Source organism: Lacticaseibacillus songhuajiangensis, assembly GCF_003946025.1.
In the GTDB taxonomy this organism is placed as follows: Bacteria; Bacillota; Bacilli; order Lactobacillales; family Lactobacillaceae; genus Lacticaseibacillus; species Lacticaseibacillus songhuajiangensis.
On sequence record NZ_RHNR01000019.1, the window covers coordinates 1 to 42,351 of the forward strand.

General features: G+C 52.6%; 40 protein-coding genes. 17 read left to right on the forward strand and 23 right to left on the reverse strand.

The features are described 5' to 3' along the window. Window positions 1-187 precede the first annotated feature (187 nt). Complete coding sequence (locus EKM97_RS06015; RefSeq protein ID WP_125571489.1) at window positions 188-736, reverse strand: PadR family transcriptional regulator; 549 nt, start codon at window positions 734-736, stop codon at window positions 188-190. 110 nt (window positions 737-846) lie between these two features. Between EKM97_RS06015 and EKM97_RS06020 the strand changes: the two genes are divergently transcribed. Beyond that, window positions 847-1,386: a phenolic acid decarboxylase gene (locus EKM97_RS06020; RefSeq protein WP_125571490.1), complete on the forward strand. Its 540-nt coding sequence runs from the start codon at window positions 847-849 to the stop codon at window positions 1,384-1,386. Window positions 1,387-1,530: 144 nt separating this feature from the next. Here EKM97_RS06020 and yidA read toward each other — a convergent pair whose 3' ends face one another. The 4 genes from yidA to EKM97_RS06040 form a co-directional block, all read right to left on the reverse strand. Next, complete coding sequence (gene yidA, locus EKM97_RS06025; RefSeq protein WP_125571491.1) at window positions 1,531-2,340, reverse strand: sugar-phosphatase; 810 nt, start codon at window positions 2,338-2,340, stop codon at window positions 1,531-1,533. Between the two features lie 13 nt (window positions 2,341-2,353). Continuing rightward, on the reverse strand, window positions 2,354-3,760 hold the full coding sequence (locus EKM97_RS06030) for a sensor histidine kinase (RefSeq protein ID WP_125571492.1): 1,407 nt from the start codon (window positions 3,758-3,760) through the stop codon (window positions 2,354-2,356). Beyond that, window positions 3,753-4,442, reverse strand: coding sequence for a response regulator transcription factor (locus tag EKM97_RS06035; protein WP_125571493.1), 690 nt, complete (start codon window positions 4,440-4,442; stop codon window positions 3,753-3,755). The genes EKM97_RS06030 and EKM97_RS06035 overlap by 8 nt, the downstream gene beginning before the upstream one ends. A gap of 140 nt (window positions 4,443-4,582) precedes the next feature. Continuing rightward, on the reverse strand, window positions 4,583-5,479 hold the full coding sequence (locus EKM97_RS06040) for a deoxyribonuclease IV (RefSeq protein ID WP_125571494.1): 897 nt from the start codon (window positions 5,477-5,479) through the stop codon (window positions 4,583-4,585). 285 nt (window positions 5,480-5,764) lie between these two features. Here EKM97_RS06040 and EKM97_RS06045 point away from each other — a divergent pair, with 285 nt between their 5' ends. From EKM97_RS06045 to EKM97_RS06070, 6 genes are read left to right on the forward strand one after another with little or no spacing between them, the layout of a single operon-like run. Next, window positions 5,765-5,911, forward strand: coding sequence for a teichoic acid D-Ala incorporation-associated protein DltX (locus EKM97_RS06045; RefSeq protein WP_125571495.1), 147 nt, complete (start codon window positions 5,765-5,767; stop codon window positions 5,909-5,911). 21 nt (window positions 5,912-5,932) lie between these two features. Then, the gene (gene dltA / locus EKM97_RS06050) at window positions 5,933-7,459 is read left to right on the forward strand and encodes a D-alanine--poly(phosphoribitol) ligase subunit DltA (RefSeq protein ID WP_125571496.1); all 1,527 of its coding nucleotides are present in this window, start codon (window positions 5,933-5,935) and stop codon (window positions 7,457-7,459) included. Next, window positions 7,452-8,669: a D-alanyl-lipoteichoic acid biosynthesis protein DltB gene (gene dltB / locus EKM97_RS06055; protein WP_125571497.1), complete on the forward strand. Its 1,218-nt coding sequence runs from the start codon at window positions 7,452-7,454 to the stop codon at window positions 8,667-8,669. Before dltA ends, dltB begins: the two co-directional genes overlap by 8 nt. Window positions 8,670-8,700: 31 nt before the next feature. Continuing rightward, window positions 8,701-8,934, forward strand: coding sequence for a D-alanine--poly(phosphoribitol) ligase subunit DltC (gene dltC / locus EKM97_RS06060; RefSeq protein WP_125571498.1), 234 nt, complete (start codon window positions 8,701-8,703; stop codon window positions 8,932-8,934). Next, window positions 8,934-10,175 (forward strand): D-alanyl-lipoteichoic acid biosynthesis protein DltD, encoded by a 1,242-nt coding sequence (gene dltD / locus EKM97_RS06065; protein ID WP_125571499.1) that lies wholly within the window; start codon window positions 8,934-8,936, stop codon window positions 10,173-10,175. Before dltC ends, dltD begins: the two co-directional genes overlap by 1 nt. Before the next feature lies 1 nt (window position 10,176). Then, the gene (locus EKM97_RS06070; RefSeq protein WP_125571500.1) at window positions 10,177-11,289 is read left to right on the forward strand and encodes a serine hydrolase domain-containing protein; all 1,113 of its coding nucleotides are present in this window, start codon (window positions 10,177-10,179) and stop codon (window positions 11,287-11,289) included. Window positions 11,290-11,473: 184 nt separating this feature from the next. Here the strand turns inward: EKM97_RS06070 and EKM97_RS06075 are convergent, their stop codons facing one another. Genes EKM97_RS06075 through EKM97_RS06085 form a run of 3 tightly spaced genes read right to left on the reverse strand, consistent with a single transcriptional unit; the run spans window position 11,474 to window position 13,578 of the window. Further along, window positions 11,474-11,905, reverse strand: a complete 432-nt coding sequence (locus EKM97_RS06075; RefSeq protein ID WP_125571501.1) for a DUF3284 domain-containing protein — start codon at window positions 11,903-11,905, stop codon at window positions 11,474-11,476. Then, window positions 11,895-12,116: a hypothetical protein gene (locus EKM97_RS06080; protein ID WP_125571502.1), complete on the reverse strand. Its 222-nt coding sequence runs from the start codon at window positions 12,114-12,116 to the stop codon at window positions 11,895-11,897. The genes EKM97_RS06075 and EKM97_RS06080 overlap by 11 nt, the downstream gene beginning before the upstream one ends. Before the next feature lie 34 nt (window positions 12,117-12,150). Then, window positions 12,151-13,578, reverse strand: coding sequence for a PTS sugar transporter subunit IIC (locus tag EKM97_RS06085; protein ID WP_125571503.1), 1,428 nt, complete (start codon window positions 13,576-13,578; stop codon window positions 12,151-12,153). 371 nt (window positions 13,579-13,949) lie between these two features. On the opposite strand from EKM97_RS06085, the gene EKM97_RS06090 reads away from it, so the two are divergent. The 3 genes from EKM97_RS06090 (at window position 13,950) to EKM97_RS06100 (ending at window position 16,166) form a co-directional block, all read left to right on the forward strand. Further along, window positions 13,950-14,486: a helix-turn-helix domain-containing protein gene (locus EKM97_RS06090; RefSeq protein ID WP_125571504.1), complete on the forward strand. Its 537-nt coding sequence runs from the start codon at window positions 13,950-13,952 to the stop codon at window positions 14,484-14,486. A 268-nt stretch (window positions 14,487-14,754) separates the two neighbouring features. Next, window positions 14,755-15,876 carry an NAD(P)-dependent alcohol dehydrogenase gene (locus EKM97_RS06095; protein WP_125571505.1) on the forward strand — a complete coding sequence of 374 codons (1,122 nt, stop codon included), beginning with the start codon at window positions 14,755-14,757 and terminating at the stop codon, window positions 15,874-15,876. An 89-nt stretch (window positions 15,877-15,965) separates the two neighbouring features. Continuing rightward, a complete protein-coding gene (locus tag EKM97_RS06100; protein ID WP_125571506.1) occupies window positions 15,966-16,166 on the forward strand; it encodes a hypothetical protein in 201 nt (66 codons plus the stop codon). A 470-nt stretch (window positions 16,167-16,636) separates the two neighbouring features. Here EKM97_RS06100 and rbsK read toward each other — a convergent pair whose 3' ends face one another. The 4 genes from rbsK to deoC all read right to left on the reverse strand — a co-directional run bounded on the left by rbsK (window position 16,637) and on the right by deoC (window position 20,853). Next, window positions 16,637-17,560, reverse strand: a complete 924-nt coding sequence (rbsK, locus tag EKM97_RS06105) for a ribokinase (protein ID WP_125571507.1) — start codon at window positions 17,558-17,560, stop codon at window positions 16,637-16,639. A gap of 29 nt (window positions 17,561-17,589) precedes the next feature. Beyond that, a complete protein-coding gene (locus EKM97_RS06110; RefSeq protein WP_125571508.1) occupies window positions 17,590-18,609 on the reverse strand; it encodes an aldose 1-epimerase family protein in 1,020 nt (339 codons plus the stop codon). Between the two features lie 23 nt (window positions 18,610-18,632). Continuing rightward, complete coding sequence (gene fucP, locus EKM97_RS06115) at window positions 18,633-19,997, reverse strand: L-fucose:H+ symporter permease (protein ID WP_125571509.1); 1,365 nt, start codon at window positions 19,995-19,997, stop codon at window positions 18,633-18,635. Between the two features lie 205 nt (window positions 19,998-20,202). After that, window positions 20,203-20,853 (reverse strand): deoxyribose-phosphate aldolase, encoded by a 651-nt coding sequence (deoC, locus tag EKM97_RS06120; protein WP_125571510.1) that lies wholly within the window; start codon window positions 20,851-20,853, stop codon window positions 20,203-20,205. A gap of 164 nt (window positions 20,854-21,017) precedes the next feature. Here deoC and EKM97_RS06125 point away from each other — a divergent pair, with 164 nt between their 5' ends. Both EKM97_RS06125 and EKM97_RS06130 read left to right on the forward strand, forming a co-directional pair. Continuing rightward, window positions 21,018-21,971, forward strand: coding sequence for a sugar-binding transcriptional regulator (locus EKM97_RS06125; protein ID WP_225419229.1), 954 nt, complete (start codon window positions 21,018-21,020; stop codon window positions 21,969-21,971). Between the two features lie 173 nt (window positions 21,972-22,144). Further along, the gene (locus EKM97_RS06130; protein WP_125571511.1) at window positions 22,145-22,534 is read left to right on the forward strand and encodes a tautomerase family protein; all 390 of its coding nucleotides are present in this window, start codon (window positions 22,145-22,147) and stop codon (window positions 22,532-22,534) included. Window positions 22,535-23,031: 497 nt separating this feature from the next. Here the strand turns inward: EKM97_RS06130 and EKM97_RS06135 are convergent, their stop codons facing one another. From EKM97_RS06135 to EKM97_RS06145, 3 genes are all read right to left on the reverse strand, one after another. After that, a complete protein-coding gene (locus EKM97_RS06135) occupies window positions 23,032-24,468 on the reverse strand; it encodes a 6-phospho-beta-glucosidase (RefSeq protein WP_125571512.1) in 1,437 nt (478 codons plus the stop codon). Window positions 24,469-24,542: 74 nt separating this feature from the next. Beyond that, a complete protein-coding gene (locus EKM97_RS06140) occupies window positions 24,543-24,830 on the reverse strand; it encodes a PTS lactose/cellobiose transporter subunit IIA (RefSeq protein WP_125571528.1) in 288 nt (95 codons plus the stop codon). A gap of 45 nt (window positions 24,831-24,875) precedes the next feature. Beyond that, window positions 24,876-25,193 (reverse strand): PTS sugar transporter subunit IIB, encoded by a 318-nt coding sequence (locus EKM97_RS06145; protein ID WP_125571513.1) that lies wholly within the window; start codon window positions 25,191-25,193, stop codon window positions 24,876-24,878. A 234-nt stretch (window positions 25,194-25,427) separates the two neighbouring features. Between EKM97_RS06145 and EKM97_RS06150 the strand changes: the two genes are divergently transcribed. After that, the gene (locus EKM97_RS06150; RefSeq protein ID WP_125571514.1) at window positions 25,428-26,135 is read left to right on the forward strand and encodes a GntR family transcriptional regulator; all 708 of its coding nucleotides are present in this window, start codon (window positions 25,428-25,430) and stop codon (window positions 26,133-26,135) included. Window positions 26,136-26,457: 322 nt separating this feature from the next. On the opposite strand, the gene EKM97_RS06155 is transcribed toward EKM97_RS06150, so the two are convergent. Beyond that, window positions 26,458-27,174 carry a GntR family transcriptional regulator gene (locus EKM97_RS06155; protein ID WP_125571515.1) on the reverse strand — a complete coding sequence of 239 codons (717 nt, stop codon included), beginning with the start codon at window positions 27,172-27,174 and terminating at the stop codon, window positions 26,458-26,460. 478 nt (window positions 27,175-27,652) lie between these two features. On the opposite strand from EKM97_RS06155, the gene EKM97_RS06160 reads away from it, so the two are divergent. The 3 genes from EKM97_RS06160 (at window position 27,653) to EKM97_RS06170 (ending at window position 31,674) form a co-directional block, all read left to right on the forward strand. Beyond that, window positions 27,653-29,026 carry a glycoside hydrolase family 1 protein gene (locus EKM97_RS06160; RefSeq protein WP_125571516.1) on the forward strand — a complete coding sequence of 458 codons (1,374 nt, stop codon included), beginning with the start codon at window positions 27,653-27,655 and terminating at the stop codon, window positions 29,024-29,026. A 379-nt stretch (window positions 29,027-29,405) separates the two neighbouring features. Beyond that, a complete protein-coding gene (locus EKM97_RS06165; protein ID WP_191985988.1) occupies window positions 29,406-30,719 on the forward strand; it encodes a PTS sugar transporter subunit IIC in 1,314 nt (437 codons plus the stop codon). A 229-nt stretch (window positions 30,720-30,948) separates the two neighbouring features. Continuing rightward, a complete protein-coding gene (locus tag EKM97_RS06170; RefSeq protein ID WP_164507457.1) occupies window positions 30,949-31,674 on the forward strand; it encodes a glycosyltransferase in 726 nt (241 codons plus the stop codon). A gap of 230 nt (window positions 31,675-31,904) precedes the next feature. On the opposite strand, the gene EKM97_RS06175 is transcribed toward EKM97_RS06170, so the two are convergent. Genes EKM97_RS06175 through dhaK form a run of 4 tightly spaced genes read right to left on the reverse strand, consistent with a single transcriptional unit; the run spans window position 31,905 to window position 34,588 of the window. Then, complete coding sequence (locus EKM97_RS06175) at window positions 31,905-32,612, reverse strand: MIP/aquaporin family protein (protein ID WP_125571519.1); 708 nt, start codon at window positions 32,610-32,612, stop codon at window positions 31,905-31,907. A gap of 18 nt (window positions 32,613-32,630) precedes the next feature. Beyond that, on the reverse strand, window positions 32,631-32,999 hold the full coding sequence (gene dhaM, locus EKM97_RS06180) for a dihydroxyacetone kinase phosphoryl donor subunit DhaM (RefSeq protein ID WP_125571520.1): 369 nt from the start codon (window positions 32,997-32,999) through the stop codon (window positions 32,631-32,633). Next, window positions 32,996-33,580, reverse strand: a complete 585-nt coding sequence (dhaL, locus tag EKM97_RS06185) for a dihydroxyacetone kinase subunit DhaL (RefSeq protein WP_125571521.1) — start codon at window positions 33,578-33,580, stop codon at window positions 32,996-32,998. The genes dhaM and dhaL overlap by 4 nt, the downstream gene beginning before the upstream one ends. Before the next feature lie 12 nt (window positions 33,581-33,592). Then, window positions 33,593-34,588, reverse strand: a complete 996-nt coding sequence (gene dhaK / locus EKM97_RS06190; RefSeq protein WP_125571522.1) for a dihydroxyacetone kinase subunit DhaK — start codon at window positions 34,586-34,588, stop codon at window positions 33,593-33,595. Between the two features lie 144 nt (window positions 34,589-34,732). On the opposite strand from dhaK, the gene dhaQ reads away from it, so the two are divergent. Continuing rightward, complete coding sequence (dhaQ, locus tag EKM97_RS06195) at window positions 34,733-35,722, forward strand: DhaKLM operon coactivator DhaQ (protein WP_125571523.1); 990 nt, start codon at window positions 34,733-34,735, stop codon at window positions 35,720-35,722. An 83-nt stretch (window positions 35,723-35,805) separates the two neighbouring features. Here dhaQ and dhaS read toward each other — a convergent pair whose 3' ends face one another. From dhaS to dptG, 3 genes are all read right to left on the reverse strand, one after another. After that, on the reverse strand, window positions 35,806-36,342 hold the full coding sequence (gene dhaS, locus EKM97_RS06200; protein ID WP_225419230.1) for a dihydroxyacetone kinase transcriptional activator DhaS: 537 nt from the start codon (window positions 36,340-36,342) through the stop codon (window positions 35,806-35,808). 93 nt (window positions 36,343-36,435) lie between these two features. After that, window positions 36,436-41,883: a helicase HerA domain-containing protein gene (locus EKM97_RS06205; RefSeq protein ID WP_164507458.1), complete on the reverse strand. Its 5,448-nt coding sequence runs from the start codon at window positions 41,881-41,883 to the stop codon at window positions 36,436-36,438. Further along, window positions 41,864-42,172, reverse strand: a complete 309-nt coding sequence (gene dptG, locus EKM97_RS06210) for a DNA phosphorothioation-dependent restriction protein DptG (RefSeq protein ID WP_164507459.1) — start codon at window positions 42,170-42,172, stop codon at window positions 41,864-41,866. The genes EKM97_RS06205 and dptG overlap by 20 nt, the downstream gene beginning before the upstream one ends. Between the last annotated feature and the right edge of the window lie 179 nt (window positions 42,173-42,351).

The following is a 42,351-nucleotide window of genomic DNA, read 5'->3' on the forward strand; positions in this document are numbered from 1 at the left end:
ACGGTCTGTGTTTTGATCCGGCGTTTGAATGAGCGGTCGCTCGGTATCTGTGGTATTCTCCACTCATTAACGTGTCGACCACCGGAGTTGCCGACCCCACCGCCTTGCGGCGTTGTGAAAGCTGCTTAAAGTGCAGGTCGCACCCTTGCGGGCGCGGACTTACGCTGACGGACAGCGACAACGCCAACTATGCCTTCTCAATCATGCGCAGTGCACCTTCCAGCCACTGCTTGTAGTCGCGCTCACGCTGCAGTGCGTGGTCGAGGATAAGGAAGTGCCCAAAATGTGCCTGCCGCTCGGCTTCACTACCAAACAATAACTGCCGGCGCATCTCGAGGTGGGCAATCTTTTCAATGTGCACGTTCAGCTGTTCGCGCAGCATCCCCGGAAGCCGGCTATCACTGGCAGAATCGATGAAGTAAAGCTTCAGCACGAACTCATCCTTACTGGCCGCCAGCTCTGGCGTTGGGGTCGCAATCCAGGTCGACAGCGCCGAACGTCCTGCTGGGGTGATGTGGTAGAGTTTCTTCTCCAATTTTGTGCCTGCAACTGTCCGCTCGTAGTCAATAAGGCCCTGTTCCTGCATCCGCGCGAGCAGTGGGTAAATCTGGCTGTGTCCCGCCTGCCAGAATTCGCCGATTTCGTCCGTGAATGCCTGCGTCAGATCATAACCCGTGCGGTTTTCCTGTGCGAGCAAGCCCAGAATGATGAATTGTAATTTACTGCGTGTTGCCATTATTTTGCACGCTCCCTTGACTCATTATGATTCTGAGTATACACTAATCCCTGTCGTTAAATATATGTCTATATTTACACGTTGATAATTACATGATTGGAGAAAACAATATGACTGACAAAAAGTTTGCAACACTCGATGATTTTCTTGGCACCCACTTTATCTACACCTACGATAACGGTTGGGAATACGAATGGTACGCAAAGAACGACCACACCGTTGACTACCGCATTCACGGCGGCATGGTCGCCGGCCGCTGGGTGAAGGATCAAGAAGCGAACATTGTGATGCTCGTTCCTGGTATCTACAAGATTGCCTGGACGGAACCAACCGGTACCGACGTCGCGCTGGACTTCATTCCAAATGAAAAGCGTCTCAACGGGACCATCTTCTTCCCGAAGTGGGTTCAGGATCACCCAGAAATCACCGTCACCTTTCAAAACGAGCACATTGACGTCATGGAAGAAGCACGCGAAAAGTACGAGACCTACCCTAAGTACGTTGTGCCTGAATTCGCGCACATCACCTACATGGGCGATGCGGGTCAGAACAACGATGAAGTCATCGCCGAAGCCCCTTACGAAGGCATGACCGATGACATTCGTGCTGGCAAGTACTACACCAGTGACTACAAGCGCATCAAGAAGTAATTAAACGTACATCACACAGGTTACTTGATTCACAACCGTAAAAAAATGGCCGCAATTTCCGATGATTGGAAATTGCGGCCATTTTGCGTTCACTCATTCTATTTGAGGTTGACAAGTCTGTCGTTGTGACGCGTACGCGTTGCTTTACAACGCGTGTTCCCGAATCGCTTTGGCGACCCCGTCGTCAACGTTCGTCGCGGTGACGACTTGTGCGGCTGCCTGCACTGCCGGAATCGCATTACCCATTGCGATACCCGTACCCGCGGCCTGAATCATCGACAGGTCATTTTCACGGTCACCGATGGCCATCACCTCTGTCATGGAGAGTCCGAGGTACTTGGCCAGGGTAGTGACAGCCTTGCCCTTGCTGACGGACTTGTTCATGAATTCCAGGAAGAACGGTTCCGAGTTAACGATGTAGTAGTCATCGTAAAAGGTAGCTGGAATCCGCTTCGTGGCCTTTGCCAGCAGCTTGGGATCATCAATTAGCATCACCTTGACGAAAGATTTATCCGCCGGAAAGCTGTCTGGCAGCCGGTAGAACAGTGGCATGTCCACGAGGTAGGCCTCGCGCACAGTGTACTTGGAAATGTCCGCATTGGCGGTGTAAAGCTGCGTCTCATCGAGCACGTGGGCGTGCACGCCGAGTGCATCCGCTAGGTCCTGAATACGCCGGTAATCTGCGTAGGTGATGGTTTCAGCCACGACCGCTTTGCCAGTATCCGTGTGCTGCACCATCGCCCCGTTACAGGAAATCGCAAAATCACCCGGGTCAGTCAAGTGCAACTGCTGCAAAAATTTGCGCACACCGGTCAGTGGCCGCCCTGAACACAGCACAACCTTGATGCCCGCGGCCTTGGCCTCCGCAACAGCCGCAATTGTGGCCGGATTCAATTCCTTCTGGTCATTCAGCAAGGTGCCATCCAGGTCGATGGCGATGAGTTTAATTGCCATGAATCTTTTCTCCTTATGGTTGATCCGTCCGCCACAGTTCAAGCTTGAAGCGACTGCCCCGTGGGTGATTGTCACTCACGGTGATCTCGGCATCATTGAGTGCGGCCAAGCGCGCAACGATGGCTAGACCGAGGCCGGTGCCCGCAATTTTCTTGGAGCGCGAGCTATCCACGCGGTAGAAGCGGTTGAAAATTTTGGCCTTGTCCACGTCACTGATTCCCATCCCCTCGTCGCTCACAGTCATGAAGACCTTGTCGCCTTCGGTTTGCACATTGACCGTGATGGTACTGTCTGCCGGTGAGTACTTGCTGGCGTTGTTCAGCAGTGCTATGAGGATTTGCTCGACGCTTTCCTCGTTGCCCAGGGCCCAAACGTTGGTGACACCAATTAGCAGCAGCTCCTGCGGCAATTGCTCCTGGTAACGCGCAGCAACCGCGTGGCACAGCGCCGAAACGTCAAAGGGCGCGGCCTCCAATTTGGCGTGATCCATGCGCGACAGCTGCAGCAAGCTCTCAATCAGATGCTGCATCTTGAGCGATTCTTCGGAGATTGTCGCCAGCGACTGCGGCACAATTTCCGGATGCTGCTCACTGTGGCGCTGAATCAGTTCGATATGGCCACGGATGGCGGCCAGTGGTGTTCGCAACTCGTGCGAGGCGTCCGAGACGAACTGGTGCTCCCGCGTCAGCTGACTGTTCAGCGAATCCAGCAGGCGGTTGAACTCAATGGTCAGGTCGTGCACTTCCAGAGGTTCGGTCGGCACCGGCAGTGCTTGACGCACGGTGTCGCTATCTTTTTGCGCAATACGGTGACTGGCCACCGTTAGGTCCACCAGTGGCTGGTTCAGCCGCCGCGCCAAAATGGTGATGAGCCAAATGCCAATCAGAATGCCGAGCAAGGAAATGCTAACGATGACTTCCAGAATCAGCTTAAAGAGCTCCACCATGTTGTTCAGACTTAACCACACTTCGTAACGGACGTGGGTGTTCTTCTCGTACACTTCGCTCTTGGTGGCGTGGTAGTAAATTCCCTGATCTGGCTGGTACTGAATATTGCGCATCAGAGACCAAGTACTGAGTTGGTCGTTCAAAAAACGCTTGGTACGGTGCGAATAGTAATAGCGCGTTTTGCCTTTACTGCGCACAACGACGCGCACAAAAGTATTGTGCGTGTTGATCGACGCCGTGTCCCGCCAGTAATCCCAGTCGGGCTTGTAATCTGAAAAGGATTTTTGCAAAACGCCCAGCAGCTGGGTCGCGTCTTCGCGCTTGTTGCGCTCCAGATGGTAGCCAACAACGCTGACGGTTGCCATCGACACAATCAGCATCAATGGGACCAAGATTCCGATGTAGGTGCGCGCCATTCGGGACGCGCTGGAGCGGGGCTTCGCTGCCTTGGCGCTTTTTTCTGTCCTAGCCATGTTGCACGTCCTCAAGCACGTAGCCTACGCCACGCACGGTGTGGATTAGTTGCGGTTGGCCACTCAGTTCGATTTTACCGCGCAGGTAGCGAATGTAGACGTCGATAATATTCGTTTGGCCGGCGTACTGCTCGCCCCACACCATGTCGAGCAGTTCATCACGCGTCAGCGTCTCGCCGGCGTGCTGCATGAGCACTTGCAGTAGCTTGAACTCACGCTGCGTGAGCTGGGTCTGCTGACCGGCGCGCGTGACCTGCCGCGTTTTGGTGTTCAGCTGCAAGTCCCCAACCGTGTACGCCGCAGCGATTTCGCGGTGCTTGCGGCGCAGAATCACGCGCAGACGCGCCAGCATTTCTTCGATTTCAAAAGGCTTGGTGATGTAGTCGTCGGCACCATTGTCGAGGCCGGCAACCTTATCCCCGACATAATCACGGGCGGTCATCATGATGATGGGAATATCATCGTGGCGACGGATGCGGCGCATGACTTCAAGACCGTCTAGTTCGGGAATCATCCAGTCGAGAATAATTAGCGACAGGCTGTCCTTATTCTCAGCGTAAGTTGCCAGCGCCTCCGTGCCGGTCGCAGCGGTCAGGACGGTATACCCCTCAAACTGCAACTCCGACTGCATGTAGGTCCGCAGCCCGTCCTCATCTTCAACCAACATTACCGTTGCACCCATGTTGTGTTCCTCCAAAAGTCATTTCTTCACTAGCACTCAGCTTAGCACGTCTTTTTTTATCCAGTGACTTTGCGCGACCGTTTTTTCTCAAAATTAAGCAACTGCGCAGTTCCGTAAGAACTGCCGCCAACCCAGCGGCTTCAGTCCGTGCTCGTTGCCAGCGCGCTCAATTCTTCTGGTCGGTAGTCCCCACTCGTCAGCCAGCCAATCTCAACCCCATAGGGCGCGTGCATGTGTTTCTTGTCAGGCCCTACAAACGGAGTCTCCAGAATCTTCGGAATTGCGGTCAACTGCGGATGGTTCGCAATGGCATAGAGCGCGTCAAAACCAATCGTCCCCGCGCCAATGTTAGCATGGCGGTCCTTACCCGCACCGCGTTCGTTCTTGGAGTCGTTGATGTGGATGATGCTGAGTTTGTCCAAGCCCACCGTGTGGTCAAACTCGTTCAGCACACCGTCGAAGTCATCGCGCACATTGTAGCCGGCGTCGTTCATGTGGCAGGTGTCCATCGTCACCCGAATTTTGTCTTGCAACTCGACTTGGTCGATGATGGCGGCCAGTTCTTCAAAACTGCGGCCCACCTCGGTGCCCTTGCCGGCCATGGTTTCCAGCGCAATGGTCACAGTCTGGTCCGCACTCAAAATTGCGTTCAAGCCGCGCGCAATCTGCGCAATGGCTGCATCTGCGCCCGCTCCCACGTGCGCACCAGGATGAAATGGCATCGTGTAAGCATGAAGTGCGTCCGCCCGCGCCACCTCCTCGCGCATGAACTGGACAGCGAAATCGTAGTTCCCAGGCTTGGTCGTGTTCCCGAGGTTGACGATGTACGGCGCGTGGATGACGAGGTGGCTCAGACCGCCAGCCGCCATGGCGTCTAGGCCCTCGGGAATGCGCATCTCGCTGACATCCTTACGGCGCGTGTTCTGCGGCGCCCCCGTGTAGAACTGCAGGCTCGTGGCTTTGTAACTCACGGCCTGTGCGACGGCCCCGGGGAACATCCCCTTACCGGACATACTGACGTTGGCACCAATTAACATGACGACTCCTCCTATATATTATGGCGTGTAATTATCTTCAGTTTAGCATTTCGGCGAAAGCCTTTGTTATCTGAATTGTGGATTGCTAGAAGTCAACCACCTTTTGATGTTGCTTCTTAGAATAAACATTTCTTATGATTTATGTCACACCCGCGAATTACGCCACAACCACGCGGGTTTGCGCCGTTATCTGAGAAATTCACAGTTTTTGCTCAGTTTTTATAAATAGCAGCAACTAGGCGGCTTCCGTAAACTAAGAAACATCGTTAAGGGAGGTTTAACCCAATGACCAAGCAGAAATTCCGGGACATTCATCCCGTTTGGGACTTTATCATCCGCACCGCGATTGCCACCGCCATTATTGTGGTACTTGTTTACCTCTACAGCTACCGCGGTGTTTCGGGCGCGCACTTCATTTACAACGAATTCTAGCCCATCACGGAGGAAGAAATTATGACCACCAGCATCATCAAACAAATTGATCAAATTGGGACGGCCCATCCGGACTGGCCCGCCTACGACTATAACGGCAGCATCAGCACGTACGGCGACCTCAAAACGGCTTCCGATGCTATCGCGGCCGACATCACCGCCCGCCAGCTCGACCGCAACCGGCCCGTCATGGTCTACTCTGACCAGACTTTTGCCACCGTCGCGGCGTTCATCGGTATTGTTAAGTCCGGCCACGCGTACATCCCCGTGGACACGCACTCACCGAGCGAGCGCCTAACCATGATTAATGAGATTGCCCAACCGGTGCTGACCGTGGCGACCAAGGAACTGCCCGTTAAGCTTGGCATTCCGGTCATCACGCCGAGCGCCCTAGACAGCCTCGTCCACTCACTGGACACCACCACACCGCAAAACTTGAAGCCAGTTACCGGCGCCGAAAACTTCTACATTATCTTCACCTCCGGCACCACCGGCCAGCCCAAAGGTGTGCAGATTAGCCACGACAACCTGCGTAGCTTCAGCGACTGGATGTTTGACTTCCGCTTGCCGGACCGCCCGCGTTTTCTCGTGCAGGCCCCCTACTCTTTTGACCTGTCCGTCATGAGTTTGTACCCAACGCTTCTGGCCGGCGGCACGCTCGTCGTACTGCCTAAGGAAGCCACAGCTAATCTCGGCGACATGTTCAAACTGCTGCCGCAATTGCGCCTGGACGTTTGGGTGTCCACCCCGTCCTTCATGGCAATGTGCCTGCTCGATCCCACCTTCGATGCGGCGCACCACCCGCAGTTGCAGCAGATTTACTTCTGCGGCGAGGAACTCACCCACCAGCTAGCCGCCAAAATTCTGACGCGCTTCCCGAACGTGGCGCTTTACAACACCTACGGCCCGACCGAGGCCACCGTCGCGGTGACGGCAGTGCAGATTACGGACGAACTACTTGACCGTTATGCTCGCCTGCCAATCGGTTACAGCAAGGCCGACACCAAGATGTCCCTGCGTCCCGGCACGATTCGCGAAGAAGACGGCCAGCAGGTCGGCGAACTACTTATTAGTGGGCCAAGCGTTTCGGCGGGTTACATTAACCGGCCCGAGAAGACGGCCAGCGTGTTCAGCACCGAAGATGGCCGCCGCACTTACGCGTCCGGTGACCTGGGCTTTCTCGACGAGCATGGCCTCATCTTCTACCGCGGCCGGACCGATTTCCAAATCAAAATGAACGGCTACCGCATCGAACTAGAGGAAGTGAACCACTACCTCAACGGTTCTCAATACATTAAGCAGGCTGTGGCCGTGCCGAAGTACAACCAGGACCACAAGGTCAGCCAACTGCTTGCCTTCGTTGTTCCCACCGAAGATGCCAAATTATCCGGTCTTGAGCTCACCCGCGCCATCAAGGCGGAACTGGCCGGGCAGATGATGGACTACATGATTCCGCAACGTTTCGTCTACCGCGAGCAGCTGCCGCTCACGCAGAACGACAAGGTCGCGGTTAAACTGCTGATTAGCGAGGTTAACAACCATGCCTAGCATGCAGCCATACGCGAACCCGCGCTACTTCGTCATTCTCATTGCCGCCCTGTTGCCGGTCATCATCGGCTTACTGCGTGGGCGGCGCCACCGCAACTACGAGAGCTTCGTCGCCTTGATCTTCATCATCGCGATGTTTGGTGGCGACAAATGGCAACAGGGAGTCGCCCTGATTGCCTACGTCATCTGGCAGCTGCTGCTCGTGGTCTGCTACGGCAAATACCGGCAAACTAAGAATGCTGGGCCAATTTATTACACCGTTTTACTCGCGAGCATTGCACCGCTGGCCATCGTCAAACTCACCCCGGTATTCAGCCCGCAGCCGAGCTTAATTGGTTTTCTGGGGATCAGTTACCTGACCTTTAAGTCGGTACAAACCGTCATGGAACTGCGCGACGGCACCATCAAGCAGATCGACCCGCTGTTCTTCCTGCGTTTCCTGTTGTTCCTGCCGACCATCTCCAGTGGTCCAATCGACCGCTACCGGCGCTTTGCAAAAGACTACAACGGCGTGCCAAAGCAGGATGAATACCTCGAGATGCTGCGTAAGGGTGTGCGCTACCTCTTCCAAGGCTTCGCCTACAAATTCATCATTGGTTACGTCTTTGGCACCTTGATGTTGCCGCGCGTGGCCCACATGGCCCTCATGCAACGTAGCGCAATGGGCGGCACCGGCATTTCCTGGGCGCTTGTTGCCTACATGTACGTCTACAGCATGTACCTCTTCTTTGATTTTGCCGGTTACAGCTTGTTCGCACTGAGCATCTCGCAATTCTGCGGCATCAACACACCGGTCAACTTCAACCAGCCGTTCAAAGCCAAGAACATCAAGGATTTCTGGAACCGTTGGCACATGAGTTTGTCCTTCTGGTTCCGCGACTTCGTCTTCATGCGGGTCACCTTCATGATTATGAAGAAGCGCTGGTTCAAAAACCGCGTGCGCGTCTCCCAGTTGGCCTACCTGATCAACTTCCTGGTCATGGGTTTCTGGCACGGCGTCACCTGGTACTACATCGTTTACGGCTTGTTCCACGCCGGCGCCATTATCATCAACGATTACTGGCTGCGTTACAAAAAGGGCAAAAGCCTGCCTAGCAACCGCTGGACCGGTGCCCTGGCCATCTTCGTTACCTTCAACGTCGTCTGCTTCAGCTTCCTGATTTTCTCAGGCTTCCTGAACACGCTGTGGTTCACCCACGCCATTCGTTAACACATTCGCATTTAATAAGGAGAAATAGATTATGGACACGAAAGAAACCGTATTGAACATTTTGCAAGAACTCACTGGTGAAGATTTGCACGACAAGATGGACGAAGACATCTTCGCCACCGCCCTCCTAGACTCCATGGACACGGTGCAGATGGTGCTGGAACTGGAAGAGCAGTTGGGGGTGCAGATTCCGGTGTCCGAGTTCGACCGCGACCAGTGGTCCACAGCCAGCAAAATCACCGCACAAGTTGAGGCCCTTCAGTAATGAAACGCAAACTGTGGCTCATTTTCGGGCCCGTCGTCTGCGCCTGCGTGCTGGTGTTCGGCACGCTCCTCATGCCGCTCCACTTCGGCAAACCCGCCCCCAAGAAATTGGCTGCCGCCGCGGTGTCCCTCAACCAGGACGTCCTGCTCGGCGGTACCATCAAGAACCACGCGGTGGGCGCCGATTACGTGCCGTTCATCGACTCGTCCGAGTTGTCCCGCATGGACCCCTTCCACCCCAGCGTGCTCGCGGCCAAGTACGGCGGCTACAAAACGCTCCTGCTCGGCGGTCCCGGCACACAGTCACTGACGCAGTTCGTCGATAACCAAAGCATGTTCAAACGCTTGCGGAATCGCAAGATTGTTTTCATCATCTCGCCGCAGTGGTTCACCCCTGGTGGCCAGCGCCGGGATGCCTTTGCCTATTACTACTCACCGATGCAGCTAACCAGCTGGCTGCTCGGCAAACGTGGCGGCGCCGCCGATCGTTACGCCGCCCGCCGCATTCTGCAAATGGGCAACACCTCCGGAACCGTCCGGCAAGGCTTGCTCAGTGTCGCCGCCGGCCAGAAACTGCCGCAGTGGCAGCGTCACCTGCTGAAGGCCCACTTGCAGATTCTGCACAACGAAGACGGCTTGTTCAGCCGGTTCGCCTCTGTTAGCAAGAACGCCACGCGCATTAGTAAGGCAGAAAAGAAGCTACCTGCAAGTGCCACGGACGCACAGCTCGACAAGCTCGCCGGCAAAATGGGCGCGCACGCTAGTCGTGGAAACGACTTCGGTATAAGTGACAAGTTCTTCGACTCGCGTCTGCGCGGTAAAAAAATTGTGCGGCTGCAAGGCAGTCAAGCCAGTTTCGACTACCGCCGCTCACCCGAATACAGTGACTTCCAGTTGCTTCTGCGTAATTTTGCCCAGAACAACATCACTGTCCAGTTTGTCATCCCGCCGGTCAACGCCAAGTGGGCAGCCTACACTGGCCTGCGTGACGATATGTTGACGCAGACGGTCAGCAAGATTAAGCACCAACTGAGTGCTCAAGGCTTCAATCACGTCCTCGACATGAGTCGGGACGGCAAGAAGGCCAGCTACATGGAAGACACCATCCATCTAGGCTGGCGCGGCTGGGTCGACGTCGACAAGACGGTCCGCCCATTTATCAAGCAAAAGCAAGCAACGCCGCACTACCACATCAGTAATTACTACCTCACACGCAGCTGGCAACAGCACGTAGGTGAGTAAGATGCGCCGCAGACGACATGCACAGCGCCGTGGGTACAGCTGGTACCTACTGCTGCTGTGCATTCTGCTTTTGATGGGCATCGCAGCTGGCGCGCTGGTGCACAAAACCTGGCGAGATGGCAATAACGGTAGCGGCATGCCGAGCCTGCTCCATATTCAGGACGCGGCAACACGGCAGACAGCGCAGCGGCTGCAAAATATTAATTTTGCCGGCACCGTACTGGTCATTAAAAACGGCCGTACAGAGCTGTCGCTGAGTCGCGGCTATGCGGACAAAGCCAGCAAGCGCGTCAACGCGCCGCACACCAGTTACGAGATTGATTCCGTGCAAAAGTCGCTCACCGCAGCTTTGATCATGCAGGAGATTAAAGCTGGCAAATTGAAACTCAGCACCAAGTTGAGCAAGTTCTACCCGCAAGTGCCTGGTAGCCGCCACATCACCATTCGCCGCATGCTCGACATGACGTCCGGTCTCTACTGCCCGTCGTTTGTCATGCCCACCTACAAGAGCGATGCGCAAGTCGTGCAGCAATACATTCAGCACGTGCGCTTCAATACGGCGAAAATGAATACCTGGCAGTACCAACCGGTGAACTACAATTTACTCGCCGGTATTTTGCACAAAGTGACGGGGCAAGCGTACGCCCGTCTACTCACACGGCGAATACTGCTGCCAATGCATTTGGACGAAACCCATTTTGCCTACCAAAATGGTCCGGAGAGCGCAACGGGCTACACTTGGCACAATAACGCGCCGAACTACGCGGCACCGTTTCGCACCACCCACACCGCTGAACACTACGAACTCGGCACCGGCCAACTGTTCATGACGGCCGGCGATTTGTACCGCGCGGAGGCTGCAGTTGTCTCCGGTAAGCTACTAGGCGCAGCCGCCAGCAACATCCTGCACCACGGTGGCAGCATTAGCACCTACGCCGGCGGACTGTACCACAACCAGCGCTATTACTTCGCGAACGGTTACGACTACGGTTTCTCTACCTTTGTGCGCATTAGCCCAAACGGAAAGAATGCGGTCATTGTCATGTGCAACGCGCAGGCCAGTGATCACCGCTTCAAGCAGTTGGCGGATGATTTGGCGGCGGAGTATGTATAAACCAGTTACTAGCTTCAACTTAAAAGCAGGCCCTTGGACTATGGAGGACCTGCTTTTTCGGCGTATTTTTACCATGCGTCATCATCGGAACAAAACACTATAGAGTTAACCCGTCCTGCTCTTATCAACCAGCAAACGGGCACCCCCCAAGAAGGCGCCCGTCACGCAACTACGAACCTTGCACTCAAATCTCTGCGGCACTCAAGTACTGGCTTTCAATCGCCCGCGACATCTTCTTGAAGCGGCGCTTGCGCAGCCACCCCAACAAGAACCCAGAAGCCCGATTGTTGGCCTCGACCCGCTGGTTCACGGCCTGGATGGTTTCCTCGTAGTGCAGGGCCGTGCGCCCATCCCCGCAGTCAGTGAGTTGGTAGAGCACCGTGTACTCGTTGCGCCCAGTGCGCATCCGGTACCCGTAATTTTTAGCGGGCAAGCAGATGTTGATGCGAAAATGGGCCATCTGCCCGTTTGGCATTGTTTTGCGGTAATGGAAGTTGTTCAGACGCAACGCCGAGATGTTGCGACCGGTACAGGTTTGGATGTCGTACAGCGCCGACTCAATCAACTGGTTAAAGAAGTAGTCCACAGGGACCGCGAGTTCCATATCAATCTGCATGCGGCGCACGTCCTTTCTTTTTTTCCTGCCGGCGGTTCATCTCTTCGTAGTGCAAAACTTTGCGGTTAGCCCGCAAAAGCAGGAACCCCCACGCGAGGAGGACGCCACCGATTGCCAGCAGCGGCAAGTACAAAATGCGGCCACCCAGCGGGCTGAACATGATGATGAGTAATCCGGCGGAGATGAGTATCAGTGCCGTTTTGTTTTTCATTTTGCGTCCTCCCTTCGCAGTGTCTGGCAAAATGTTAGTCCTTAGACGCCATCTTCACACCCGCGAGGTGCGGGCCGGTGCCACTTACCGGCATTTCTTCTTCCGCTTCGACCGTTTGGCCCATACGGTTGGCCGCCTTCACGAATGGCACATAGATCATGAAGCCGACAAACATGTTGAAGAGTTGCAGGATTGGTGCTCGCCAGTCCATGGTGGCAATCAGTGAGTTAATTACCGGTGGCATCGACCACACGATTTGCGTCTTCACTGGTGATACCAGCCCCAGCGTCATGGCGCCATACGCGATGGACACCATCACCACTGGTGCGAGCAGGAACGGAATGAAGTAGATTGGGTCCAGCACAATTGGCAGTCCAAACATCACTGGCTCGTTCACGTTGAAGAATCCTGGTGCTAGTGACAGTTTCGCCACCGCCCGCTGGTCGTCACGCTTGGAGAACATCATGATGGCCAGCAGCAATAGCAAGGTGCTCCCCGCCCCACCAATCCAGGCGTAAAGGTCAAAGGCGTTGCGCGTCCACATGTATGGCAAGTCTTTGCCCTGCGCAAACGCATTGATGTTGGCAATCTGGGCGGTGAGCCAGATGGAATCCAGCACCGGTCCCAGAACGTTGGTACCGTGCAGCCCGAAGAACCAGAAAACTTGTACCAGTACCGTCATGAGTAGAACCGCCCAGAAGCCTTGGGACATCCCCAGCAGTGGTTCCTGGATGGTCTTACTGATGAATTCAATGACCGTGCCCACGTTCAGTTTGCTAAATGCCCAGGTGATGACCCCGGCAAGGTAGAACGCACCCGTTGCGGGCACAATCCCGGTGAAGGCCTTCGCGATTGCCGGTGGCACCGACTCTGGCATTTTGATGGTGATGTTCTTCTTCATCAGGAAAATGTATGCGGCCACCGCGATGCCGCCCATGATCATCACGGTGAAGAAACCGTTCGCCCCGAAGAACTGGCCAAAGTTGAAGTAACCCCAACCTGATACTGACTTGCCGGCCACCGCCGCACCGGCTGTGGAAAGGATGTCGGCACTGCCCTTGCTGAGCGCTTTGCCGAGCGTAATGGTGAAGGTCTGCGGCAAACTCATCAGGAAGGTGCCGAGGGTCACAATGCCGGCGGTAATCGGTTCAACCTCATACTGCACGGCCATCTGGTACCCGAAGATGAAAGCAAAAATTAACCCCAAGATGGCCAGTGAGCCGGTCCAAACCTGCCCATTAATGGCGATAATAGGTTGCATCGAGTTCACGAACCCGGTCCAACCAAACTGGGTCGGCAAGTCGCGCAGCAGCGCATTCAGGATGGTCGCGACTGCCCCAGCCATGGTTGCCGGCATAATTGCAATGAAGGCGTCACGCAATGCAACCAGCCAGCGAATCGAGCCGATTTTGGATGCAATTGGCACCACATGCTTGTTGAGCCATTCAATAAATGTATTCATGATTTCGTCACTCCTTTTGATGAGCGACAGGGTGCAGCCGCGGCCCACATGCCGTCTCTACGCTGCCCCTTCGCCCGACGTTTACGGATACAAACGATTTTGTGGCATCATGCACATTCCTCCTCCATAAATAATTGCTTAAGCTTTCTATAATCTAAGCGTACTAAGTTGCCCCTATCCAGTTCAAGCCTTTTGGCCAAAAAATTAATAATGTGCATCAATGTTTATTTATGGTCCTGACAGTGCTTACTTCTGTGGTTAACAGCACGCGTGTGGCTTGCTATAATAGCGCTATCAGTTCACGCGGAATTTAGGCGCGAACACCGCACACGACGCCCAAAAGGCGTAAGCTAAACTGTAGAGGTGACAACATGGGATTAGAAATTGGACGATACATTCAGGACACGCGCAAGCGCCACAACGTCTCCGCAAGCGACCTCGCGGCAGCGCTGAAGGTTCCGGATTCATACCTGACCAAGTGGGAACTGGATAACAGCTTCCCCAACATGGATGCGCTCAATGCCATCGCCGCCGTCATCGGCTGCGATGTGCGCGAGTTGCTCGGCATGAAGGAAAAACGCGGCGCCGACTGGTTGCACCCCTTCGCGAAGAAAGACGCCATTTACTGGCATGTACAGGGTAATGTGCACCGCCAGGAAGCGCTCGGCATTCTCGTGCAGATGGTCGCGGACATGACGCCTGACGAGCATCCCGTCCGCAAGTCGATGGACAAGTACTACTCGCTGCTCATGACCAAGAAGGGCACAACGGTCGACTTCATCATCGACACGCAAAACAGCGAGCTCGCCACGGTCATGGCTCAAACGGGTATCCACCTGAGTCAGGCTAACCAGGACCGCTACCAGCAGCTCGTCAAGATCAGCCGCGAGCGCTTTGGGGTGAAATAGAACTTCTGTGTTCAGCAAAGTTGATTGCTGGACACTTTTTTTGCGCAAAATTAGGCGGCGACCGCATACTGCAGATTCGAGCGACTAACTGGTCTACATTCACCACAACTATTTTTAGCCGTCTCGGCTCACCAATGCCGCTTAACACCGCCCTTGCGCGTAAACTGCAGCCAATTATCCTGTTATCGTTTTCAGCAACCGCTTGCAAATTCGTGGAGATATGCAATACTAAACCCGTTAACCAATCTAAAAATAGGGGTGTTTTATTGTGAAAATTAAAGCTGCATACGTTGAAAAGCAAGGTGCACCGTACGAAATTCGCGATGACATTGATCTCTGCGAAATGGGACCTGATGACGTTCAGGTCCACATGGTTGCCACCGGGATCTGCCACTCTGACGAGGCGCTGCGCATTGGGGACGCTACAATCGACTACCCCATCGTGCTTGGCCATGAGGGTAGCGGGATTGTCGAAAAAGTCGGCCCAGAAGTTACCCAAGTCAAGCCTGGTGACCACGTGGTCCTGAGCTTTTACGCTTGCGGGCAGTGCAAGAGCTGTCTCAAGGGGATTCCAACCCAGTGTGAGAACTACGCCCACAATAACTTGTCCGGTATCCGGCCGGATGGCTCCAGCCACTTCACGCTCAATGGCAAGCACGTGGCCGACATGTTCGACCAGAGCTCCTTCACCAGCACCACCGTTGTGCGTGAACGCAACGTGGTGAAGGTTGCCAAGGACCTCGACTTGCGCAAGCTCGGCCCACTGGGTTGCGGCTACGTCACCGGTTCCGGCACCGTGCTCAACACCCTGCAGCCAAAGCCGGGCGACACAATTGCCGTCTTCGGTACCGGTGCCGTTGGTCTGGCTGCCATGATGGCCGGCCGCATCTCCGGTTGCGTCAAGGTCATCGGAATTGACATTGTCGACTCCCGCCTCGAACTGGCGAAGGAACTCGGCGCCACCGACACGATTAACTCCAAGGGCATCGACGTTGTGAAGGCTGTTCAAGACCTCACGGACGGCCGCGGCGTTGACTGGGCTGTCGACACAACGGGTGTAACCGCCGTGATGGAAAACTCCATTAAGGTGCTTGCCCAAGGCGGCACAACAGCCACCATTGCCGTAACCCCACACCACATTGACGTCGACACCTGGAACGACCTTTGCGTTGACGACAAGAAGATTGTCGGTGTTAACATGGGTGACTCGATTCCGCAGATTGACGTACCGCGTCTGATTGAGTTCTACAAGATGGGCGTCTTCGACTTCGACAAGACAGAAAAGTTCTACCCATTCGACCAGATTAACGAAGCTAGCGCGGACTCCAAGTCCGGCAAAACCATCAAGCCAGTTCTGGTTATCGACGAAGACTACAAGCCTGGTGAATAATTGCACAATTCTGCATGTAAATAACACTTCAGTCTTGAATTTTGGCTAAGATCGGCTCATGATGATGGTGATCATTGGAGGTGATCACTATGGCAGCAATTATTGGTGTTTTACTCGTTGTGATGGGTGCGTACGAGTTGTACTCATCCCCACGCATGTTCATGCGCATTGAAACCGAAACTGGTACTGCCGAAGAGTCCCCAGCTTTCATGGGCACCGTCTTCACCAGCATCGCTGTCGGCTTGTTCTTAGTCATCGCGGGAATCGCCGCATTCGGCTTTTTCGCATAATCTCCGCAACATCGGTCCGCGAGAGCGAGCCGATTTTTTGTTGCCTGCAAACATCGTGAGAAGCTGGAATACTGTCACTCCTCCCCACTACTTTTAGGCTAGGTCATCTCGTCAATGAACAGCACTCACCATCTTTACTGTCGCCGTCGCGCTTAGGGGCTGGGCCGGATTAGCGGAGTGTTCAGGGCCAGACTGGTGAAAAGAATATTGTTTGAAGACGCGTAGCGGCTTCGCACAATATTCTCGGGAGCGCAGATTTGACGTGGGTTTCGGCAAATCTGCCAGCGGAAGACCAAAGGGCTGGAGCCAGTCGACCTTGGCGCTTTAGCGCCTAGAGAGATGGACACCGAAGGGCGGTCCCCACCAGTCTTGCCCTGAACGCGGAGCTAATCCGGCCCAGCCCCGGTGGTCCTACAACAAACTACATAAAAAGGCAGACCGCGATGGCCTGCCTTTTGCAACAATCTAGTTTACTTACCGTATTCAGCCAACATTGCGGGCAGTTCTTCCGCCGTTGGGTAGGACTTCTGCGTTCCGCGGCGCGTCACCGTCATGGCAGCGTACTGGTTCGCGTGCTGCAAGGCAGTCGCCACATCTTCGCCTTCGGTGTAGTAGTGCGCGAAGGAACCGATGAAGGAGTCGCCGGCACCCGTGGTGTCCACCGCCTTGACCTTCATGCCCGGAACAATTTGCTCGTGGTCCTTATCAACCCAGAGCGCACCCTTACTGCCCAGCGTGATAATCAGGTTACCCACACCCATGTCGATAAGCTTGTGCGCAGCGGCCTTAATGCCGTCCAGCGTGTCGGTTGGCATGCCGGTCAGCGTTGCCAGTTCCGTTTCGTTAGGTGTAAAGAATGCCGTGCGGCTCACGTAGTCGATGTTCAGGTGTTCGTTGGCTGGCGCCGGGTTGAGCAGCACGGGCACACCGTACTTTTCACCGAGTTCAATCGCGTGGTAGTTCGTTTCCAGCGCGATTTCCTGCTGGAGCACAATCAACTTGGAACCCTTAATTTGGTCAACCTTGTGATCCAGGACTTCAGGGGTCAGTTCCTTGTTGGCACCCTTGATGATGAGAATCCGGTTGTCAGACGTGGGGTCAACAAAGATTGGCGCAACACCACTGTTTTGTGTGCCAACACCGATGCCATCGGTGCGGATACCGCTATTCTGGTAGTTTTCCAGTTGGTTCTTCCCGAACTCATCGTGACCCACCATCGTGATGAAGTTCACATCGGAGCCCAGACGTGCTGCGGCCATCGCCTGGTTCGCGCCCTTACCCCCGAAGCCCATTTCAAAACGTGGTGCCTCAATCGTTTCCCCTTCAACCGGCATGCGGTCGATGTAAGTTGTCAGATCAATCATGTTAGAACCAATTACAGTAATGTCAGCCATTTTGTTTTCCTCCTACGTCTCGCTTGTGATTAGTGTTCCAGACCCGTTGTGACCGTGAAGCTGCGCTTTTCCAGCGGCTTAAGCATGATGAGTGTGCCCGCCTTGGTTGCGGCTGCCTTGCCTTCTGGTGTGCTGGTGCCAGGCAGTGCAAAGGCTGCCACCTGCTGGTCCGCATTGTAAAGGATCCAGCGCGTCACGATTGGGAATTCCGCCGTCTTGAACTTGGTCAGGAAATTGTGCTGATCGTCCAAGTGCATCCGGAACTGCGCTTCGTCCGTGAAGTCGGTCAGGTTCTTGGAGAAGAACACAATTTCAGGGTCATAGTGGGCCTTGTCGTCCAGGTCGTTGATCAGTTCACCGGAAGCCTTGAGCTTGTCGTTGTAGGCAAGCCAGTCTGGTGTTGGGTGCACGTGACTAGGAATCGTCTGGCGCAGCTGGAACGCTTCGTCAGGCAAGTTCTGCTCAATGTGGCCACCGTCTGCGTAGGCATAGTTCATGTGGCACATGTACTGCAGCGGCATTGGCTGGTAGTTAGACAGGTTCGTCACGCTCAGCTTGATGTCAAAGAGGCCGCTGTCCGCATGCATCACTACGGAAGGTTCGCTCAGGTAGTGGTCACCAAAACCCTTCACGTATTCGAAGTCGGCGTGAATGGTCAGCGTCTGGTCATCGTCAATGGTGAGGTAGGCGTGGTCCATTTTGCTGGTTGGGAACTCACCGTGCAGCTGGTAGTTGTCTTCAGGCGCTGGGGTCCCGTTGCCCAGCAAACCAGAGGTGAACTGGAAGCAGCCGTAAGTATCCGCAATGCCTTCACCAGGAAGTGGCTGGGAGAACATGTCCTTCATCTTGAGGGAGATGCCATCGAAAATGGCGTCCCAGATAATCAGGCCCATGAATGGCAGCACGGTCAAGTGGCCGCGACTGTTCTCGATGGTCAGTGCCTCAACCCCAGATGGGTAAGTGAAGGTCGTGGCCTTAAAGTTCTTGCTTTCGTACAGCGCAAATGGTGCCTTAGCGAACATTTCGTGAGTTAAGTTCAATTTCTTCATGATTTAATCCCTCCAGATTTTTCCTAGTTTTGTGTTTGGTGCTTGCGGTAGTAGCTAAATGCATAGATTCCAACCAGCGCGAAACTGATGACGTTAACGACAAAGGAGATGGACATAGAACCCGTCTTGTCGGCCACAATCCCCTGCAAAAGTGGGGTGATGGCGCCGCCGATGATGGACATGACGATGATGGCCCCAGCCGTTTCCGTGTAGCGCTTGTCCTTAACGGTATCCAGCGTCTGCGAGTAAATGGTTGGCCAGCCCGGTCCGAATAAACCGCTTGCAAGAACTGCGAAATAAACCGCAGTGATGTTCGGCACGAGCATCACGTAGATCAGTGCCAAAGTACCGACGATGGCGAACCAGCCGAGAACGCGGGAGCTGGCGAACTTCTTCATCAGGCTGGTGGCAATCAATTTGCCGGCGAAGAAGGCGATGTAGCTGTAAACCATGAAGGTTGAGGCATCGCGTTCAGTGATGGACTTGCTGAAGGTCATGGCGAGGCTGATGGTAAATGACCAGACCGCCGTCTGCATGCCGATGTAGACGAATTCGGCACCGATACCCTTCATGAAATCGTGGTTGTGGATCAGGTAGTGGATTGTTTCACCAATTTTGGCGCCGCTCGCCTTTTGCGTTTTTGCGGCGCGCGGCTTGCCGCTTGGGAACTGCGTCAGTGCGAAGAGGAAAATTCCGACGAGCAGCACCATGATGATGTACTTGTATGGCAGCAGCGTTTGTTGCAGCATCTTTTGCCCGTAAGCCAGGCGCGCAGCACCATGCATGGAAGCCATGGTCTGCTCAAGACTTGCCCCATCGCTGAAGACCAGGTACTTGCCCATCAGAATCCCGATAACGGCGCCCACTGGGTAGAACACTTGGGAAATGTTCAGCCGCACCGTGGACTTATCCTTCGGCCCCATGAGGGTACTGAAGGTGTTGGCACTGGTTTCCAAGAAGCTCAGGCCACACGCAATGGCGAACAGCGCAATGAGGAACACCCCATATGTTGCCAGGTGGGAAGCTGGGAAGAACAATGCACACCCAACCGTGTACAGCACCAGCCCCGTAATAATGGCGAACTTGTACGAGGTCCGTTTAATCACCCGGGACGCCGGAATGGCGAGAATGAAGTACCCCAGATAAAACGCGCTCTGCACGAAGGCGCTTGCAACATTACTTAAGGTAAAAATCGTCTTGAACTGCGTGATCAAAATGTTGTTCAAACTTGCCGCTGCGGCCCACATCGGAATCAGGAGGGACAGCAACATGAACTGGAACACCGGTGTTCGGTCCAAGTACCCATCGTCTAATTCTTTGGCACGTAACTTGAACAGTCCGAACCCTTTTGCCTTCCTCGCCTGTGTTACTGGCTGTGCTTTTTCCATGTTGTGTCTCCTCCTCTAGCTGCGACGAAAGGTGTTCAGAACCCGGAGTATAAGGTGGTGACGACGGAAATCCCGTTTTTAGGATTTCTGTCGTCGCTGCCTTATACATGAGGGTTCCTTTCAGTGTCCATTGCACTATCCTTGCTAAAGCGAGGAGTGCAATTGGCTACCTTTCGGCGCGCGACCACTATTGTAATGTAATTGCTTATTCCTTACCGATGATCTTCATGCTGGCACTGACACCCAGGCGGGTTGCCCCGGCGTCAATCATGGCCTGCGCTTCGGCTGCGGAGTGGATACCACCGGAAGCCTTGAGTGCGGCGCGGCCCTTAACGGCGGCCTTCATGAGTTCGATGTCGTGCACCGCTGCCCCGCGAGTGGAGAAACCAGTTGAGGTCTTCACAAAATCTGCCCCAGCGGCTGCAACAAGTTCGCTAGCCTTACTGATCTCGTCGTCGCTCAGCAGTGCGGTTTCAATGATGACCTTAACCAGCTTGCCTGCTTCGTGGCCCGTCTTCACAACAGCGGTAATGTCGGCAGAAACAGCGGCGTAATTGCCAGCCTTCATCTCGCCGATGTTGATGACCATGTCGAGTTCGTCGACACCATCCGCGATGGCCTGCTTTGCTTCAGCAACCTTGATGGCGGTTGTGTTGGCACCCAGTGGGAAACCAATAACCGTCGCGGTCTTGACGTCCGTGCCCTTGAGCATGCCGTGGACCTTAGCGACCCAGTATGGGTTAACCATGACGGAGAAGAAGTGATTGTCGATGGCCTCATGTGTGACCTTCTCGATTTGCGCCTCAGTTGCTTCAGGCTTGAGCAGTGTGTGATCGATGTACTTGTTGAATTCCACGATTGTGAAACCCCTTTCTTTTTGACGAACAAATCATAACAAGTGTTATGCACATTTGTAAACCCCTAATTTGAAATTTTGTTCAAAAAAAATCCGGTGCAAAATTGCTTATGCTATAATTATTGTCATTAAGAGCCGTTAAATCGGGATTGGAAGGGATACCATTGCCTGAAATTGATGCCAAAAAAAATCGTGTCGAGCTGGCACTCAAAGTCTGTCACCTCTATTACGAGGATGAATTAAGCCAGGGCGACATTGCCAAGCGCCTGCAGATTTCGCGACCAACCATTTCACGCCTACTGCAGTTCGCACGTGATCAGGGGCTGGTTCAAATTAAGATTGCTGACCCCCTCAAGGATCTCAACTTCCTCGGTGCGGAGCTGGAGGCTAAATTCGGACTGAAGAAGGCGCTCGTCGTGTACGACGCCAGCGGTGACGAAGCCCACATTAACGACAAGCTGGGCGCCGCGACTGCTGACTACCTTGATTCAATCGTCCGCAATGGCGACCGCATTGGTATTAGTTGGGGACACACCATCGAGGCAGTGGCTAACCACCTGCATGAGACCAGTCGCACCGGCGTCCAAGTCGTGCAACTGAAAGGCAGCGTGTCTGAATCCAACATCAATAACTTCGGCAGTGATATTCTGAGCAAGTTCGGTGCCGCCTTCCACACCAGCGCACTCAATCTCCCCTTGCCCGTTATTTTTGACAATGCCGTGACCAAGGACATCGTGCTCAAGGACCGTTTCATCGATGCCATCATTCAGGCCGGCGTGGAAACCAACATCGCCCTCTTCACTTGCGGTACCGTGCGTAATGACTCGCTTTTGTTCAACCTCGGTTACCTCAAAGATGATGAAATTGCGCGCCTGCAGGAAAGCGCAGTTGGTGACATTGTTTCCCGGTTTATTGCGGCAGACGGCACAATTGCGGACAAAGACATCAATGACCGTACCGTCGGCATTCAGCTCGCCAAGTTGCGCGACAAGGAGTATGCTGTACTCGTTGCCGGTTCCACCAAGAAACTCGATTCCGTCCGTGGCGCACTACATGGCGGCTACGCAAACGTGCTGATTACGGACGAGCGGACGGCAACAGATTTGCTGAAAATGTAATTTGTCGTTATTTTCATGTGGACTTTTCTTCAATACCATGGTCTCGCGCTGTCGACTAGCAATTATGCCAGCAAGAGGCTATGGGTCCTTAAACAGGGGCATTTTGTACTTGAAAAGCATCCGGCCAAAATGGCCCGTCTTAAAAAAATAATTTTTTACAGGAGTGACTCACAATGCCATTTATGAAAATTGATATGTTAAAAGGTCGCAACCCCAAAGAAATTCAGGCAATTCTGGATATTTCCTATCAAGTCATGCTGGCTGCCTTTGACGCACCAGACGGCGACCGCTACCAAATCGTCACACAGCACGAGCCGTACGAAATGCAAATTCTGGACACCGGTCTGGGCATCAAGCGCACAAACAAGGTCCTGATTTTTAGCCTGACCACCCGCCCACGGACTCAGCAACAAAAGGAAAATTTCTACAAACAGTTAGTTGCCGCACTTCATGAACAGCTGGACATTGCGCCTAGTGATGTCATGATTAACCTGACCGTCAATTCCGATGCAGACTGGAGCTTCGGCCTGGGACGCGCACAATTCCTGACGGGAGAGTTGTAATCTCATTACGTTAAAACACCGGTCAACCACCATCGTTAATGCAAGTGATTAAAAAGCACCACGGTATCCTGGCTTGGCGCCTGCTTACACTGAAGCAGGCTAATTGGCACCTAGTAGTGCCTGTATGCTAATGGTTGTGTTCCCGTGCTTGCAATATGTGCTCAACGAAGGCGCTCGGCAGCATCCCCCCACTAATTTGCACTTTAGTGTTTGAGGCAGAGTGGCGAAGTCGATTGCCACGCAAAGAGCATGAAGCGCCAGGACAACCGACGTTTTCGACCATCTTGTCCTAGTTCTTCATGCTCGGAAGAAATTTGTTTTGACCGGATTTCGAGAAATTTTAGTGCTAACCAAGCCTACCCGGCGTATGCGACTTCACGCTTGCGGAATCGCCCCACTCCAGACCAAACCTGATGCCGTACACTATTCTCAACGCTCCATTGCTAATAAAAAGGCCGAAGCAACGCTGCTTCGGCCTTTTCGTGTACCTATAATGACTACAATTCACTCCCGTCAGACGCGATGAGCTGCTTGTACCAAGCAAAAGAATCCTTCAAATAGCGCTTGCCGCTCCCCTGACCGGCATCATCCTGATCCACGTAGATGAGGCCATAACGCTTGGCCATTTCCCCCGTCGATGCGGAAATGAGGTCGATTGGCGCCCACATCATGTAGCCAATGACGTCAACACCGTCCTCAGTGACCGCCTTTTCCATCTGCTCAATGTGCGCGCGCAAGTAATCAATGCGGTACTGGTCGTGGACGTGGCCGTCTTCTAGCTTGTCGTAGGCACCAAAGCCATTTTCGACAATCATGATTGGCTTGTGCCAGCGATCTTCCATCCAGTTCAGAATCCAGCGCACCCCAATCGGGTCAATCTGCCAGCCCCAGTCGCTCTTGGGCAGCGTCGGGTTGTCGACCAAGTCATGGTGTTCGTCGAACTCCAGCTTGCCGTCCGCACGTTCGGCGGTGGCAAACGACATGTAGTAGGACATCCCCATGAAGTCCACCGTGCCGCGCCGCAGGATATCGGCATCCGCTGCGGAGACGGGAATATCGTAACCCTTTTGCGCCCAGTACTTGCGCAGCCACTTCGGGTACTGGCCCAAAGCGTGCACGTCCCCGAAGAAGTAACGGTACTGCATGGCGCGCATCGCTTCCATCTGGTCGGCCGGCTTGGCTGTCAGTGGGTAAATCGGCACCATGGCCAGCATGCCACCAATTTGCAGTTGCGGATCAACCTTACGCGCGGCCAGAACGGTCTTCGCGCTGGCAACCAGCTCGTTGTGCACGGCCTGGAACATGGCCTCCTCGGCATTTTCCCCCGGCTGCAGTTGCAGACCAGAATCCTGCAGCAGGTGGTGCGGCAGCCCCCAATCGGACTGGTTATCAATCTCGTTGAAGGTCATCCAGTAGTGCACCTGGTCGTGGAAGTTCTCGAAGCAGACACGGGCGAACCGCACGAAGAAATCAATCAACTTCCGGTTGCGCCAGCCGCCATATTCTTTCACCAGATGAATCGGCATTTCAAAATGCGACAGGGTAATCACCGGCTGAATTCCGGCATCGAGCAATGCCTGGAACATCTGCCGGTAGTGGTCTAATCCCGCCTGATTGGGTTCTTTTTCATCCCCATTCGGGAAAATGCGGGTCCAGGCAATGGACGTCCGGAAGGCCTTCATGCCTAGTTCTTGGAAACGTTTAATGTCTTCCGGATAAGTATGGTAAAAATCAATCCCCCAGTGGTTCGGGTAAATTTTGCCAGCTTGCACCGTGTCCGTGAACTTGCGCACCGGTTGGGTGCGGCTGGCGGCCTGCATGACGTCGGCAATGCTGACGCCCTTGACGTCCTCTTGCCACGCACCTTCGACCTGGTGAGCAGCAACTGCACCGCCCCACAGAAAATCAGCGGGCATCTTCGTTCCTTGAGTCAATTGCACTCCTCCTATCAAAAAAGGGTCAGCTAAATAAGCCGGCCCGTTAACATATTCACTTGTTTGTTGTTGTTTTACTTAGCTAAACGCTTGTACAGGTCAACAATCTCCCCGGCAAGGTCGCGGAAGGTAATGGCGTTCATCAGGTGATCTTGAGAATGCACCGTCAGCAGAGTCACCTTTGCGTGGTTGCCCTTGGCTTCTTCCGTCAGCATTGCCGTTTGTGAGTTGTGCGCCTCAATCAGGAAGTCGTCGGCTTCCTTCAGCTTGGCATCCGCCTTGTCAAAGTCACCCGTTTTGGCAGCTTTAATCGCCTCAAAGGCGGAGCTCTTGGCGTTCCCACCGTTAACGATGAGACCCATAATCACTTCTAAGTCTTGTTCTTCTGCCACGAGTGCTTACCTCTCCTATTCAGCGGGTTCGGTCAGCTTCAGTGCTGCCTTAAGCACGTTGGCGCCATTCATCAGACCGTAGTCCTGCATGTTAATGACTTCAACCGGAATGTCGAGGCGCTTTTGCAGGTCGTCAAACATGTAACGCACCTGTGGTCCGAGCATGAGCACGTCGGGGTGCTCGCTCTCCAGTTCCTTGTCAATTGCGTTTGATGCCGTGGCAAAAATTTTGGCGTCAATGCCCTCTGCCTCGGCGGCTTTTTGCATCTTGTTAACTAGCAAGCTCGTGGACATCCCCGCGTTGCATGCCAGCATAATGGTCTTTTCAGCCATGATTAAAACTCCCTTTCACATCAGAATGGATCATTGGCCTATAACGGAATCGCTTTCATCTCTACGCCCGTTAGTGTAATACGTGGGTACAAATTTAGCAAGTGCTTACAAATATTTTTTTGTGATGACACGTCAAGCGCGGTCTGACGGCAATCACGTGCAAAAGCTCCCCTTTTGCGGCCGCTAAAGGGTACAATTAAGGCAACAATTTGCAGAAGCGGGAGATAATTATTGATGTATCACGAAATCGCGAACGACATTATTAACAAAATCAACCAGGGCGACTTCGATACTAAGTTGCCTACCGAACAAGAACTAATGGCCCGCTATGGTGTTAGTCGCAATACTATTCGCCGCGCAATCGACGTTGTCTACCAGCGCGGCCTATTGCGGCGGGTGCAGGGCTCCGGTTACTACATCAATCGCCAACCGAGTGCGTCCAAAGCCATCATGAATCTGTCTGCCGGCACGGGGAACGCCATGCACAGCGCCGAAACCCACCTGACGTCCAAGGTCGTGACCTTCGACAAGGTGAACGTTGACCATGAATACGCGCGCCTAATGCACGTCCCCGATGGCACCGAGATGTACCGGGTCGTTCGCCTGCGGTCGCTAGAAGGTGAGCTCTACTGTTTGGAGCAAGCGTACTTTCTGACCAAGCTCATCCCAGTGCTGACGGTTGAGGCTGTGAATGACTCTATTCTCACCTTTCTCAAGGAAACTTACGCCATCACGCCAACCAGTAGCGACGATTTCGTCAGTGTTGAGCAGCTCACCGCGGATCAAGCGAGTTTGTTGGAACGACCCGTCGGTGACAGCGTGCTTTGCCTCAGTCAGCTAAACTACTGCGGGAATGGTACCTTCTTCAATTACTCCATTACGCACTATGTCTACCCAGGCATTCACTTTTACTTCCACGCGGCACCGCTGGCTAGTAACTAAAAAAGAGTCGACCACAACGGTCGTGCATTGATATTCTTTCGAATTCCATGCCGGCGGATCCTACGGTGTCCGTCTCACTAGGGGATAAATCCCCAAGGTCGACTGGCTCTGACCAATCTGAATCAAGGTGAGAATCCGGCCACCTCCGCTTCGCTACGGATGTAGGAGAGTACGTGCTGATGCACTACTCTCCCAGCATCCAAACGTGGACCGCAATGCATCTCCCTCCGCCTAACACAATCAGGGCCATATTCCCAAGTTCGGGGAATACGGCCCTTACGTTAGTGCTCGGGAGCTAACCGCATTGTGGCCCACTCTCTTTCTATTGGTGAATCTCCACATCCGCGATAATCGTGCTCGTGTTGTACGGAAAATGCGTGGTGGAATATTCGAAGGGCTCGCCTTCCTCGGTGTAACTAATCTGCGTAATCGCCAAGACGGGATCGTTGAGCTCTGCGCCCAGCGCCTCCACATCCTCAGCCGTCGCCTTAATGGCGTAGACTTTTCGGTGCGATCCCGCAATGTGCAGATGCTTTTCGTCAGCCAGGTGGCGGTAAATCGACCCTTTCAGCACCTCTTCGGTGATGGTGGCAATTTTGGTCGGCATAATGGTGTGCTCATAGGCATACACGCGGCCATCAACGTAACGTACCCGCCGAATGACGTAGACCGGCTCACCGGGGCCGATGAGTAGCTTCGCTTGCTCATCTTCTGTTGGCAAGCGCGCATCCAGCCCCAGCACCTTACTGGTCACCTTGCGTCCAGAATAAGTCAGCGTCGTGCCAAAGGGCTTGTCGATGGTGGACTCCAAGCTGCCATCATTCAGGTTGAAGTCTTTGCGCAAGAAGGTCCCAGCACCGCGCTTGGTGTACACGACCCCTTCCGTGACCAGCGACTGAATCGCCTTGCGAATGGTCATCCGGGTCGTGCTGAACTGGCGTGCCAGCGTTTCTTGATCAGGCAAAAGATCGCCGGGCTTGTACTTGCCATCCGTGAACATTTTCTTTAAACTGCTGGAAATTTCCTCGTATTTATACATATCGCGTTTCCTCTGCACTGATACGGCATCAGCGCCCCTGTATCAACATTTAAGTTCAGCTCTAGTTTACGCCAGAAGGCTAAAAAACGCCAACACTAGCGTAAAAATGTATATACTTTTTCAAATAAAACACTTTACAATCGAAATGTAAGCCCTTATACTAGACCCATATTGAAGGCCCAACAAGCATTGTCATGCGCGGCCCGCATGACGGCGTGAATTGGGGTCATCACTACCGGCACATCTCTACAAGATCTGGCCACGGCGCCGCTGGCAGTATTTTGACTCACCTTCACCCACCCCGACCCAAGTCTGCACCTACCTGCCCCGGCAGTGTGCAAAACACTTGGTGTCGTCAACAATTCCAGTCGTAAGACCCAGGCGCAGCCGGGCGCTTACGGCTTTTTTATTTTGTTGCACTCACCTCAGGCAGGTTCCGGATTGCCTGAGTGCGCAGCCTTTCCGAGGAGGATTCACGATGACAAACGCACTGCCTAAAAACTTCTTATGGGGGAACTCGACCTCCAGCATGCAAACCGAGGGTGCCTATAACTTGGACGGCAAGGGACCATCAGTTTATGACATCAAGCCCGCCACCGCCGACAGCAGCGATTGGCAGGTCGCCATCGACGAGTACCACCGCTACGATGAAGACGTCCAGCTCATGGCCGACCAGGGGATGAACTGCTACCGATTCCAGATTTCCTGGAGCCGCGTTTGCCCCGCCGGCGACGGCGACTGGAACGAAACTGGCATCCAGTTCTACGCTGACCTGATTCAAGACCTCATCGCCCACGGTATTACCCCGATGATCTGCCTTTACCACTTCGACATGCCGCTTGCCCTGGCACAAAAGTACAACGGCTTCATGGACCGCCACGTGGTGGACGCCTTCGTGCGTTTTGGCCAAGAGATGATTGACCGCTTCGCCGACCAGGTGCCGTACTGGATTACCTTTAACGAGCAAAACCTGTACTCAATGACCAACGTTTTTGACATCGCCGGTTACATGGCAGGTCCGCGCAGCGACAATGATATGCTGCTGATGGCGCACCACGTCATGGTTGCCCACGCCCGCGTTGCCAACTACCTGCACGAACACACCAGCGCTAAAATTGGTGGCATGCTGGCCTACAGCGAAGTCTACCCGGCCTCTGCAGCCCCGCGCGACGTGCTGTACGCCCGCCGCATTGACGAATTCCTGAACCGCAACTTGCTCGACGTTTTCGCTTATGGCCGCTACTCCACTGAATTTCTGCGGTTCGTGGACCGCCACCAATTCAATATCGACTTCACTGCTGCCGACCAGGCGGCTTTTGCTGAACTTAAGAGCGACTACATTGCCTTCAGCTACTACCGCTCCGACGCCATTAACAGTAGCAAGGTCCCCATTAACACCATTCCAAACCGCTACCTCGATTACGGCAGCGAAGCCGTCCCCGGTCTTCCGGCGAACGAATGGGGCTGGAACGTCGATCCGCTCGGCTTCCGCGACATCCTCACCAAGGTGTACAACCAGTACCACCTGCCCATGTTCCCCATCGAAAACGGGATTGGCGTCCGCGAAGAGTACCACGGCACCACTATCCAGGACGACTACCGGATTGATTACCACCGCCAGCACATCGCCGCCCTTAAGGACGCTGTTTTTGAAGATGGCGTCCAAGTGATGGGTTACCTAGGTTGGGGGCTCATCGACATCCCCAGTTCCTCCGGCAACATGGACAAGCGCTACGGCATGGTTTACGTGAACCGCACCAACCACGACCTGCGCGATCTCCGGCGCATTCCCAAGGCCTCTTACGCTTGGTTTAAGCAAGTCATTGCTAGTAATGGTGCAGATCTAAATTAATAGAACTAAGTGCACCACAATGCGCTTAGTCCGCGAGCACTAAGGTAAAACGACACCATTCCCGCACTAAGGAATGGTGTCGTTTTGGGTTAGGCACAGCGGACTGCATTGTGGTGCAAGATAATAGCCCGAACCGTGATGGTCCGGGCTTTTTACTGTCAAAGTTCAAGTTCCAAAAAGAAAAGTATATACTTTTCAAATAAAAGTATTGCATGTAATCGTTTTCCGTGTATACTTTAAGTCGTTGACAAGGTGTTAACGCTTTCTAGTTTAGCACCAGGGGTTCGTTTTTTCCGCAATTTTACATTCACGGGTCTTGGGGGCACGAGATCCAAAAGCCACTTTAACTAATATCTTAAGGAGATGGAATTTCATGGCTTTGGAAGATACCAAATTCGGCAAGGGGTTTATCAAAGTTGCCGTTGCCATTGGGAATGAGATTCACTTGCGTTCCCTGCGTGATGCGTTCGCAACCATCATGCCACTCTACATTCTGGCTGGGCTGGCAACGCTGATTAACAACACGGTGTTCCTCTGGTTGTTCAAGGGCGACACGCTCGCCAAGGTGCAATACTGGGGCACGATGCTCGCCAACGCGACACTCAATATTTCAAGTTTACTGATTGCAACCATGATTGGTTACTTCCTCGCGAAGAACCGCGGCTTTGACAAGCCACTTGCTGCCGCCATGGTCTCCATGGCAACGCTGGTTGTCATGATGCCCAACACCGTTAACCTGATTCCCGACGGCGCTAAGAAAGCCGTCGACGTCAGTGGTGTGCTGAGCTACAGCAACATGGGTACTGGCGGCATGTTCGCCGGGATCATCATGGGTCTGCTGGCAACGGAACTGTTCATCAAGGTTTCCAAAATCAAGAAGCTGCAGATTTCCCTGGGCGACCAAATTCCACCTGCAGTTGCAGACTCCTTCAACGTGCTGATTCCAATCATCCTGGTGCTATCCTTCTTCGCTATCATTTCTGCCCTGCTCTTTGGCTTCACGGGTATGAACCTGATTAGCTTGATCACCACCTTCATTCAGGAACCATTACGTGGTGTCGGAACTGGGATTGTCGGGACCCTCATTATCTACACCCTGGCCAACCTCCTCTGGTTGTTCGGGATTCACTTCTCCGTTATCTACAGTGCCATCCTTGAACCACTGCTCATCATCAACATCGTGCAGAACACCGCTGCCTTCAGCGCCGGCCACGCAATTCCTAACGTCATCAACCTGTCGCTGGTTCAGTCTTTTGCCCTGATTGGTGGTTCTGGTGGTACGCTCTGCCTGCTGATTGCGACCTTCATCGCTAGCCGCAACCGTGCTTCCAAGAACGTTGCCCGCCTCGCCTTTGTTCCTGGCCTGTTCAACATCAACGAACCAGTTATCTTCGGCTACCCAATCGTTTACAACGTTTCGCTGATTTTTCCATTCATCTTCCTGCCATCCTTCGGGATCTTCGTCGCTTGGCTGACGACCGTCCTCGGCTGGATGAAGCCAATGGTCATTCAGGTCCCATGGACGACCCCAATGTTCCTTAACTCCTTCCTGGCCACTAAGGGTGACTGGCGCGCACCACTGATTCAGCTCGTGGTCTTCATCTTCGGGATTCTGCTTTACATCCCATTTGTTAAGATTAACGATAAAGTTGTAGCCCGCCAGGTTGCCGCTGAAGCTGCGGCTAAGGACTAAGCACCACAATTTTCCAAAAGCGATAACCTAACACTGAGCTTCCCGTAATGGGGAGCTCTTTTTTACGGTAATATTTCTGGAAAACACACGGATAAATTCCGCCAATGGCTGTCCACAACACTAAATGCGACCGATTCATGTTATACTTTGCACACAATTACTCAGTTTATGAACGGAATTGTGCCACCGCGACTGCTCAATTAATATTGTTTTATTTATGGAGTTCACTATGTCAAAAAATGCCCTTATTTACTGTGTCACCCGTACCCACGTTCACTTCACCGCCGAATCACTCTATTCCGTCCTCAAGCACTACAGTTCACAAGAGCCACTGGACGTGTTGATTGTGAGCGATGACTTATGGGATCGCGACCGTGATTTTATCGCCGCGTTGCCGCAAATGACCAATCAACCAAAAGTGAAGGTACAATTTGTACCAACACCTCACATCTATATCGCCCAAATCCAAGACATGCTAAATCAACACCCAGATTCCCCCGCGATGTGGTTCTGGCGCCTATTTATGCCCTTTGCACGACCAGAATACGACCGTTACCTGTACCTGGATAACGACACAATGATTCGCGGTGACATCACACCCATTTTCAGTATCATTGCCAAAGACAAACCCCTGGCAGCCGCACGCGATTTTTATTACCGGCTGTATCCGAATTTAAATGACCAAGACGCGTTCAACCTGACGTCCACCGCTAATTACGTCAACAGTGGCGTGATTTTAACCAATGGCCCCGTTTTGCGTGCCACCTTGCCCGTTCAGAAATGGATTGACGCCATTAATGCCGGTTATTACCGGTTCTGGGACCAGACCATCCTCAACATTGTGGGTGAAAACAAGATCCAATTCCTTCCTGGGACGCTCAACTACCAGCACGAGCAAATGTGGTTAAACATGGTGATTGCACCAGACGAATACAAGCAGGCAATCGCCAGCTAGGCGCCGAATGTCCTCATCCGCCATTTTGCAGGCGGCAGTGGGTCCTATCCCTTCATGCCTTGGGACCACGCCGTTGTTAAGGACCATTGGGAAGCCGAGTACTGGCAAAACGTCGCTGAACTGCACCAACTCGGCGCACTCTTTGCACGCAACGCGCATCCTGATGAATGGTGAAGAAACGCACGCAAAAAGGCCGACGCAAAATGCGTCGGCCTTTTGTATCCATATTACTATACCAGCAGTGACTGCAGTCCCGCTGCCAGCAAACCACCAGCAATTGGGCCACAGATTGGTACCCAGGCGTAACCCCAGTTAGCGCCGCCTTTGTTCGGGACTGGCAGAATGGCGTAAGCCAGGCGCGGTGCGAAGTCACGCGCTGGGTTAATCGCAAACCCGGTGGTGCCACCCAACGTCTGCCCAACCACGACAATCAGCAGGCCGACAATCAGCGGCTTGAGGCCGGTTGTGAAGTTCCCCAGGTTCAGCAAGCTGAAGATGAAGAAGAAGGTCGCAATCGTTTCACTCAAGAAATTGAACAGTGGGTTCGGAATTGCCGGGCCCGTCGCGAAAATGCCGACGGAGTTGCCGTCTTCAGCCGTTTTGGCCGCCTTGAAGTGCGGGTAGTACTGAATAATGACGATGACTGCTCCGACAAAGGCACCGGCGAACTGGCCAAGCAAGTAACCCGGTACGTCCTTCCACGGGAAGAAGCCAAAAGCCGCAAAGCCGATGGTTACAGCCGGGTTCAAGTGTCCCTGCGTGCCGAATGCAGCCGCAACGTAAACCCCGAAGGTCACAGCGAGACCCCAGGCCAGGGCCACAAAAGTCCAGTTTGATTTCTGGGCATAACTGCCCTTCAAACTCATCCCAGCACCACAGCCCACCCCAAACACGATGAGGACCATGGTACCGAGGAATTCACCAAGAAAACCGCTCATTGGAATACCCTCTTTCTTCTATTTAATCTTCAGTGGTGCCAGCTGCGCCTCAATGTCGCCGCGACTCACATCCGCGGCGGCAAGTGAGGCGGCCGTGTAGGCACCTTCCACCAACGCCACGTCGTACAGGTGCACCGGCTTATCCGCGAACTCGATGGCCATTTCCAGATTCATTTTGGCGCTACCGAGGTCGTAAAACGCCAGCAGCTCGTCGCCGTCGTTAGCAGCGATGGCCTGGGAAATTTTGTCCATACTCGTCCCCACGTCGCCGTCGTCCGTGCCCCCCGCGTAAGTGATGGACACGTCGCCGGCCACCTGCTTAAGCAGTGTGACGACGCCCGCGGCAATGCCTTCAACGTGCGAGACAACCAGAATGCCTAAACTCATGCCAGCACCCCCGCGTTCAGCAGCGCGCTGAACAAGTAGCCACTCGACATGGAACCTGGGTCCAAATGTCCGGCAGAGCGTTCACCAAGGTAGGACGCGCGGCCCTTGTGTGCAACCAGTGGTGCCGTGGCGTTCACCGCGTCGTCGATGGCAGCCTGATCCAGCTTGCCATCCTTAACCGCCTGCACGAGTGGGGTCCATACGTCAACCATGGTCTTGTCGCCGACTTTGGCACCGCCACGCTTTTCAATGCCAGCCAGTGCCGCGGTCAACAGTTCGCCAAGGTCGTCCGTGTCCTTGCTCTTCTTGGCCATTTCCAGAAACGCCGTCCCGTAGAGCGGGCCGGAAGCCCCGCCGACCTTACTGATGAGGGCCATCGCGGTGGTCTTGAACACCGTGGTCAAGTCTGGGTCAGCCAGCTTGGCAAGGGCTTCCTTAACGGCGGTTAAGCCGCGCGCCATGTTGCCACCGTGATCGGCATCCCCAATGGGGGTGTCCAATTCACTCAGGTAATCCTTTTTCTCTTCAATTGTAGCTGCGAACAAGTCGAGCCATTTTGTTGCTGTTGCACCGTTTAACATGTGAAAACCTCCTTACCAAGCAATCGTCTCAACGGGGTAGTTGAGGTAGTCGAGCCACTGGTCATCCGCGAGTTCAAAGAAGGTCAGGGACAGACCCGCCATGTCGATGGAGGTCATGTAGTTACCCACCTTGGTGAATGATGGTGTGATGTTCTTAGCTGCCAGTGCGTCGAGAACGTCGTGACTGAAAATGTACTGCTCCATCAGCGGCGTTGCGCCCATCCCGTTAACGAGCATGGCGTACTTCTTGCCGCTTTCAAAGTGGAACTCGCTATCGAGCTTGCCGAGCAGTTCTTCGGTCAGCGCTTTAGACGTCTTAATCTTCTCACGGCGGTAACCTGGTTCGCTGTGAATCCCAACCCCGTACTCGATTTCGTCATCGGCGAGGGTGAAGCCAGGCTTGCCGGCTTCAGGCACCGTAGCAGCGGAAAGCGCAACGGCAATCGTCTTGATATTTGGCAGCACCTTTTGGGCGAGCGCTTCGATTTCATCGAGACTGGCCCTCTGGTCGGCGGCCGCACCGAGGATCTTGTGCATCAGCACCGTGCCGGCCACGCCGCGGCGCCCCTGCGTGTAGAGACTATCTTCAACGGCGATATCATCGTCGACCACGATGGACTTCACTTCAATGTCGTCCAAATCGGCGAGGTCCTTAGCCATGTCGAAGTTCATCACGTCACCGGAGTAGTTCTTCACGATGAGGAAGACACCCTTACCGTGGTCAGCCGCTTTGATGGCTTCGTAAATCTGGTCTGGCGTTGGCGAGGTGAAGACCTGTCCGGCAACCGCCGCGCTCAGCATCCCCTTGCCCACGAAACCGGCGTGGGCAGGCTCATGGCCGCTACCACCACCGCTGACCAGGCCCACCTTGCCGGCCATGGAGTCCTCATCGCTGCGGACCATGGCGGTGGTGCCGTCAATCTGGCGCAAGTACTGCGGGTACGAACGGACAAGGCCGTCGACCATTTCGGGAACAACATCTGCTGGATTGTTAATAATTTTCTTCATCGTGACACTTTCCTTTCCTGCCTTTGATATGCCCATTGTAAATGGTTGCGCTTTCAAGAACAATCGACAGTTTTGAATTAGTGTATAGTTTTGACGGCGCGCCCCGCGCTATAATGAAGCACAGTAATGGGAGGAGGCGACAAAATGCAGATTATCAACGAGGCAGCCAGCGCACTGGACGACGCTATGCAGGGCATCATCATGAGCTATCCGCACCTGCGGCAGGTGCCTGGCACCCGCGCGGTTTATGATTGGCGGTTCAAGGACGACACGGTGCCACTCATTGGTGGCGGCGGTAGCGGCCACGATCCGGCGCACTGGGGCTACGTGGGTGATGGCATGCTGACGGCGGCGGTCATGGGGCCAATGTTCATTCCGCCCACCGCGGCCGACATCGTGGCCACCGTTAAGACGGTTACCAAGCAAAAGCGCGCCTTCTTCATCGTGAAGAATTTCAAGGCCGACGTGGCATCGTTCGGTGCGGCCGCGACCACCCTGCGCGCGGAGGGCTATGACATCGGCACCTGCGTGGTGGCCGATGACATCTCAGTCGACACCGGCTCACTGATTCCACGTCGGCGCGGCGTTGCCGGCACCATCTTGGTCCACAAAATTCTCGGAGCGGCCGCCCGCCACGGCGCCGACATCCCCGAGTTGCGGATGCTGGCAGCCAAGCTGGCACCGGAAATCAAGACCATCGGTTTCTCTTTCAGCGGCGCGCAGATGCCCGGCCACGACGACTACTCCTTCGACTTGCCGGCGAACGCCGTTGCGTACGGCGTGGGTATCCACGGCGAGCCTGGCTACCGAGTTGAACCCTACACCAGCTCCGAACTCCTCGCCCGTGAACTTCTCGGCAAAATTCGTCAGTCCTTCCGCTGGCAAGCCGGCGACCAGCTGGCCGTCTTCATCAACTCCCTGGGCGGCACTGCCGTCATGGAGCAGATGATTTTTGCTAGCGATGTGCAGCAACTGCTGGCACTGGAACCGGTTGCCGTACCCTGGCGGAAGGTCGGCACCTTCCTGACGTCCAGCGGCATGCACGGGCTGTCGCTGAGCATTTTGCGCTTGAGTGACCCCGAATGGCTGGAGGCGTTGCGGGAAGATGTGGATGTGGCCAGTTGGGTGAACTAGTCGCGCTTGATTGGAACGTAAATAGGACCCGCAACTCCTGGGGATGGGAGTTGCGGGTCCTATTTATGTTAGCGCAATAGCTATCATTTCATCGTTGGCACGCCATGCAGCAACTGTCCAATCGCCGCCGTTGCCCGCGCTGCTAGAATTTCGTAATCCACTGGGTGCAGCGTGCTGACGTTACTAATCAGTTGCGCCGCGATGCCGTGGGCAACCATTTGCACCAGTTCATGCGCATGCCCCTCACTACCGCTACGTTGAACTAGCTGGCGTCTAATGAGCAGTTGCAGATGCGCAGCAATCACCGCCGTAATGTCCACTTCATACTGCACTGTGCAAACCGAGCGGTAAAATGCCTGCTGCGCTTCAATCTCAAAACAAACTAAGCGGATGATTTCACCCCACTGCAGGTAGTCGAAGTTCGTTTCAATGACTTCCTGCATTCGGTCGTCCACCGCCCACTCCAACAGCTCGTACTTATCCTGGAAGTGCAGGTAGAACGTCTGTCGGCCGAGGTCCGTCGCGTCCATAATCGCCTTCACGGAGGTGTGATCAAAGCCCCTGCTGATTACCGTAGTCATGAAGGCTGCGGCAATTTTTTTGCGTGTGATGTAGGCGATGACGAGAGGACCTCCTTAGCAAGTATTGGATTAATGGTATCACGAAATAAAAGCGGCTGCCGGAAAATCGGCAACCGCTTTTATTGTTGTGCTTTAACGTTCATCAATCTGTAGAATCTTAATTTCATTAACTTGCTGTGTCAACCCATTTGGCCCCATTACTGGGCCGCGAAGAAGAGCGTGGCCCTTCTGCAAGTTACGTAACTTTTGTTCAATCATGTCCCGCTCGGATTTATCAGCTGTGACAGACTTACTGAGCATGACAACCTGATCCTCCGGCGGCAAGAAGTGCATCTGCATCGCCGCGTTCCAGATTGAATCCCGGTCACTACCGTTTATGCTGGCAATCGACTGGGTCGCAAAAATGCCCGAAATTCCGAACTTACGACCTTCACGTAGAATTTTGACTGCGGGTGAGTCACGATCAAAGCTCAAGTTTTGAACCTCATCCAAAAAGATTGGCAGTGGCTGCGACTCATCCCCACCAGATGACTGAGCATAGTGGAATAGATCCCAGAGTAAGAACTCAGTAACTGCATTCTGCACTCGACGCGGAATGCTCATTAACTGAATGATGTTCATCGTCCCATCGTTCTTGAAGTAGTCAGCCCAGTCAAATTGCTTATCTGATTTTCTAAATACCGGAGAATTAAGTAATGGCTGCAACCGACCGTATAGAGTGTTTGCTTTGTCCTCCTTGATCTTGGCTTTCAGTTGTTCAAATCCATAGTTATCACCATACGTCTCAATGCCCTCAGCAATATAATCCACGAGAGCACTATGTTGCTGTGTTCCTAGATCAAAAACAAAATCTAAAGTTTGTGCAACACGTTCGGCCGTTGTCCCAATGTCTTCTGGTAGAACCATTCCACCACCGTAATCAATGCTGACTCGCTTGAATGGATTCAACGCCATTCCGTCAACAGCGACAATGTGATTAACAATTCTATCACCCATTCGTTCAACAAACATCGGGTCCAATTGGTCTATTCTGTAACTGTCCGAATAGTCAATCACCAGAGTTGAAACATTTTGATTAGCCATCTCGAGCAATAAACCCTGCATAAAGTAAGTCTTTCCTTGCCCAGATTTTCCGCTAACCAACATGTGCCGGTTTGATAACTCACGGTTACCATATTCCCAGTTAATTGTTTGCGTGCCACCAGCAATCCGCCCTAATGGCAAACTAACTGCGTTTACGTTCAAACCATGTGTTACTTCTGGGTCATTGGAATTTGTATTTGCTCCGACTTCTTTCTGTGTTGTATCAGTAATCACGCTTTCCTTTACATCCGATTTACCTTGCTGGTATTGTTCATTAGATTGCAATATTTGAGACTCTGAATCATCTTTGACTGTACTCTTATCGGAATCAGTCATTCTAGGCATTTTTGCAACTGTCTCGCCAACTACGCTGACAGAATTTGACTGGAATGTGTTCACGTTCCGGCGTAAATCTTCAGCTCGGTGTGTCGGTACAACAACAACTGACTTCTTTTTGAGACTAGTCCACTTAGATTCATCTATTTCTGCTGATTCCAAGTATTCTGGAATTCGTGAGGTTTCAAAACCAGCCTTCCCATGTTTAATATCAGCCACCACTGTATCAAGAGACTGTCCCGGCACTGCATAGGCATCACTTTCAGGAACTTCAATTTTTGTCACGTTGTGTTCATCATCCACTGAGAGTAGTTCGAAATTGCGATAGATGACATCTTGCTTAAAACTAACGATCAGTCCATTTCCGAATTCATTACCAGCATCATTAACAAACTTAACTTGCTCGTTTTTGAGCTGGTTCTTTAATGCCTCAACCGCCGAGTAGTCTTTGCTTTGGTACACCCCACTCGATTCCATCTTGCTGAGGTTATTAAGATACAAGGTGACAAAGAAGTCGCGGAATACCCGACCGCTAAATGAATCAGTCTCTAAAACGGCCTGGTTGAGGAAGCGAATTGTATTCGCCACTTGCGACTTCGCCTTGGTCAATACGCCTGCAGAATTCTCACCGACCTTTACCTCTACCGGTAAAATCCGCATCGTAATATCGCCCTTGTCTCCGATTTGTGCACCCATCATGAGAATATCATCGCTTGCACTCTTCAAATCCGCCAGTTGACTCCCACTAAGCATGCTATCCTGCTTGCTCAGGCCCGAACCACCTGTGATGCGGAGCAATTCCTCTAAACTGATTGGAATCCAGTAAGTGTCTTTTGTATCGAGGACACCAATTACCATTTTATATGCCGCGATCGCGCTTAATTTTTCCCGAACGATATTAGGATTACTCTGATGTGTATTCAGAATTCTTAATAACCAAACGCCATTCAGCAAATTAAACGCAGAGATCACCTGCGCCAATGATTCCGTTGTCGGTACGGGAAAGTTTTCATATCGTTCTGCCTGTTTGTCTAACATCTCGCGAATAATCTGATTATAACGATCTACACGCTTCGTCACTGTAATTGAATCCACGTTTGATGTGACATTTTTATCCGTGTAATGAATAACATACAGATCCTTCAACGTATTAAACGCATCTAGATCCAATCGCGGTTCAATGAACGTAACCCAATCACTGCTATCAAAATCATCCTCAAGAGAGCTGTCGTCGAGCTTACTTTCATAGTTCACAATTGTCTTGCCCAGCTCAAACGAATCGTTACCTGTCTTGGTTGCAGCAACAAGAGCATTCCATTTTGCAGCAAAGCTCGTAATAGGGTATTCGTTCACATCTGGGTTACCCATAGTACCGAAACCCACACCCCAGCCGCGCATTTGAGTATATTCACTTGACGCCAGAATTCCGCCCAGAGCTGTATTCATTTTAAGCTTATCCGCACTAATGACGGTGGGACTACTCTGTTTGGCAAATTCGTAGAATGTGATGTGGTAATCCAATTTTGGATCAATTTTGTTATAAATTTGAATATTACGTTGCAGTGCAAGCAAAATATCACGATCAGAAAACTGATTAATAACAGAAGTTTTCAGTTGCTGCACACCTAAGTTGACCAACTGGTCTAAAGTTTGCGCATTAAAAAACTCACGAACTAACTGATTATTATCAACGTCTGAATCTTTATCATCACCAGCAAAGTAAATTTGAATGGGATGCAAATCATCTAGAGTTGGTACTCCCCGACTGTCATTGCTCCTCCTAGCCTTATCAGCAAATTTTGTGATTTTTTCGATCAGTGCATTGATTGCCCCAATCACAATATACTTGTGGTCGGTGATGTTCTTAACGGCAACGTGCAGTGCAAACTGGCGATTCACCTTAAAAAGATAACTAAAGTTTTCAAGAAAGTTGTAAATCCGACTGGAAACCAAATCTGCAATATCACTATCCGTGCCTGTGGTTTTAATCGGATTGTACATTACCCAATGTGGTGCATTATCGTCAATTGATGACTCCAACATTTCTTCGCCAAACTGCAGATATGGAACTAGACGATCCGTGCTCAACCGGTGATTAACGTTACGTGACAACCGTTCGTTGCCGATCTGAGCCTCCGTGATCTGAAAGTACATGACGTTGATTGGAGCCAACGGGGAATAATATACCGAGTCATTTCTGCGAACAGTTCCCAGCTTCGCCAAATTTTGAATCATTGGTGACAGCATGCTGTCATTTTCGATTCCATCGATCACAGCTGCAACCGCCTGATAGTACTCAACTAGCGCATTAGATACTGGATTATCACCGACTACGCTCAGGCTTGGGAGTGTTCCCGCGTCCTGAACTGCACGTCTGACCGCCTGAATCTTAGCGATAATCACATCTGGCAAGTCTAAATCAACTGATTTTGACTCGCCATTTGAAATGTCAATGTAGAAAGTATTGCTGATCAATACGTCCCGTTCAAGTTCCAGATAACGTTGCTGTTCCTTACGCGTGTACACGAGAGAATTACCAATGCTAAGTTGCTGTACACCATTCACCACAACATTTTCCATCGAAGTCCGGCGTTCAATATCAATCATCATCGCCGACCGTGGAACTGGCTTAACCTGCTCAGTAGCTAGCTTAATATCCACGGCTTCGGTACCAATGGCCAATGGAAACATGATCGCTTCGTCATCATCGAACTTGTAATTATTAAAGTCGTAGCTATATCCGTCATCAATGGCAAAACGTCGATTCAGTTGTGTCGAATTATTAATTGCTGTCTGAACAGTCTCTCCCGTCGAGAAAGTCAGTGCTGTCTGCACTTCAAAAACGTTGACTACAATCGCCTTAATTTTGACAGTCAACGTGTACTGAGATTTAATGCTCAAGAAATCTTGCTCTGGCGCACGTACAGCCAAAATTTTAAATACGTTTTTGCTGGCTGCAACACCATTTTGCTCAAAGGTAAGTTTAGTCGCCGCCACATTTTTTTCACGCGGCAAGCGAACTGTAATCTTTAAACGGCGTCCATGTGCTCGCCGTTCAAAAATATGCGCACCGCGGACACCATCATAGTTAATTTCCTTCGTGATGTCGCCCTCGCGTACATTGCTTGTGAATGGTAGTTCAATAATAGGCGCCACGTCTGAATTCTGTTGATCAACGAAAACGATGATGTTATGCGTTCTCAATTTTGCCTTCGTAGTGCCCTCTGGCCGTCGCCATACTGTGATACCCGTTGTTTTTTGCGCGTCAAACTGATCACTGTCAAATTCTGCGTAAACTTTGCGCGCATCGCGTTGTTTAGTATCTGCTTGTAGAATCGGTTCAAACTTGGCATCCGCCCATTCATCGTCATTCAGTAACTGTTTCTTCCGATTGCTTGGAAGTGTCGGCAGCAAGTCATCAATCGCTTCCTCTACGCCTGGCATAGCGTGAATATCTGCGATTTTTTGAAAGAGCTCATGATTCTTTTCCAGTCGCATCTTTTGTGTCTTGCTATCGTTAATCCCAGCTAACTGCTCATCCGCAAACAAACCTAATTTTGGAAAATCTGCCGAGGTTATTTCTCCTTGTTCAAGGATTCCGTAAATATCAGCAAAATCCATTAATTTAAAATCAAACTGTGGATCCTCAAACTCGGCAGCAACCTGTTCAAGTGCACTTACCTCGAACGGGCGCATGTTGGAGCGGCTTATTTCGCTACTGACCTCTCTGGCCAATTTATTACTATTAAAAGGCCCACCGTCACTGCTAATATCTACAGCACCACCAGTGATCGAATCCAGGACACTGCTAGATAGAAAGACAATTGACTTTCCTCGCCAAATACCTTCCTGATCGCCAACACGATTACGTAAAGTTACTAAAAAGTCCATCGTGATATTATCTGCATTACGCACAATCACTAATTCATTCTGATCCACCGTCAGAACCTTTGCCTGGAAGTTCAGACCATCCGGCTGCATGTCAAATATACGTACATTGATACTAGCGTTAGTAGTAACATTACTTAACGCGTCGTAAAGTTGATCCACCTGATTTTGAGAATCGAGTGTGAGTTGGTAACGACTCCCCGCGGCTATTTCGCGGTTTGAAAACCATTTTACAAAAAGATCCGCAAGAAAATTAAAATAACGGTTTGACATACTGTGCATCCCCACTATCGCTCATTTTTTCCAACAAGTTTCGGTCATTTAACAGTTCCGCGAAATGATCACGTGAAGAGCGATCAAGATAAATTCCACGGATTTCTAGCTCAGTAAAGAAATCGTTGAGCATCATTTTCTGTTTTCCAAGAATCACTCCAACAAGTGTAATTAGTAATTCATCACTAACATTGAAAGTCTTGCCTAGTCGTCCTCGCGCCTTAACAAAATCCAACTTTGCAATTTCATCAAAAGATCGCATGTAACGCGACAAGGTTTCCGGTTTCATATTATTCGTCAATAACGAACGTAATACTCTAATTAGTGGCTGGTGAATTAGCCCTAACTTTCAGGCAAATCCGCGATAACTTTGTAATCAATCTTCACCGCAGTCTTATTCTTTTTGGCAGTAATCGAAATTGGTCTACTTAAAACTGCGAGAAGATTTTCCAAATTCGCCATGACCAC

Excerpts from the sequence above, each read along its gene's own strand:
- EKM97_RS06015 (WP_125571489.1), bottom strand. The coding sequence starts at position 736 with ATGGCAACACGCAGTAAATTACAATTCATCATTCTGGGCTTGCTCGCA.
- EKM97_RS06020 (WP_125571490.1), top strand. The coding sequence starts at position 847 with ATGACTGACAAAAAGTTTGCAACACTCGATGATTTTCTTGGCACCCAC.
- yidA (WP_125571491.1), bottom strand. The coding sequence starts at position 2,340 with ATGGCAATTAAACTCATCGCCATCGACCTGGATGGCACCTTGCTGAAT.
- EKM97_RS06030 (WP_125571492.1), bottom strand. The coding sequence starts at position 3,760 with ATGGCTAGGACAGAAAAAAGCGCCAAGGCAGCGAAGCCCCGCTCCAGC.
- EKM97_RS06035 (WP_125571493.1), bottom strand. The coding sequence starts at position 4,442 with ATGGGTGCAACGGTAATGTTGGTTGAAGATGAGGACGGGCTGCGGACC.
- EKM97_RS06040 (WP_125571494.1), bottom strand. The coding sequence starts at position 5,479 with ATGTTAATTGGTGCCAACGTCAGTATGTCCGGTAAGGGGATGTTCCCC.
- EKM97_RS06045 (WP_125571495.1), top strand. The coding sequence starts at position 5,765 with ATGACCAAGCAGAAATTCCGGGACATTCATCCCGTTTGGGACTTTATC.
- dltA (WP_125571496.1), top strand. The coding sequence starts at position 5,933 with ATGACCACCAGCATCATCAAACAAATTGATCAAATTGGGACGGCCCAT.
- dltB (WP_125571497.1), top strand. The coding sequence starts at position 7,452 with ATGCCTAGCATGCAGCCATACGCGAACCCGCGCTACTTCGTCATTCTC.
- dltC (WP_125571498.1), top strand. The coding sequence starts at position 8,701 with ATGGACACGAAAGAAACCGTATTGAACATTTTGCAAGAACTCACTGGT.
- dltD (WP_125571499.1), top strand. The coding sequence starts at position 8,934 with ATGAAACGCAAACTGTGGCTCATTTTCGGGCCCGTCGTCTGCGCCTGC.
- EKM97_RS06070 (WP_125571500.1), top strand. The coding sequence starts at position 10,177 with ATGCGCCGCAGACGACATGCACAGCGCCGTGGGTACAGCTGGTACCTA.
- EKM97_RS06075 (WP_125571501.1), bottom strand. The coding sequence starts at position 11,905 with ATGCAGATTGATATGGAACTCGCGGTCCCTGTGGACTACTTCTTTAAC.
- EKM97_RS06080 (WP_125571502.1), bottom strand. The coding sequence starts at position 12,116 with ATGAAAAACAAAACGGCACTGATACTCATCTCCGCCGGATTACTCATC.
- EKM97_RS06085 (WP_125571503.1), bottom strand. The coding sequence starts at position 13,578 with ATGAATACATTTATTGAATGGCTCAACAAGCATGTGGTGCCAATTGCA.
- EKM97_RS06090 (WP_125571504.1), top strand. The coding sequence starts at position 13,950 with ATGGGATTAGAAATTGGACGATACATTCAGGACACGCGCAAGCGCCAC.
- EKM97_RS06100 (WP_125571506.1), top strand. The coding sequence starts at position 15,966 with ATGGCAGCAATTATTGGTGTTTTACTCGTTGTGATGGGTGCGTACGAG.
- rbsK (WP_125571507.1), bottom strand. The coding sequence starts at position 17,560 with ATGGCTGACATTACTGTAATTGGTTCTAACATGATTGATCTGACAACT.
- EKM97_RS06110 (WP_125571508.1), bottom strand. The coding sequence starts at position 18,609 with ATGAAGAAATTGAACTTAACTCACGAAATGTTCGCTAAGGCACCATTT.
- fucP (WP_125571509.1), bottom strand. The coding sequence starts at position 19,997 with ATGGAAAAAGCACAGCCAGTAACACAGGCGAGGAAGGCAAAAGGGTTC.
- EKM97_RS06130 (WP_125571511.1), top strand. The coding sequence starts at position 22,145 with ATGCCATTTATGAAAATTGATATGTTAAAAGGTCGCAACCCCAAAGAA.
- EKM97_RS06140 (WP_125571528.1), bottom strand. The coding sequence starts at position 24,830 with ATGGGTCTCATCGTTAACGGTGGGAACGCCAAGAGCTCCGCCTTTGAG.
- EKM97_RS06145 (WP_125571513.1), bottom strand. The coding sequence starts at position 25,193 with ATGGCTGAAAAGACCATTATGCTGGCATGCAACGCGGGGATGTCCACG.
- EKM97_RS06150 (WP_125571514.1), top strand. The coding sequence starts at position 25,428 with ATGTATCACGAAATCGCGAACGACATTATTAACAAAATCAACCAGGGC.
- EKM97_RS06155 (WP_125571515.1), bottom strand. The coding sequence starts at position 27,174 with ATGTATAAATACGAGGAAATTTCCAGCAGTTTAAAGAAAATGTTCACG.
- EKM97_RS06160 (WP_125571516.1), top strand. The coding sequence starts at position 27,653 with ATGACAAACGCACTGCCTAAAAACTTCTTATGGGGGAACTCGACCTCC.
- EKM97_RS06170 (WP_164507457.1), top strand. The coding sequence starts at position 30,949 with ATGTCAAAAAATGCCCTTATTTACTGTGTCACCCGTACCCACGTTCAC.
- EKM97_RS06175 (WP_125571519.1), bottom strand. The coding sequence starts at position 32,612 with ATGAGCGGTTTTCTTGGTGAATTCCTCGGTACCATGGTCCTCATCGTG.
- dhaM (WP_125571520.1), bottom strand. The coding sequence starts at position 32,999 with ATGAGTTTAGGCATTCTGGTTGTCTCGCACGTTGAAGGCATTGCCGCG.
- dhaL (WP_125571521.1), bottom strand. The coding sequence starts at position 33,580 with ATGTTAAACGGTGCAACAGCAACAAAATGGCTCGACTTGTTCGCAGCT.
- dhaK (WP_125571522.1), bottom strand. The coding sequence starts at position 34,588 with ATGAAGAAAATTATTAACAATCCAGCAGATGTTGTTCCCGAAATGGTC.
- dhaQ (WP_125571523.1), top strand. The coding sequence starts at position 34,733 with ATGCAGATTATCAACGAGGCAGCCAGCGCACTGGACGACGCTATGCAG.
- EKM97_RS06205 (WP_164507458.1), bottom strand. The coding sequence starts at position 41,883 with ATGTCAAACCGTTATTTTAATTTTCTTGCGGATCTTTTTGTAAAATGG.
- dptG (WP_164507459.1), bottom strand. The coding sequence starts at position 42,172 with ATGAAACCGGAAACCTTGTCGCGTTACATGCGATCTTTTGATGAAATT.